Annotated in this window: 51 protein-coding genes (1 of these 51 only partly in view); 27 read left to right on the top strand and 24 right to left on the bottom strand. The window is 66.4% G+C overall.

What is annotated here, in order from left to right; translation table 11 throughout:
* From cysT to Q1A36_RS12735, 4 genes are all read left to right on the top strand, one after another.
* Window positions 1-768, top strand: partial view of a sulfate ABC transporter permease subunit CysT gene (gene cysT, locus Q1A36_RS12720; protein ID WP_299844488.1) — the 3' portion only. It extends 69 nt beyond the left edge of the window; 768 of the gene's 837 nt are visible here — the last part of the coding sequence; its start codon lies beyond the left edge, outside the window; it ends in the stop codon at window positions 766-768.
* On the top strand, window positions 761-1,624 hold the full coding sequence (cysW, locus tag Q1A36_RS12725) for a sulfate ABC transporter permease subunit CysW (protein WP_299844491.1): 864 nt from the start codon (window positions 761-763) through the stop codon (window positions 1,622-1,624). Before cysT ends, cysW begins: the two co-directional genes overlap by 8 nt.
* A gap of 22 nt (window positions 1,625-1,646) precedes the next feature.
* Complete coding sequence (gene cysA / locus Q1A36_RS12730; protein WP_299844494.1) at window positions 1,647-2,366, top strand: sulfate ABC transporter ATP-binding protein; 720 nt, start codon at window positions 1,647-1,649, stop codon at window positions 2,364-2,366.
* Window positions 2,367-2,489: 123 nt separating this feature from the next.
* On the top strand, window positions 2,490-3,164 hold the full coding sequence (locus tag Q1A36_RS12735; protein WP_299844497.1) for an FCD domain-containing protein: 675 nt from the start codon (window positions 2,490-2,492) through the stop codon (window positions 3,162-3,164).
* A 6-nt stretch (window positions 3,165-3,170) separates the two neighbouring features.
* Here Q1A36_RS12735 and Q1A36_RS12740 read toward each other — a convergent pair whose 3' ends face one another.
* Complete coding sequence (locus Q1A36_RS12740; RefSeq protein WP_299844500.1) at window positions 3,171-4,106, bottom strand: LysR family transcriptional regulator; 936 nt, start codon at window positions 4,104-4,106, stop codon at window positions 3,171-3,173.
* A 151-nt stretch (window positions 4,107-4,257) separates the two neighbouring features.
* Between Q1A36_RS12740 and Q1A36_RS12745 the strand changes: the two genes are divergently transcribed.
* From Q1A36_RS12745 to Q1A36_RS12765, 5 genes are all read left to right on the top strand, one after another.
* Window positions 4,258-5,628, top strand: coding sequence for an aspartate aminotransferase family protein (locus tag Q1A36_RS12745; RefSeq protein WP_299844503.1), 1,371 nt, complete (start codon window positions 4,258-4,260; stop codon window positions 5,626-5,628).
* A gap of 25 nt (window positions 5,629-5,653) precedes the next feature.
* A complete protein-coding gene (locus tag Q1A36_RS12750; protein ID WP_299844506.1) occupies window positions 5,654-6,703 on the top strand; it encodes a histone deacetylase family protein in 1,050 nt (349 codons plus the stop codon).
* Between the two features lie 100 nt (window positions 6,704-6,803).
* Window positions 6,804-7,400: a hypothetical protein gene (locus Q1A36_RS12755; protein ID WP_299844509.1), complete on the top strand. Its 597-nt coding sequence runs from the start codon at window positions 6,804-6,806 to the stop codon at window positions 7,398-7,400.
* Window positions 7,315-8,805 (top strand): DNA polymerase Y family protein, encoded by a 1,491-nt coding sequence (locus Q1A36_RS12760; protein ID WP_299844511.1) that lies wholly within the window; start codon window positions 7,315-7,317, stop codon window positions 8,803-8,805. Before Q1A36_RS12755 ends, Q1A36_RS12760 begins: the two co-directional genes overlap by 86 nt.
* Window positions 8,802-12,164 (top strand): error-prone DNA polymerase, encoded by a 3,363-nt coding sequence (locus Q1A36_RS12765; protein ID WP_299844514.1) that lies wholly within the window; start codon window positions 8,802-8,804, stop codon window positions 12,162-12,164. Before Q1A36_RS12760 ends, Q1A36_RS12765 begins: the two co-directional genes overlap by 4 nt.
* Before the next feature lie 4 nt (window positions 12,165-12,168).
* Here Q1A36_RS12765 and Q1A36_RS12770 read toward each other — a convergent pair whose 3' ends face one another.
* Complete coding sequence (locus Q1A36_RS12770) at window positions 12,169-14,073, bottom strand: DUF2207 domain-containing protein (RefSeq protein WP_299844516.1); 1,905 nt, start codon at window positions 14,071-14,073, stop codon at window positions 12,169-12,171.
* Window positions 14,074-14,114: 41 nt separating this feature from the next.
* The gene (locus Q1A36_RS12775) at window positions 14,115-14,678 is read right to left on the bottom strand and encodes a LemA family protein (RefSeq protein ID WP_299844519.1); all 564 of its coding nucleotides are present in this window, start codon (window positions 14,676-14,678) and stop codon (window positions 14,115-14,117) included.
* 211 nt (window positions 14,679-14,889) lie between these two features.
* Here Q1A36_RS12775 and Q1A36_RS12780 point away from each other — a divergent pair, with 211 nt between their 5' ends.
* Entirely contained in the window at window positions 14,890-15,282 is a 393-nt protein-coding gene (locus Q1A36_RS12780; RefSeq protein ID WP_299844522.1) for a RidA family protein, read from the top strand.
* A complete protein-coding gene (gene nagB, locus Q1A36_RS12785; RefSeq protein ID WP_299844524.1) occupies window positions 15,279-16,058 on the top strand; it encodes a glucosamine-6-phosphate deaminase in 780 nt (259 codons plus the stop codon). Before Q1A36_RS12780 ends, nagB begins: the two co-directional genes overlap by 4 nt.
* Here the strand turns inward: nagB and Q1A36_RS12790 are convergent.
* The 6 genes from Q1A36_RS12790 to Q1A36_RS12815 all read right to left on the bottom strand — a co-directional run bounded on the left by Q1A36_RS12790 (window position 16,028) and on the right by Q1A36_RS12815 (window position 23,186).
* Window positions 16,028-16,774 carry a copper homeostasis protein CutC gene (locus Q1A36_RS12790; protein WP_299844527.1) on the bottom strand — a complete coding sequence of 249 codons (747 nt, stop codon included), beginning with the start codon at window positions 16,772-16,774 and terminating at the stop codon, window positions 16,028-16,030. The genes nagB and Q1A36_RS12790 overlap by 31 nt on opposite strands.
* Complete coding sequence (locus tag Q1A36_RS12795) at window positions 16,771-18,051, bottom strand: MFS transporter (protein WP_366141573.1); 1,281 nt, start codon at window positions 18,049-18,051, stop codon at window positions 16,771-16,773. The genes Q1A36_RS12790 and Q1A36_RS12795 overlap by 4 nt, the downstream gene beginning before the upstream one ends.
* Before the next feature lie 4 nt (window positions 18,052-18,055).
* Window positions 18,056-19,489, bottom strand: coding sequence for a M81 family metallopeptidase (locus Q1A36_RS12800; protein ID WP_299844530.1), 1,434 nt, complete (start codon window positions 19,487-19,489; stop codon window positions 18,056-18,058).
* A 16-nt stretch (window positions 19,490-19,505) separates the two neighbouring features.
* Window positions 19,506-21,410: a family 20 glycosylhydrolase gene (locus tag Q1A36_RS12805; RefSeq protein ID WP_299844533.1), complete on the bottom strand. Its 1,905-nt coding sequence runs from the start codon at window positions 21,408-21,410 to the stop codon at window positions 19,506-19,508.
* Between the two features lie 21 nt (window positions 21,411-21,431).
* A complete protein-coding gene (locus Q1A36_RS12810; protein WP_299844536.1) occupies window positions 21,432-22,202 on the bottom strand; it encodes an SDR family oxidoreductase in 771 nt (256 codons plus the stop codon).
* A gap of 69 nt (window positions 22,203-22,271) precedes the next feature.
* Window positions 22,272-23,186: a MurR/RpiR family transcriptional regulator gene (locus Q1A36_RS12815; RefSeq protein WP_299844539.1), complete on the bottom strand. Its 915-nt coding sequence runs from the start codon at window positions 23,184-23,186 to the stop codon at window positions 22,272-22,274.
* 129 nt (window positions 23,187-23,315) lie between these two features.
* Between Q1A36_RS12815 and Q1A36_RS12820 the strand changes: the two genes are divergently transcribed.
* From Q1A36_RS12820 to ugpC, 10 genes are all read left to right on the top strand, one after another.
* A complete protein-coding gene (locus Q1A36_RS12820) occupies window positions 23,316-23,822 on the top strand; it encodes a hypothetical protein (RefSeq protein WP_299844542.1) in 507 nt (168 codons plus the stop codon).
* A 2-nt stretch (window positions 23,823-23,824) separates the two neighbouring features.
* Complete coding sequence (locus Q1A36_RS12825) at window positions 23,825-25,330, top strand: M81 family metallopeptidase (protein ID WP_299844544.1); 1,506 nt, start codon at window positions 23,825-23,827, stop codon at window positions 25,328-25,330.
* Window positions 25,327-26,415, top strand: coding sequence for an alanine racemase (locus tag Q1A36_RS12830; protein ID WP_299844546.1), 1,089 nt, complete (start codon window positions 25,327-25,329; stop codon window positions 26,413-26,415). Before Q1A36_RS12825 ends, Q1A36_RS12830 begins: the two co-directional genes overlap by 4 nt.
* 8 nt (window positions 26,416-26,423) lie before the next feature.
* Window positions 26,424-27,551 (top strand): N-acetylglucosamine-6-phosphate deacetylase, encoded by a 1,128-nt coding sequence (gene nagA, locus Q1A36_RS12835; RefSeq protein WP_299844549.1) that lies wholly within the window; start codon window positions 26,424-26,426, stop codon window positions 27,549-27,551.
* Window positions 27,548-28,501 carry an ROK family protein gene (locus Q1A36_RS12840; RefSeq protein ID WP_299844552.1) on the top strand — a complete coding sequence of 318 codons (954 nt, stop codon included), beginning with the start codon at window positions 27,548-27,550 and terminating at the stop codon, window positions 28,499-28,501. Before nagA ends, Q1A36_RS12840 begins: the two co-directional genes overlap by 4 nt.
* A gap of 99 nt (window positions 28,502-28,600) precedes the next feature.
* On the top strand, window positions 28,601-29,758 hold the full coding sequence (locus Q1A36_RS12845) for a Gfo/Idh/MocA family oxidoreductase (protein ID WP_299844555.1): 1,158 nt from the start codon (window positions 28,601-28,603) through the stop codon (window positions 29,756-29,758).
* 3 nt (window positions 29,759-29,761) lie between these two features.
* A complete protein-coding gene (locus Q1A36_RS12850) occupies window positions 29,762-30,646 on the top strand; it encodes a sugar ABC transporter permease (RefSeq protein WP_101752291.1) in 885 nt (294 codons plus the stop codon).
* A 9-nt stretch (window positions 30,647-30,655) separates the two neighbouring features.
* The gene (locus Q1A36_RS12855) at window positions 30,656-31,528 is read left to right on the top strand and encodes a carbohydrate ABC transporter permease (protein ID WP_299844562.1); all 873 of its coding nucleotides are present in this window, start codon (window positions 30,656-30,658) and stop codon (window positions 31,526-31,528) included.
* 27 nt (window positions 31,529-31,555) lie between these two features.
* Window positions 31,556-32,773, top strand: coding sequence for an extracellular solute-binding protein (locus Q1A36_RS12860; RefSeq protein WP_299844565.1), 1,218 nt, complete (start codon window positions 31,556-31,558; stop codon window positions 32,771-32,773).
* Between the two features lie 70 nt (window positions 32,774-32,843).
* On the top strand, window positions 32,844-33,974 hold the full coding sequence (ugpC, locus tag Q1A36_RS12865) for a sn-glycerol-3-phosphate ABC transporter ATP-binding protein UgpC (protein ID WP_101752294.1): 1,131 nt from the start codon (window positions 32,844-32,846) through the stop codon (window positions 33,972-33,974).
* Between the two features lie 6 nt (window positions 33,975-33,980).
* Here ugpC and Q1A36_RS12870 read toward each other — a convergent pair whose 3' ends face one another.
* From Q1A36_RS12870 to Q1A36_RS12880, 3 genes are all read right to left on the bottom strand, one after another.
* On the bottom strand, window positions 33,981-34,394 hold the full coding sequence (locus Q1A36_RS12870; protein ID WP_299844571.1) for a cytochrome C-552: 414 nt from the start codon (window positions 34,392-34,394) through the stop codon (window positions 33,981-33,983).
* Window positions 34,395-34,404: 10 nt separating this feature from the next.
* On the bottom strand, window positions 34,405-35,688 hold the full coding sequence (locus Q1A36_RS12875; RefSeq protein WP_299844573.1) for a sulfite oxidase: 1,284 nt from the start codon (window positions 35,686-35,688) through the stop codon (window positions 34,405-34,407).
* A 111-nt stretch (window positions 35,689-35,799) separates the two neighbouring features.
* On the bottom strand, window positions 35,800-36,486 hold the full coding sequence (locus Q1A36_RS12880) for a helix-turn-helix domain-containing protein (protein WP_299844575.1): 687 nt from the start codon (window positions 36,484-36,486) through the stop codon (window positions 35,800-35,802).
* 280 nt (window positions 36,487-36,766) lie between these two features.
* Between Q1A36_RS12880 and Q1A36_RS12885 the strand changes: the two genes are divergently transcribed.
* From Q1A36_RS12885 to Q1A36_RS12910, 6 genes are read left to right on the top strand one after another with little or no spacing between them, the layout of a single operon-like run.
* Window positions 36,767-39,484 (top strand): MFS transporter, encoded by a 2,718-nt coding sequence (locus tag Q1A36_RS12885; protein WP_299844578.1) that lies wholly within the window; start codon window positions 36,767-36,769, stop codon window positions 39,482-39,484.
* Between the two features lie 21 nt (window positions 39,485-39,505).
* Complete coding sequence (locus tag Q1A36_RS12890) at window positions 39,506-43,273, top strand: nitrate reductase subunit alpha (RefSeq protein WP_299844581.1); 3,768 nt, start codon at window positions 39,506-39,508, stop codon at window positions 43,271-43,273.
* Complete coding sequence (narH, locus tag Q1A36_RS12895) at window positions 43,270-44,787, top strand: nitrate reductase subunit beta (protein ID WP_299844584.1); 1,518 nt, start codon at window positions 43,270-43,272, stop codon at window positions 44,785-44,787. Before Q1A36_RS12890 ends, narH begins: the two co-directional genes overlap by 4 nt.
* A complete protein-coding gene (narJ, locus tag Q1A36_RS12900) occupies window positions 44,784-45,470 on the top strand; it encodes a nitrate reductase molybdenum cofactor assembly chaperone (RefSeq protein WP_299844587.1) in 687 nt (228 codons plus the stop codon). The genes narH and narJ overlap by 4 nt, the downstream gene beginning before the upstream one ends.
* Window positions 45,471-45,483: 13 nt before the next feature.
* Complete coding sequence (narI, locus tag Q1A36_RS12905) at window positions 45,484-46,209, top strand: respiratory nitrate reductase subunit gamma (protein WP_299844590.1); 726 nt, start codon at window positions 45,484-45,486, stop codon at window positions 46,207-46,209.
* A 6-nt stretch (window positions 46,210-46,215) separates the two neighbouring features.
* Window positions 46,216-47,019, top strand: coding sequence for a peptidylprolyl isomerase (locus tag Q1A36_RS12910; RefSeq protein ID WP_299844593.1), 804 nt, complete (start codon window positions 46,216-46,218; stop codon window positions 47,017-47,019).
* Between the two features lie 78 nt (window positions 47,020-47,097).
* Here the strand turns inward: Q1A36_RS12910 and Q1A36_RS12915 are convergent, their stop codons facing one another.
* The 12 genes from Q1A36_RS12915 to Q1A36_RS12970 form a co-directional block, all read right to left on the bottom strand.
* The gene (locus Q1A36_RS12915; protein ID WP_299844596.1) at window positions 47,098-48,963 is read right to left on the bottom strand and encodes an ABC transporter ATP-binding protein; all 1,866 of its coding nucleotides are present in this window, start codon (window positions 48,961-48,963) and stop codon (window positions 47,098-47,100) included.
* A 109-nt stretch (window positions 48,964-49,072) separates the two neighbouring features.
* On the bottom strand, window positions 49,073-49,729 hold the full coding sequence (locus Q1A36_RS12920; protein ID WP_299844598.1) for a CatB-related O-acetyltransferase: 657 nt from the start codon (window positions 49,727-49,729) through the stop codon (window positions 49,073-49,075).
* A gap of 127 nt (window positions 49,730-49,856) precedes the next feature.
* A complete protein-coding gene (locus Q1A36_RS12925; protein WP_299844601.1) occupies window positions 49,857-50,270 on the bottom strand; it encodes a GFA family protein in 414 nt (137 codons plus the stop codon).
* Window positions 50,267-50,662, bottom strand: a complete 396-nt coding sequence (locus Q1A36_RS12930; protein WP_299844604.1) for a VOC family protein — start codon at window positions 50,660-50,662, stop codon at window positions 50,267-50,269. The genes Q1A36_RS12925 and Q1A36_RS12930 overlap by 4 nt, the downstream gene beginning before the upstream one ends.
* A gap of 72 nt (window positions 50,663-50,734) precedes the next feature.
* Complete coding sequence (locus Q1A36_RS12935; protein WP_299844607.1) at window positions 50,735-51,331, bottom strand: c-type cytochrome; 597 nt, start codon at window positions 51,329-51,331, stop codon at window positions 50,735-50,737.
* A complete protein-coding gene (locus Q1A36_RS12940; protein WP_299844610.1) occupies window positions 51,328-52,593 on the bottom strand; it encodes a PQQ-dependent sugar dehydrogenase in 1,266 nt (421 codons plus the stop codon). The genes Q1A36_RS12935 and Q1A36_RS12940 overlap by 4 nt, the downstream gene beginning before the upstream one ends.
* Before the next feature lie 206 nt (window positions 52,594-52,799).
* The gene (locus Q1A36_RS12945; RefSeq protein WP_299844613.1) at window positions 52,800-53,195 is read right to left on the bottom strand and encodes a cupin domain-containing protein; all 396 of its coding nucleotides are present in this window, start codon (window positions 53,193-53,195) and stop codon (window positions 52,800-52,802) included.
* Between the two features lie 101 nt (window positions 53,196-53,296).
* Window positions 53,297-54,871, bottom strand: a complete 1,575-nt coding sequence (locus Q1A36_RS12950) for a GMC family oxidoreductase (RefSeq protein ID WP_299844616.1) — start codon at window positions 54,869-54,871, stop codon at window positions 53,297-53,299.
* 12 nt (window positions 54,872-54,883) lie between these two features.
* Window positions 54,884-55,405 carry a Twin-arginine translocation pathway signal gene (locus Q1A36_RS12955; protein WP_299844619.1) on the bottom strand — a complete coding sequence of 174 codons (522 nt, stop codon included), beginning with the start codon at window positions 55,403-55,405 and terminating at the stop codon, window positions 54,884-54,886.
* Between the two features lie 74 nt (window positions 55,406-55,479).
* A complete protein-coding gene (locus Q1A36_RS12960; protein WP_299844622.1) occupies window positions 55,480-55,875 on the bottom strand; it encodes a VOC family protein in 396 nt (131 codons plus the stop codon).
* 92 nt (window positions 55,876-55,967) lie between these two features.
* Window positions 55,968-56,258 carry a ribbon-helix-helix domain-containing protein gene (locus Q1A36_RS12965; RefSeq protein ID WP_101752313.1) on the bottom strand — a complete coding sequence of 97 codons (291 nt, stop codon included), beginning with the start codon at window positions 56,256-56,258 and terminating at the stop codon, window positions 55,968-55,970.
* 225 nt (window positions 56,259-56,483) lie between these two features.
* Window positions 56,484-57,221: EF-Tu/IF-2/RF-3 family GTPase (locus Q1A36_RS12970; protein ID WP_299844629.1), on the bottom strand; the 738-nt coding region annotated here is incomplete at its 5' end.

Raw genomic sequence — 57,221 nt, forward strand, 5'->3', positions numbered from 1 at the left:
ATGCTGTCGCTGGTCGTGCTTCTGCCCATCGGCGCCCTTCTGCTGAAGGGCGCCAGCTTCGGCGCCGGCAATATCTGGGAAACGGTGAACCGCGAGCGTATCTGGGCGGCGCTGTTCCTGTCCTTCCGGCTGTCCTTCTTCGCGGCGCTGTTCAATCTGGTCTTCGGCACGCTGCTGGCCTGGGTGCTGGTGCGATACCGCTTTCCCGGTCGCCGCATCCTTGACGCCGCCGTTGACCTGCCCTTTGCCCTGCCGACCGCCGTCGCCGGCATTGCCCTGACGGCGCTTTACGCCCCGAACGGGCCTTTCGGTTCGCTGGCGGCGGCGGTCGGCTGGAAGATCGCCTATACGCAATGGGGCATTTTCATCGCCCTGATCTTCGTCGGCCTGCCCTTCGTCACCCGCACCGTCCAGCCGGTGGTCGAAGAGATCGAGCGCGAGGTGGAAGAAGCCTCGGCCACGCTTGGCGCCAGCCGGTTCCACACGCTGCGCCGGGTGATCCTGCCGATGCTGATGCCCGCCGCCCTGACCGGCTTTGCGCTGTCCTTGGCCCGAGCCGTCGGCGAATATGGCAGCGTCATCTTCATCGCCGGGAACATCCCGCTGAAGACCGAGATCGCGCCGCTGCTGATCGTCATCCAGTTGGAGGAATTCAACTATGACGCCGCCGCCGCCATCGGCATCGCCATGCTGCTGATCAGCTTTGCGATCCTTCTGGTCATCAATCTCATCCAGGTCTGGAGCCGCCGGAGGATTGGCTATGTCTGATGCAACCACGGGCAAGTTCCGTTCTGCCACCGAGGAAGCCCCGCTGGCCCGTTGGGCCCTGATCGGCCTTGCCGTGCTGGGCCTCGGCATCCTGGTCGCTGCGCCGCTGATCGCGGTCTTCGCCGAGGCGCTGGCGCAAGGATGGAAGGCCGCCGTCGCAAGTCTTGGCAATCGCGATGCGCAATCGGCGATCCGGCTGACGCTGATGATCGCCGCCATCGCCGTACCGCTGAACGCGGCCTTCGGCATCGCCGCTGCCTGGTTCATCACCAAGTTCGATTTCCGTGGAAAAGCCTTCCTCATCACCCTGATCGATCTACCCTTTTCGGTCTCTCCGGTGGTCGCTGGCCTCTGCATCGTGCTGATGTTCGGGACCAACAGCCTGGTCGGCGGCTGGCTGGTGGCGCATGGCTATCCGATCGTCTTCGCGCTGCCCGGCATCGTGCTCGCCACGATGTTCATCACCTTTCCCTTCGTCGCGCGCGAGCTGATCCCGGTGATGATCGAACAGGGCCGCGCCGAAGAGGAAGCGGCACTGACCCTTGGTGCCACGGGCTGGCGGACCTTCTGGACCGTCACCCTGCCGAATATCCGGTGGGCACTTCTTTACGGGGTACTTCTGTGTAACGCCCGCGCCATGGGCGAGTTCGGCGCGGTCGCCGTCGTCTCGGGCAAGATCCGCGGCCAGACCGCGACCATGCCGATCACCATCGAGATGCTTTACAACGAATATCTCTCGGTCGCGGCCTTCAGCATGGCCGCCGTGCTGACCCTTCTCGCCCTTGTCACCCTCTTGCTGAAAACCGCGCTGGAGATCCGCCATGCCGATCAGCTTGCCTCAACCCGCCGTCACTAAGGACGCCACCAGGGACGCGATCATGGATATCGAAATCGACGAAATCTCGAAGGCCTTCGGCAGCGCCACCGCGCTGTCCCCGGTCTCGCTGGCGATCCCTTCGGGGGCGCTGGTGGCGCTCTTGGGACCTTCGGGCTCGGGCAAGACCACGCTCTTGCGCATCCTTGGCGGGCTGGAATTTCCGACCTCGGGGCGGGTCCTGTTCAACGGGCAGGATGCCACCGGCCTGACCGTGCAGGACCGCCGCGCGGGCTTCGTGTTCCAGTCCTATGCCCTCTTCCGGCACATGACGGTGTTCGAGAACATCGCCTATGGCCTTAACGCCCGCCCCCGCGCCAGCCGCCCGCCCAAGGCCGAGATCACCCGGCGCGTGACGAAGCTTCTGGACCTGATCCAGCTGCCCGAGATCGGCCACCGCTATCCCAGCCAACTCTCCGGCGGTCAGCGCCAGCGCGTCGCGCTGGCCCGCGCGCTGGCGATCGAACCACGGATGCTGCTACTGGACGAGCCCTTCGGCGCGCTGGATGCGAAGGTCCGGAAGGAGTTGCGGCAGGGGCTGCGCGACATCCATGACGAGACCGGCCTGACCACGGTTTTCGTCACCCACGATCAGGAAGAGGCGATGGAACTGGCCGATCTGGTGGTGGTCATGTCGATGGGCCGGATCGAGCAGATCGGCAAGCCGCAGGACATCCGCGCCCGCCCCGCCTCCGCCTTCGTGCGCGATTTCGTCAGCGCCTGATGGCCGGTCCGGGCCGGTCCGAACGCAGCGGCTGCGCCCTGCCCAAGCGCAGCCGCTGGCCTTTGATGAATTTCTGTTGTTATCCTCTGCGGTAGATCCAACGACCTGTTTAGCCATCACCCCATGCCTGCACTTCGTGACGACATCTCGGACCTGATCGAAACCCTGCGCCCGCTGCTGAGGAAGGCTGCCGAGAAGGATGGCGGCCGCCTGCCGCCCGAGCGCAGCATGGCCGAACTGCTGGACGTGCCGCGCCGCCGGCTGCGGCTGGCGCTGGATGAATTGCAGCATCAGGGCGCGGTCTTCCGCCGCCACGGTCAGGGCACCTTCGTCACCCCGGCTCCCCATCCCGACAAGGACCGTCACCGGCTGCTGGCCGGGCGGGTCAGCCTTGATCAGCTGATGGACGTGCGCCTGCAGCTTGAACCGCGTCTGGCGCAGCTGGCCGCGATCCATGCCGACCGTGACGACCTGGTGCAGCTCGAGGCGCTGATGCGCCGCACCCGCGAGGCGCGCGACCCGGCGGAGTATGACCGCGCCGACGAGGTGTTCCACTATCGCATCGCCGAACTGTCGCAGAACCCGCTGTTCCTGGAAATCTATGACCTCGTGCGGGGGATGCGCCGCGAGGCCGGCTGGCGCGAACGCCGGGTCAAGACCAACGTGCCCGAGATGATCGGCGAACTGGGCGCGCAGCACCAGACGATCTTCGAGGCGATTGCCAGCAACGACCCCGAGGCGGCAGGCGATGCGGTGCGCCGGCACATGATCTTCGTCGCCTCGGCCGTGGCGATCTGACGGGCCTCAGCCGCCGGTGCCGCGAAACTCGGCCAGGATCATGCCGTGCAGGATGCCGGCCCCGATGCCCAGAGGCCGCGCCTTGCGGTGGATCAGCGAACAGCTGTTCACCATCCGGGCGCCATCGACCGTCAGTTCGCGGATATCGCCATTCGCCACCCATGTCCGGGCGAAGGCGATGGGCATCAGTCCCAGGTAACGCGAGGACAGGACCAGGAACATCCGTGCCAGGATGGTCGGCGCGCGCGCGGTGATCGACAGGCCACTGACAAAATCCGAATAGCCCGCCTCCTGCGTCACTTCGGCGGCGACAAAGCCGTGTCCACGCAGATCATCAGGCGACAGGATCTCGCCGGCGCGGGCAAACAGCGGATGATCCCTGCCGCAGAAGATGCCCATGCGCTCGTCAAAGACCGGGGCGGCGGCCAGCGCATCGCTGTGCCGGCTCAGCGCGGTCAGCCCCAGGTCGGCCGAGCCTTCCAGCACGGCGGCACAGACATGATCGGGCGAGGTGGTGCGAAGGTTCAGCTTCACCCCGGGAAAGCGGTCGCTGATCCGGGCGATGGCGCGGGCCAAGGGATCGCCGAATTCGTAGAGAAAGCTGTCGTCGCAGAAGAACGAGATCTCGTCCTCCAGCTTCCGGGTGGCCGCGCCGATGAAATCGTTGAAGCGCCCGATCTCGTCCAGAAGCTGCAGGGCGGCGGAGTGGACCATCTGCCCCTGCTCGGTCAGCCGGAAGCCCGAGCGTCCGCGCTCGCAGAGCCGCATTGCCAGCCGTTCCTCCAGCCGCCCCAGCGTCAGGCTGATCGCCGACTTGCCCTTGCCGAGGCGCGCCTGCGCCGCGGTCAGCCCGCCCGCCTCGACGATCTCGACGAATTCGCGCAGGCTGGCGATGTCGGTGTTTGACAGATTGCCCCGAAAGGCCCGGCCAAGCGGCTGCATCTGCGGTTTCCTTGCCCTTTGGTTTGAAAATCGTCAAACTTTGGTCAAGCACAGAGATACCCACCCGCGCAAGCAGGGGCTTTACCGGACTGCGACAGAATGGCACGCCGGAAACAGGTCTATCCCCCGAGACATGCTGAGGATGCTTGAGATGAACGAGATGAACAATTTCGGCGACACCCCCGAAGCCCGTGACATCGCCCACCATTTCCACGGCTACACCAATGCCCGCCGGCATCAGGAAATCGGCCCGATGATCATCGAGCGCGGCGAGGGCGTCCATGTCTTCGACAATGCCGGCAAGCGTTACATCGAGGGCATGTCCGGGCTGTGGAGCGTCGGCGTCGGCTTCAACGAGCCGCGCCTGTTGAAGGCGCTCAGCGATCAGGCGGCGAAGCTGCCCTATTACCACAATTTCGGCCACAAGAGCCACGGCCCCGCGATCGATCTGGCCGATCAGCTGGTCGAGATCGCGCCGGTGCCGATGAGCAAGGTGTTCTTCACCAACTCGGGTTCCGAGGCCAATGACACCGTCTTGAAGATGGTCTGGTATCGCGCCAATGCGCTTGGCAAGCCCGGCAAGCGCAAGGTCATCTCGCGCCATCGCGGCTACCACGGCGTCACCATTGCCGCCGCCAGCCTTACCGGCCTGCCCTATAACCACCGCTCCTTCGATCTGCCGCTGCCGAGCATCTTCCACACCATGGCACCGCATTATTGGAAGGAAGGCCGCGACGGCGAGAGCGAGGAACAGTTCGCCACCCGCTGCGCCGATGAACTCGAGGCGCTGATCCAGCGCGAAGGCGCCGACACCATCGCCGCCTTCTGGGCCGAGCCGGTGATGGGCGCGGGCGGCGTGGTGGTGCCGCCAAAAACCTATTTCGAGAAGATCCAGGCGGTGCTGGCGAAGCACGACATCCTTTTCGTCGCCGACGAGGTCATCTGCGGCTTCGGCCGGACCGGCGAGATGTTCGGCTCGACCACCTATGACATCCGCCCCGACGTGATGGTGCTGTCCAAGCAGATCACCTCGAGCTACGTGCCCTTCTCGGCCATCGTGATGAACGACCGCTTCTTCGATCCCATCGCCGATGAAAGCAACAGCATCGGCACCTTCGGCCATGGCTATACCGGCGGCGGCCATCCCCTTGGCGCGGCGGTGGCGCTGGAGAACCTCGCCGTCATCCGCGAGCGCGGGCTTGTCGAGAATGCCCGCGAGGTCGGTGCGCATCTGCGCGCCCGGCTGGCGACGCTGGCCGACAGCCCGCTGGTGGGCGAGGTGCGCGGCGTCGGGCTGATCGCGGCAATGGAACTGGTGAATGACAAAGCCACGAAATCGGTCACGACGGTCGGCCAACTGGGCGGCATGATGAACGTGGCGATGCAGCGGAACGGGCTGATCTCGCGCAACATGGGCGATACGGTGGCCTTCTGCCCGCCGCTGATCCTCACCAAGGCGCAGGCCGACGAGATCTTCGAGATCACCGCCAAGTCGCTGCGCGAGGTCGAAGCGGCGGTCTGACGCCGCGAACAGGGAAAGGCCGCCGATGCGCGCATTCTACCACCCCGATCAGGCGCTGCATGATCCGCAGCAGTTCATGCGCTTTGGCCGCATCTCCAAGGCGACCGATGTGCCGGCGCGGACCAGCGAGCTCTTGTCGGCGCTGGACCGGCTGGGGGTGGTGGCGGAGGCACCGCAGGATTACGGACGCGCGCCCCTCGAGACGGTCCATGCGCCGCATTACCTGGATTACCTGCAATCCGCCTATGCGCGCTGGACCGAGCTGCCCGATCACGGGCCGGAGGTGCTGCCCAACACCTTCCCCTATTGGAGCGGCGATCCGGCGCGCGCGGCGCGGCCGCCCTGTCCGTCGGATCACCTGCTGGCCCAGACAGGCTATTATCTGGGCGATCTGGCGGTGCCGGTCGGTCCGCAGACCTGGACCTCGGCGCTGCGATCCGCGCATAGCGTCACGGCGGGTGCGGATGCGCTGGTCGGGGGCGAGCGGCTGGCCTATGCGCTCTGCCGTCCGTCCGGGCATCATTGCCGCGCCGACCGGGCCTCGGGCTTCTGCTATCTGAACAATGCGGCGATCGCCGCCGAGCGGCTGCGCGGGCGCTTCGGCAAGGTCGCGGTTCTGGACATCGATGCCCATCACGGCGACGGCACGCAGGAAATCTTCTATCGCCGCAGCGACGTGCTGACCGTCTCGACCCATGTCGATCCCGACCAGTATTACCCCTATTTCACCGGGCGGATGGACGAGACCGGCCATGGTGCGGGCGCGGGCTCCAACCTGAACATTCCGCTGCCGCCCGCCAGTGGCGATGACGCCTTCCTCGCCGCCACGGCGCAGGGCGTCGAGGCTGTCCGGCGCTTTGGCGCGGAGGCGCTGGTCGTCGCGCTTGGCTATGACACCCATGTCGAGGACCCGCTGAGCATGGTCCATGTCACCACCCCCGCCTTCCGCGCGGCGGGCGAGATCATCGGCGGCTTGGACATGCCGATCCTCGTGGTGCAGGAGGGCGGCTACCAGGTTTCGGTCATCGGAGATTGCCTCGAAGGCTTCCTGAACGGGCTGCGCTCGCAGGACTGAAGCGGATCGCGCAAGCGTCATCGCCGCGACCGGAACGACTCGTTGCCGGATCAGAATGTTCTGCTATTGTTCTTATTTGCCCTGTCAGAACCCGCCGCCCATGTCCGCGCCGCTGCCCGCCTCCTTGCCCTTTCCCCTGCTTGCCGGCCGCGTGCACGAAGCCAGCGGGCCGGGTGCAGCCAGCTTTGCCATTCTCGCCTGTGCGCAGGTGCCGGGTCCGCTGCTCTGGATCAGCGAGGACTGGCAGACGGCGCGGCTGGATCCCGCCGGGCTGGCGAGCTTCACCGATCCGGGCCGGCTGCTCTTGGCCGACACGGCGAACCAGACCGACACGCTGGCCATTGCCGAGGAGGCGCTGAAGGATGGCGCGGTCGCGCTGGTCGTGGCCGAGATGACCCGGCCCCTGAACCTGCGCGAGGGGCGGCGGCTGCAACTGGCTGCCAAGACGGGGGGCGCCACCGGGTTGTGCCTGATCCCCGAGGGCATGGGCAGCAATGCGGCCGAGACGCGCTGGCAGTGCAGCCCGGTTTTCGATCCCGGACGCAGCGCCGACTCGACTCTGATGCAATGGGAGATTATCAAGAACAAAAAGGGAACATTAGGGGCCTGGCATGTTCGATGGGACGCAACGGCGCATCGTCTCGATGTGGTTTCCCCGGTTGGCCTCCGACCGGGCGCTGCGGCTTTGCGCGGTTGATGCCCCCTTCGCGCTGACCCTGCGACAGGCCAATACCGAGCGTCTTTATGACCTGAACCGGCAGGCGGAGGCGCAGGGGCTGAGCCGCTTGATGCCCTTTGCCGAGGCCCGCGCCTTCTGTCCGGCGCTGCAGACCCGGCCGGCCGATCCGTCGGGCGATCTGCGCTTTCTGGCCGGGCTTCGTCGATGGGCGCTGCGCTATTGCCCCTGGGTCGGGCTGGAGGGCGAGGACGGGCTGGTGCTGGACATCACCGGCGCGGCGCACCTGTTCGGCGGCGAGGAGCCGCTGCTGAACGACATGCGCGCCCGCTTGCTGCGCGCGGGGCTCGAGACCCGGCTGGGGCTGGCCGACAGCCGCGGCGCGGCCTGGGCGCTGGCGCATTATGGTCCCCGCCATGGGCAAACCATCGCCGCACCCGGCGGCACGGCGGCGGCGCTGGACAGCCTGCCGGTCGCCGCCCTGCGGATCGATCCCGAGACCACCACCGCCCTGCAGCGCCTTGGCCTGCCGACCATCGGCGCGCTGGTCCGCGCATCCCGCGCGCCCCTGGCCCGGCGTTTTGGCCAGGCTCTGCTGACCCGGCTGGATCAGGCCATGGGCCATCGGCCCGAGGCGATCACCCCATGGACCGACCCGCCCCATTTCGCCACCCGCCTGACCCTGCCCGAACCGATCGGGCTGACCGCCGATGTGATGGCGGGGCTCGAGCGGCTGTTGCAGGCGCTGTGTGCCAAGCTGAAGGCGCAGGAGGCCGGGGCGCGGGCGCTGAGCCTGACCCTGCGCCGGGTTGACCAGAACAGCCAGGTCCTGTCCCTGCGGCTGGCGGTGGCGATGCGCGACCCGGCCCGCATCCTGCCGTTGTTTGCCCGCATGGTCGAGGGCGTCGATGCGGGATTCGGCATCGATCAGCTGCGGCTGGCGGCCACGCTGGTCGAACCCCTGCCGCTGCAGCAGATCGGCGACAGCCGGGCGGCCCAGCCCGAGCAGCTGGACAACCTCCTGACCCGCATCGGCACCCGCATCGGGCTGGACCAGATCCGCCGCTTCCAGCCGCTGGACAGCCATATTCCCGAACGCAGCTTCCAATTGGTCCCGGCGACCGAGGCGGCCCCTTGCAGCGACTGGTCCGCGCCGCGCCCGCGCCCCTTGCACCTGTTCCCGCCCGAACCCGTCACCGCCCGTGGCACCACCCCGCCCGAACGCTTCCGCTGGCGGCGTATGAGCCTGACCACGGGCCGCGCCACCGGCCCGGAACGGATCGCGCCGGAATGGTGGGGCGAGGATCAGGACTGGCGTTCGGGCATCCGCGATTACTGGCGGGTCGAGACGAAACAGGGACGGCGGCTGTGGATGTTCCACACCCCGCAGCGCCCCGGCTGGTTCGTGCAGGGGGAGTTTCCGTGACCCCTCCTGATGCACCGCCCGCCGGCCAGCCCGAGCCGGCTTATGCCGAGCTTGGCGTCACCTCGAATTTCACCTTCCTGACCGGCGCCTCGCATCCCGAGGAACTGGTTTTGCGCGCGGCGGAACTGGGGCTGAAAGCCATCGCCATCACCGATCGGAACTCGCTGGCCGGCGTGGTCCGGGCCTGGTCGGCATTGCGCAATCTGCGCGAGAAGATGGGCGAGGCGCTGCGCATCCGCTCGACCACCAGCTATGACCCCAGCGCCCGGCAAGAGATCGGCGCGGCGCGGGATCTGCCGGTTCCGGCCGAGACCAAGCTGCCACGGCTGATCGTCGGCGCGCGGCTGGTGTTGCAGGATGGCCTGCTCGACTGGCTCGCCCTGCCGATGGACCGCCCGGCCTATGCCCGGCTGTCGCGGCTGCTGACGCTTGGCAAGCGCCGGGCCGGCAAGGCCGATTGCCACCTGACGCTGGCCGATCTGGAACAGGGCTGCCAGGGGATGATCCTGATCGCCCTGCCGCCCGCCGATCTGCCCCTTGCCGATCTGGCCGAGGGGCTGGCGCCACTGCAGCGGCTTGGCCGGCGCTATCCCCGCAATGTCTTCCTGGGCGCGGCACCCCGCTATGACGGCTCGGATCAGGACTGGTTCGATGCCTGCGCCCGGCTGGCGCTTGGCGCGGCAACGCCGATGGTGGCGGTCGGCGATGTGCTGATGCACCGCGCCGCCCGCCGCCCGCTGGCCGATGTGCTGACCTGCATGCGCCATCACATCACCATCGACCAGATCGGCACCCGCGCGCTGATGAATGCCGAGCGCCGGCTGAAAACCCCGGCCGAGATGGCGCGGCTCTATCACCGCCACCCGGCCGCGATCCGCCGCACGCTGGAGATCGCTGCCCGCTGCAGCTTTGATCTCGGCGAACTCAGCTATGACTATCCCGACGAGGCGGCCGGGGACGAGCCGCCGCAGGCGCGGCTGGAACGGCTTGTCCACGAGGGGCTCAACCGCCGCAATCCCGGCGGCGTGGTGCCCGAGCGTCACCGGCAACTGGCCGAGAAGGAACTGACGCTGGTGGGCGAGATGGCCTATGCCCCCTATTTCCTGACCGTCCATGACATCGTGACCCATGCCCGGTCGCAGGGCATCCTGTGCCAGGGGCGCGGCTCGGCGGCCAATTCGATCATCTGCTGGGCGCTTGGTATCACCGATGTCAGCCCCGACCTGATCCACATGGTCTTCGAACGCTTCATCTCGCGCCATCGCGGCGAGCCGCCCGATATCGACGTCGATTTCGAGCACGAGCGCCGCGAGGAGGTGATCCAGTGGATCTATCAGAAATACAGCCGCGACCGCGCCGGGCTTTGCGCCACGGTGATCCATTTCCGCTCGCGCGCGGCGATCCGCGAGGTGGGCAAGGTCATGGGCCTGTCGCAGGACGTGACCGCCAGCCTGTCGGGTCTGATCTGGGGCATCTCGAACAGCGGCGCCGATCCCGAACAGATCCGCGCCCTTGGCCTGAACCCCGGCGACCGCCGGCTGGCCCAGACCGTCACCCTGATCCGCGAGATCATCGGCTTTCCCCGCCATCTCAGCCAGCATGTCGGCGGCTTCGTCATCACCCGCGGCCGGCTGGACGAGCTGTGCCCGATCGAGAATGCGGCCATGGCCGACCGCACCTGCATCGAATGGGACAAGGACGACATCGACGCGCTGCACATCCTCAAGGTCGATGTGCTGAGCCTTGGCATGCTGACCTGCATCCGCAAGGCCTTTGGCCTGCTGGGCCAGCACGAGGGGATCGAACACAACCTGGCCAGCGTGCCGCAGGGCGACAAGCCGACCTATGACATGCTGTGCCGGGCCGATGCGGTGGGGGTGTTTCAGGTCGAAAGCCGGGCGCAGATGAACTTCCTGCCGCGGATGCTGCCGCGCGAATTCTATGATCTGGTGATCGAGGTCGCCATCGTCCGCCCCGGCCCGATCCAGGGCGGCATGGTCAAGCCCTATATCCGCCGCCGTCAGGGGCTGGAGGTGGCCGAGCCCTTCGGCCCGGCGCTGGAGGAGATCACCCGCCGCACCTTGGGCGTGCCGCTGTTCCAGGAACAGGCCATGCGCATCGCCGAGGTCGGTGCCGGCTATACCGCAGAGGAGGCCGACAAGCTGCGCCGCTCGCTCGCCTCGTTCCGGCGCATGGGCACCATCGGCGAGCATCGCGACAAGTTCATCACCGGCATGATCGCCAATGGCTACAGCCCCGAGGTGGCGGAACGCTGTTTCGGCCAGATCGAGGGCTTTGCCGATTACGGCTTTCCCGAAAGCCATGCCGCCGCCTTCGCCATGCTGACCTATGTGTCCTCATGGCTGAAATGCCATCACCCGGCGATCTTTGCCTGCGCGCTTCTGAACAGCCAGCCGATGGGCTTCTATGCCCCGGCCCAGATCGTGCGCGACGCGCGCGAGCATGATGTCGAGGTCCGCCCCGCCTGCGTCGATCACAGCCATTGGGACAATATGCTGGAACGCCGCGCCGACGGGCAATTGTCGCTGCGGCTGGGGTTCCGCCAGATCAAGGGTTTTCGCGAAGCCGATGCCGAGCGCATCGTGGCCATGCGCGGCAATGGCTATCCCGACCCGGAAACCCTGTGGCTGAGAACCGGCCTGCAGCCCGCCGCGCTGAAACGACTGGCCGAGGCCGATGCCTTCTCGGGCATGGGTCTCAGCCGGCGCGATGCGCTTTGGGCGGTGCAGGCGATCCGGGCGCCGGCGCCGCTGCCGCTGTTCGCCGATCCGATCGATGGCGAGGGGCTGAGCGAACCGCAGGTGGCGCTGCCCACCATGCATCTGGGCGAGGAGGTGGTCGAGGATTACGTCGCCACCCGCCTGACGCTGCGCGCCCATCCGATGGAACTGCTGCGCGCCTCGATCCCCGGCCTGACGCCCCATGCCGATCTGATGACCGCGACCGGGCGGATCTCGGTCTGCGGCCTCGTCATCACCCGCCAGCGCCCCGGCACCGCCTCGGGCGTGGTCTTCCTGACGCTCGAGGACGAGACCGGGGTGTCGAACATCGTCGTCTGGCGACGGGTCTTCGACCGCCACCGCCGCGAGGTCATGGATGGCCGCCTGCTGCGCATCACCGGCAAGATCGAGCGCAGCGGCATCGTCACCCATCTGATCGCCGAGCGGATCGAGGACCTGTCGCACCGTCTGGCCGATCTGGGCCATCCGCTGGACCACCTGATCGGCATCACCGCGCCCCGCGCCGATGACACGCCGCGCCCGCCGCGTCACCGCCCGCGCGCGCATCACCCCCGGGATCAGGCCAAGAAGCTGTTCCCCAGCCGGGATTTCCACTGACGCCCTACCAGCCGCCCCCACCGCCGCCGCCACCGCCCCCGCCGGACGATCCGCCCGAGGACCGGCTGGAAGAAGAGGAGGAGCCGGAGGAAAAGCCCGAGGATCTGGAACTGCTGACCGGCAGGGACGAGGTGAGGCTGTCGGCAAGCTGGCGCTCGACGCTCGGGACTCCGCCGGAGGAAGCGCCGCCCTCGTAGAGCCGCGACAGCGACCCGATCTCATCCTCCATCCGCACCCGCCCGAGGGTCGAACCGGCCACCGGCGCATCACCGACGGCCAGCCAGTCGCGGAACCGATCCACCCAGAGCTGTTCCTGATCCAGCGCCATGGCGAAGGGCAGGATCCGCTCGAAATGCAGCCGCGACGGGGGCGGCGCATCGGCGAGCCGCAGCCGGTCCTCCTCGGCAATGGCGATGTAGTCCCGCAGACCCGCGATCTCGTCCAGCCGCTTGCGACCGGCGGGCGTAGGGCCGCCAAGGATCGGCAGGAAGACCATGCTCACCAGCACCATCCCGGCCAGCGCCAGCGGCATCAGCAGATCGCCCCCCTGCTTGAAATAGCCAAGGACCACCAGCCCGAGGAAAGGCGACAGCATGAACAGCCCGAAGAACCCGACCGTCCGCGCCGTCTCCCGGCCCTTTCGCCGCGCCACCACCAGCCGCAGCAGCACCGCCGCCAGCAGGGCGAGCAGGCCGAAGGCGATCATCAGCCCATCGAGCCGTGGCGGTAGTTGCAGAGGGATCAGGATCATCAGGACAAGGGTCAGCGAGAGACCGAGAAAGACCGCAAACCCGGCGCGGCGATAGCTGCCAAGCGCCTTGTATTGCGCCCGCAGGCTGTCCCGCACCCCGTCGCGCAGGCTGACGATTTCGCGCCCGTTTTTCCGGTCGAGGCGCAGCACCCCACCGGCGCGGTCCAGAGCCGCGATGACCAGCCGCTGTTCCGGCGGAAGGTCACTCGACAACTCCTGCCCCAGCCGCGCCAGCACCATCGCCTTGCCCTCGCGCGTGACCGAGATGAACCCGCGCGACGCCATCTCGACCAGCGTCAGCGACAGCGCCTCATCGCCCTCGGGGCGCATCTCGCGCCATGTGGCCCGGGTCAGCGCGGCCGAAAGGCCCGCCGGCGGCTCCCATCGCGGGACAGTGATATCGGCGCGCGGATCGCGGCCAAAGCCCCACCAGAGCGCGAGATAGGCAAGGCCCAGCCCCAGCAGCCCGGCCAGCCCCCAGAGCGCCGGACCATGATCGCGCCAGAGCCAGTCGATCCGGCGCGCGCGGTCGGGCGGCGGGATCAGCCCGGCCTGGAACCGCAGCGCGACGGTCAGCCCCTCGCGCGGCTCCAGCGGGCGGGTGGTGCGAAACGTCGCGCTGCGGGCGTCGATCTGCTGCCAGTCCGCGTCCGTTCCCGTCTCACCAAAAGCGCCGGTATAGGCGGCGAGATCGTCGATCCGCGCGCCTTCGGGCAGGCGGACCGTCGCGCTTGCCTGATCGATCGGGAAGAGCCATTCGGTTCCGGTCGCGCTCCAATAGACCTCGTCATGACCCGGAAAGCGGCGCAGCTGGCGGTCGGTGCGATAGGTCAGGCGATAGACATGTTCGCCGGTCGAGATCAGCTGTTTGGGATCGCCCAGATAGATCCGAATCGCGCGCGCGCCCTCGATGATCCGGCTCATCTCGGGCTGCCCATCCCGCTCGGCCGCGATCAGGGTGAACCCCAGCCGCAGATTGCGCAGCCCGTCGCGGGCGACGATGGGGAAATCGCGATAGATCCCGCGGCTGATCTGGTCGCCCTCGGCGCGCAGGCGGATCGTCTCGGTGACGAGGAAATCGCCATCGGGCTGAACCTCGACCAGACTGTCGAAGGACAGGATGCGCTCCTCGGCCAGCGCCGGCTGCGCGGCGATCATGAGCAGCGCCACACACCCCGCGAGGAAAACCCGCAGCATGGTCAGAAGGAAACGCCGGGCACCTGCCGCTCGGCCGGCGAGTCAAGCTCGAAATACTCGGCCAGACCAAAGCCGAAACGCGCGGCGACAAGTTTCGAGGGAAAGCTTTGGACCTTGGTGTTCAGCACCCTGACCGCGCCGTTGTAGTAGCGTCGGGCGTGCTGGATATCGCGCTCGATCTCGTCCAGCGAGGCGTGCAGGTCGCGGAAATTCTGGCTGGCCTTCAGATCGGGATAGTTCTCGGCCAAGGCAACCAGCCCGGCCAGCGCGCCCCCAAGCCGCGCCTCGGCGGCGGCGCGTTCGCCCACCGAGTCACCCTTGCCCTCGACGCGCGCGCGGGTCTGCGTCACCTGCTGCAAGACCTCGGTCTCATGCGCGGCATAGCCCTTCACCACCTCGACCAGGTTGGGCACCAGGTTGCTGCGCCGCTTCAGCTGCACATCGATGCCGCTCCAGGCCTCGCCGGTCCGCTGCCGGGCGGCGACCAGACCGTTATAGGCGAGGATGACATAAAGCCCCGCCCCGACGACCAGAACCAGCACCACGACCAACCACGACCATCCCATGCAACCACTCCTGCGAAACCACTTACCTCGCCCCGGTCTTACAGAAGCTTTGCGGGAAACACGAGCCGAGGCCGGCAGCGCGGCGGGTCAGGCGATGATCACCGGAGAGAGAAAATTGTTTACATGACGCGACGCGAAATCCGCATTTAGGATTGCGAAATTGGCATCACGAGAGTATTCATGAAAACAAATTTCATCAGGATGACCTAGAATGACCGATTCCCGCCTGATCCGCTATGACACGGCCGACCCGCAGGCCGGCGGCCAGAAACGCCCCTTCGCCAAGGCCGTGCGCGCCGGGGATTACGTCCATGTCTCGGGCCAGGTGCCAACCGTCGGGGGCGAGGTCGTGCTGGGCGGCATCGTCGCCCAGACCGAACAGGTGATCGAAAACATCAAGGCGGTGCTGGCCATGGCCGGCTGCGGGCTCGAGGATGTCATCAAGGTCACCTGCTGGCTGGATGATCCGCGCGATTTCTCCAGCTTCAACGCGGTCTTCGAAAAGCATTTCATCGACCACCCGCCGGCGCGCTCGACCGTGCAGTCGCGGCTGATGGTCGATGCCAAGGTGGAAATCGACGCCATCGCCTGGAAACCGCTGTGAAGGTCCTCATCCACGACGACGACGAAAGCGCGATCGAGCACACCGCGCAGCTGATCGCGGCGCGGCTGCGGCGCCAGCCCAATGCCGTGCTGGGGCTGGCCACCGGCGGCACGATGGAGGCCGTCTATGCAAGGCTGATCGCTGCCCATCGCGCCGGTGAGGTCAGCTTTGCCAGGGCCCGCTCGTTCAATCTGGATGAATATGTCGGCCTGCCGCCCGATCACCCCATGTCCTACTGGGCCTATATGCGCCACCATCTCTTCGACCATGTGGACATTGCGCCCGGTGCGGCGGCTCTGCCGCGCGGCGATGCGAGGGATCCCGAGGCAGAGGCGGCGGGCTATGAACAGGCCATCGCGGCGGCGGGGGATATCGGGCTGCAATTGCTGGGTCTTGGGGCGAACGGGCATATCGGCTTCAACGAACCGACCTCAAGCCTCGCCTCGCTGACGCGGATCAAGACCCTGACGCGCGGCACGCGCGAGGCCAATGCGCGCTATTTCGACGATCCGGCGCAGGTGCCGCGGCTGGCGATCACCATGGGCATCGGCACCATCCTGCGCGCGGACGAGGTGCTGCTTCTGGCTTACGGCGCGGGCAAGGCCGATGCGGCGGCAGCGATGATCGAAGGCCCGCTATCCGCCGCCTGCCCCGCCTCGGCGCTGCAGATGCACCGCAAGGCGACGGTGGTGCTGGACCAGGCGGCGGCCGCCAAGCTGGCGCTGCGGGACTATTATCAGGAGGTTCACCCCTCCGGGCGCGACGCGGTGATCTGATCCAGCGCGGCGCGCAGGGCACGCACGCGGGCGGCATCGGTCGCTCGTGCGCCAGCGGGCTGGAAGCCGAATTCCGCGACCTGCGGCAGCTCCGGCAAGGGGCTGGACACCGAGCAGGAGGCATGGATCTCGGCCAGCGGCAGGCGGCTGGCAAAGAGCGCCGCATTCGCCTCGGACACCCCGCCCCCCGGCATGACAATCACCTCGGGCGCGGCCTCGGCCATCGCCGCCAGCCGCTCGATCCCCTCGGCGGCGCTGCGCGCGCCCCCCGAGGAGAGCACCCGCCGAATGCCCAGATCGCGCAACAGTTCCATCGCCGCAACCGGATCGGGGGTCAGGTCGATGGCGCGGTGCAGGGTGATATCCAGCCCCTCTGCGGCCCCAACCAGTTCGGCCAGTTGCGCGCCGTCCAGCCGACCGTCGGGACGCGAGGCACCGATGACCACGCCGGCCAGCCCGGCGGCGCGGATGGCATCGATCTCGGCCTTCATCGCCTCGACCTCATCCTTGGACCAGACGAAATCCCCGGCGCGCGGGCGGATCATCGCCATGGCTGGCAGACCCGCCTGCGCCGCCAGCGCCATCAGCCCGGCCGAGGGCGTCAGCCCGCCCAGCCCCAGCGCCGCGCAAAGCTCGATCCGGTCGGCGCCGCCTTCCGCCGCCGCCATGATCCCCGCCGCGTCATCGACGCAGACCTCCAGCATGATGCGACTCATCGCGCCCCCCGTTCCAGTTTGAAAAGCAGCCCGGCACCGGCCAGACCGGCCAGCCCGCTGAGCAGCGCGGCGGCGGGATAGCCCTGAACCGCCGTGCCAAGCGCAAAGATCGCCGCACCGATGGCGCCCGCAATGAACACATTCACCGCGATCAGCGAGGCCGAGAGGCCAGGCCGGTCGGCGATCAGATCGAGCAGGTAGGAGATCGGGATCGAGATGATCCCCGCCGCCCCCACCCCGGCCAGAAGGCTCGCGGCAAAGACATGGCCTGGCGTCTGCGCCACGGCGATACCCGCCAGATAACCCATGTAGATCAGCGTCGAGATCGCCAGCGCCGTGGTCAGCCGCAGATAGCGCAGCGCCCAGGTCCAGAGGAACATGAACCCCACCTCCAGCGCCGCGACCATGCCGACGGCAAAGCCCACATCCTCGGGCGTGCCATTGGCCTGCCCCACGACGATCAGCGGCAGCACCGCGCCGTTCACATGCAGGACCTGCGTGATCAGCGCCACGCCGAGGATCGAGGCCAGCAGGCGCGGTTGCAGCACCTGCGCCAGATCGCCCAGCACCGAAACCGGCAGGCGCGGCTGCGCCGGACGGTCGCTGCGCCCGGCACTTGGTGCCACGCGCGAAGTGCCGGTGCCGCCCTGCGGTTGCCGCTTGGGCCTCGTATCGGTGGGCGGCGGCGCGTCGGGCTCCAGCCAGAGGGTGACGGTGGCCAGACAGGCGGCGGCCAGCACCGCCGCGATGAGCCAGGCGGCGATCATGCTGGGCTGCCCGGCCAGCATCAGCCCCACCGCCCCCGGCACCAGCACCCAGGACAGCGAGATCGCCATGCGCATCAGCGCGTTGACGATGCGGGTCTCCTCGGGATCAAAGCGCGCGGACTGGGCGCGGACATTGCCGAAGAGCATCGAATTGGTGGCATGAAACAGCGCCAGCGGGCCGATCATCGCCAGCGCAAAGACCCAAGGCCCGGGCAGCGCCCAGATCATGCCATAGCCGAGAATGCCGAAAGCCGAGGTCAGGATGAGCGGCTTGCGATAGCTGTGAAATCGATCCGACAGCGCGCCGATGGCGATGGCCATGGCGACATTGGTGATCGAGGCGGCGAAGGCGATGGCGGCATATTGACTGTCGCTCAACCCCAATTCGCGGATGCCCAGCACCGATTGATAGGGCGAGGTCGCCGCCCCGGCAAAGCCATATAGAAAGATCGCCGCCGCCGAGGCGCGCACGACCCGGTGACGGCGCAGGATGGCAAGCCAGGGTCCCATGCGGTTAGCCGGTGAACCGGGCCGAGGCTTCAGCCTTCGGGGTGAATTCGTCCCGCGCCGCGAAGGGCACTGTGCCCGCCGGGCGGTGCAGGTTCGCCAGTTTCGGAATGTCCTGATTGACCACGCCATCCGTCAGGGCCATCAGGTTCGGATTGGCGATGGGCGCAAGCTCGGGCGAGAGATAGCCCGACTTCACCACCACCAGCCGGGCATTCTCGGGATAGAGCCCCAGCCGGGTGAAATCGGCGAGGTCGTGATAGGGCCGCCGCCGCGCCGCCAGCACCACGCGCAACCCGCCGATCTCGACCACCGCCTGACGCTCGGCCGGGGTCGCACCCGGATCAAGCCGCAGCACGCGGGCCAGCGCCTGAACTGGCGCGCTGGCGGGATCGAGACTGCCGCCGATGCTCAAGGTCAGACGCGCCCCCTCGCCCGCCGCGAAACAGGCGGCGACGGCGGGGGCGTCGGTGATCCCTGCCATGATCGCATCTTGCCAGTCGCGGGCAATCAGCGCGGCCAGCACGTCGGCGCGGTCGCCGACACCGCCGCCGGTCGGGTTGTCGCCGCTATCGGCAAGGATGATGGGCCGCGTCGTCGCCGCCTCGGCCAGCTCCAGCATCTCATTGAGCGGACCCGTGACCGGGCCAAAGCCGAAGCATTCGCGCGCGGCCCAGAAATCTGCGGCAATGCGTTTAGCCGCCGCCTCTGTGGCCCGGCGATCCGTGCCGGTCACGATCGCCGCCGCCGTGGCGCGCGGCTCGTCGGCCCAGACATAGCCGATCATCAGGTCCGACCGCCAGACACCCGGCCCCTCGCGTTCGGGCAGCGCGGCATAGAGGCTGCGGGCGGGCTCGTCCTCGCTCGATGATTTCTCGCCGGGCAGCAGAAGCGGCACCGGCACCCGCACCACGCCGGGCCGCTCACCGGTCTCCAGCGCGCGAACCAGCATCGCCACTGCCGCGCGCATCGTCTCGCCCACATCGATATGCGGCGCGGTGCGATAGGCAGCGAAGATGTCGATGGCGTCGATGATGGGCTGCGAGACATTGCCATGCAGGTCATAGCTGACAGCGATGGGGATATCCGGCCCGACCAGCCGACGAACCGCGCCGATCCAGTCGCCCTCGGCATCCCAGAGACCCGCGACCTTCATCGCCCCGTGCATGGCGAGATAGACCCCATCGACCGGCAGCGAGGTTTCCAGCCGCTGCAGGAATTCCTCCTTCAGGCTGGCATAGGTCGCGGCCGAAACCGGCCCGCCCGGCACCGCGCGGGCGTGCAGAAGCGGCGCGAACTCTGCCGGGTAAGCGCCGAGAAAGGCAAAATATTCATGCGCCAGCAGGTCGCCGTTGCGCAGGATGCGGAAATCCTCGCCCTGCATGAGGACCGGGGAATAGGTCGAGCATTCGGTATGGATGCCACCGACGGCAATGCGCATGTCCTGCCTCCCCCCCTCAAAGCTGCGGATGCAGCCGCACCTGGGCGGCGAAGCGCAACCAGTCCTTGCCGGCTTTCTGGGTCCAGCCGGCCTCGGCCACGGCGGGCAGGCGCGGGAAGACCAGATCATTGAACCAGGCATCGGTGGTGAAATGCTCGCACCAGATGCAGGACTGGATTCCGCGCATCCGCTCGCGCAGATCGTCGGGGAAGTCGCCCTCGGCCTCGTAGCCATAGGTCTTTTCCGGCGGCACCGGCCCGGCCCAGCCCGCGCCGTTTTCCAGCCAGTCCGGTCCCTGCACCATGTCCATGTAATAGGCCTGCCCCGGTGTCATCACGACGTCATAGCCCTGGCGCGCCAGCTCGATCCCGACCTCGGGCTTTTCCCAGGCCATCAGCAGCGTGTCCTCGGGCCCGACCCCGCCGCCATGGGCAACCTCGTTCCAGCCCACCAGCACCTTGCCACGCGCGGTCAGCATCGCCTTGATCTTGCGCAGGAACCAGCTTTGCAGCTCGAAGGTGCCGGCCAGCCCCTCGCGCTGCATCAGGATGCGGGCCTTGGGGCTTTCTAGCCAGGCATTCTTCGCCACCTCGTCGCCGCCGATATGGAAATGCTTCGAGGGGAAGATCTCGCACAGCTCGTCGATGATGGTTTCCAGCACGGTGAAGGTCTCGGGCACGCCCGGATTCCACGAATTGTTCGGATAGCCCTGCACCGGGAAATAGCTCGCCGGGGTCTCGTCCGGATCGACAAGGAAGGGCAGGGCCGCCATGACGCAGGCGGCATGGCCCGGGGTCTCGATCTCGGGCATGACCTCGATGCCAAGCGCGGTCGCATGGGCCACCACCTCGCGCATCTGGTCCTGCGTGTAGAAGCCGCCCTGATCCTCGGGTCCGTCACCCAGCTGCGGCAGCATCCCGGGCCGGTCATAGCCGCGCGTCGCGCCCGTGCTGGTCAGCTCGGGATAGGCGCGGATCTCGGCCCGCCAACCCTCGTCATCGGTCAGATGCCAGTGGAACAGGTTCATCTTGTACCAGGCGAGGATGTCGATGACTCGCTTGACCTGATCCAGCCGCCAGAAATGCCGCGAGCAGTCCAGATGGCTGGCGCGCCAGCCATAGCGCGGGGCGTCGGTGATGCGCCCGCTGGCGGGGAAGCGGAAATCGGGGTCGGTATAGGCTCCGTGCAGCATCTGGGCGAGCGTGATGAGACCCAGACGACGACCCGCCTCGCCGCTGGCGGTCAGGGTGATGGCATCGCCGAAATCGAGCCGATAGCCCTCGGCCGGAATTGTAGCGTCCGTGGCAAAGACCAGCGCCCGGCTGCCCGGCGTGGCGCTGATCTGGAACAGTTTTCGCGCAGTTGGAAACAGCCGGGCGTGCAGCGCGTCGATGGACAGCATCAGCCGCTGATCGGGCAACGATGTCCCCTCGCCCGCATGGATCAGCACCGGCGCGGCGCCAGCTTCGCCCTCGACGGCGTTGGGCCAGGGCAGCATGGCAAAGGGCAGCGTCAGCCGGCCCTCGGGCAGGCGCGGCGGCGGCAGGACCGGCGCGGCGTGGCCCTGCACCAGATCACCAACCTGCACCGGCAGATGCTCGCCCGAGGGCAGCGTGACCCAGGCGGTCTTGGCCGCGTCATTGCGATGGAAGGGCGAGCGGTTCAGCCCCGAGGCCTGAAAGCGCCAGCTTTGCCCCGGCGCAAGCCGCAGCCCCTCGGGCGGCAGGAACTCGTGGAAATTCGCCACCCGACGCTTCAGCCGGGCATTCTCGAGCGTATGTTCGGGCATGATCCGGGTGATGGTGGTCAGCGACAGGCTGAAGCCCGACAGATCGGTCTCGCCCAGATTGTGCAGGGTCACGGTCCAGGTGCCGTCCGGGCCGGGATTCGGCACCCATGCGTTTTCAAGGAACAGGCTCATGGGGATATCCTTCCTGCTATCTCAGTAATCGTCGGTTTGGCTGAAGGTGCGCGCGAGCGCCGGGATACCGGCGGTCAACCCGCAATCCACAGGCAGCACCACGCCGGTAATCGCGCCGGCCAGCGGCGAGGCAAGGAAGCCCACCGCCTCGGCCACGTCCTCGGGCGCGACGATGCGGCCAAGGGCGTAATGCTCGGCCGCCTCGCGGAACACATCCGGGTTGGCATCGGCGCGGGCCTGCCAGGCGCGGGTGCGGACGGTGCCGGGGGCCACGGCATTGGCGCGGATGCCCTTGGCGCCATATTCGACCGCGATCAGCCGGGTCAGGTGGATCATCCCGGCCTTCGCGGCGGAATAGGCCGGATGGCCAAAGACGCTCAGGCCATTGACCGAGGCGACGTTGACCACCGAGCCGCGCTTCTCGGCAAGCTGACCCGCCAGCGCGCCGAAGACATAGAAGGCGGCATCGAGGTTCAGCGCCCGGTCGGCCTGCCAGTTCTCGATGCTGGTCCCTTGGAGGCTCGCGCCCTGCGCTGCGCCCGCGTTGTTGACCAGCGTGGTCGCGCCGCCCGCCGCCGCCGCCGCCTCGGCCAAGGCCGCGCAGCTGGCAGGGTCGGTCACGTCGACGCGGATGCCGGTGCAGGCCGGGCCGATCCCGCGCGCCGCCGACTCGGCGCCCGCGAGATCGCGGTCGGCCAACAGCACCGCATCATGATCCTGCAGCAGGCGCCGCACGATGGCTTGCCCGATATCTCCTGCCGCACCGGTCACTACCGCCAAGCGTTTCGTCATCTTCCGTTATCCTCTGGCGGCAGGGTCCACAGGCACCGGGGGCTGCCGCCCGCCCCGTCGCCGGTCAGGTCAGTCGCCCAGCAATTGCCGGTCGTCGCCGTCACGATGCTTGATCAGTTGCTCCTTGATCCCGCGCAGCAGCCGGGTCGAGCGGCTGCGGTCGGCATAGGCGACAAGGTTCGCCAGAATGTCGACCGTCGCCAGAAAGGCGTAACGGGTCGAGGTGGCGCGAAAGATGTTCTGCCCCTCGGGCAGGTCGACGGTGATGACCACATCCGCCGCCTCGGCCAGGGGCGAGCCGCTTTGGGTCAGCGCGATGGTCTTGATGCCGCGCTCGCGCAGCAGTTGGAAGCAGCGCACCAGTTCATGATTGCGCCCGCTGAAGGACGAGCCGAAGACCACCGTGCCCGGCTCGGCCGCCGCCGACAGCATCAGGTTCATGCCGTGATCGTTCGAGGCCGCGATGCGGCAGCCAAGCCGGAACAGCCGGTTCTGCAATTCGTTCACGATCATCGAGGAATTGCCGCCCGCCCCGAAGGCATAGATCATCTGCGCCTTGGCCAGCAGCGCCGCCGCCCGCGACAGCGCCTCGAGGTCCAGCCCGCGATGCATCTCGAACAGCGCGTTCTGCGCCTTGGTGACGATATCCTCGGCCACTTCGGCGGGGGTCGAGGTCACCGATTCCGGGCGCAGATAGCGCAGCCCGACATAGGCCGAGCGCGCCAGCTGCACCTTGAAATCCGAGAAGGAGGCGCAACCCAGGCGGCGGCAGAAGCGCGTGACCGTGGGCGGCGATACGCCCGCGCGCGCCGCGATCTCGGTGATCGAGGCATTGGTGGCGAAATTCACATCCGCGAGGATCGAGGCGGCCAACTTGCGTTCCAGCGGCGAGACCAGCGCCGATTCGTCGGTCAGCGCCGCGATCAGGTCGGGCGCGGCCATGCCGGCGGCGGCATTGCCGTCCTTCGCTGCATCTTCGCCCATGCCGCCTCCCCGCTCTGGCCTCAATGTGCCGAAATTTATTTTCTTCATCGCTTGACATTTAGCCAAATCTGCCGCGATTATTCCAGAACTTTCGCAAGATCACTGAAAAAATTTTCATGAGGGCGGCCAATGGCCACTGAGCGCGATCCGTTTGTGAACCCCTTCCCCGCCGAGGATGCCGATCGCCGCGCGATCTGGCAAATGCTGGTGCCGCGCGACATCGACGCCTTCGTCAGCGCCGATTGGGGGGCGGTCGCGGATGACTTCGTCGCCGCCAACTTCACCGGAATGAGCGGCCATTTCCAGCCCGATCCGCAGAAGTTCACATTGGCCTTCCCGACGCTTGACGCCTATCGCAGCGAATGGCTGCGGCAGGCGCAGGAATTCGGCGCGGCGCGTGCGGCTGGGGCCTTTGCCGGCGATCCGCGCGACGGCATCTTTGCCGCCACCCGGCTGGAAGAAATCGAGATCGATGGCGAGGCCGCGCTGGTGCGCAAGAAGTTCGACGGCCATCTGGCCAAGGCGGACGGCACGTCCGAGCGGATGAACTGGCAGACTCTCTATGTCTGCCGGCGCGAGGGCGGGCGCTGGAAGATCGCCGGTTTCGTGGGCTACCTGCCCCATATCCAGGACTGATCATGGCCCTTGCGTCACCCCCGCGCATCTTCACCGCCGCCCTCGCCACCGAGACCAACACCTTTTCGCCCATCGTCATCGACCGCCGCGGCTTCGAGGATTCGCTCTATGCCCCGCCCGGCCAGCATCCCGAGACGCCGACGCTGTGCACCGCGCCGATCACCGTGGGCCGCCGGGTCTGCGCCGCGCAGGGTTGGACATTGATCGAGGGCACGGCGGCCTGGGCCGACCCGGCGGGCCTTGTCTCGCGCGGGGCCTATGAAGGACTGCGCGACGAGATTCTGGATCAACTCCGCGCCGCCCTGCCGGTGGATGCGGTGGTGCTGGGCCTGCATGGCGCGATGGTGGCACAGGGCTATCTCGACCCCGAGGGCGATCTGCTGGCCCGCATCCGCGAGATCATCGGACCGGATGTGCTGCTGGCCGCGGAACTCGACCCGCACAGCCACCTGACCGCCAAGCGTGTGGCGGCGGCAGATGTCTTTGTCGCCTTCAAGGAATTCCCGCATACCGATTTCGTCGAGCGGGCCGAGGATCTGTGGCAGATCGTGGTCGATACGCTGGAAGGCCGCGTGCGCCCGGTCATGTCGGTCCATGACTGCCGGATGATCGACGTGTTCCCCACCTCGCGCCAGCCGATGCGCGGCTTTGTCGACCGGATGATGGCGATGGAGCGGGACGATCCGCGCATCCTGTCGCTCTCGGCCATCCACGGCTTCATGGCCGGCGACGTGCCCGAGATGGGCACCAAGACCATTGCGATCACCGATGGCAATGCCGATTTCGGTGCCGCGCTTGCCCGGCAATTGGGCGAGGAGCTTTACGCCAATCGCGGCCGGCACATGATGCCCTCGCTCGACGAGACGGCGGCGGTGGCGCAGGCGATGGCGGCGGCAAGTGGGCCGGTGGTCATTGCCGACATGTGGGACAATCCGGGCGGCGGCACGGCGGGCGATGCCACGGTGATCCTGCGCGAATTGCTGGCACAGGGCGCAACCGGCGTCGCCATCGGCACGATCTGGGACCCGATCGCAGTGCAGCTCTGCATGGTCGCGGGCGAAGGCGCGGAAATGCCGCTGCGCTTTGGCGGAAAATCCGCACCCGAGACCGGCGAACCGATGGATGCGCTGGTCCGGGTGATCCGGGTGAACCCCACCGCCGAAATGCGCTTCGGCGAAAGTGTCGTGCCCTTCGGCCCGGCGGTGCGCATCGTGCTGCTGGACGCGGCGGGCGAGGACACCGGGATCGAGGTCATCCTGAACACGGTCCGGGCGCAAAGCTATGACCCGTCCCTCTTCACGGCGCTTGGCATCGATCCCCTGGCCTGCAAGATACTGGTCATCAAGTCGACCAACCACTTCTACGCGGCCTTCCAGCCGATCGCCTCGGAGATCATCTATTGCTCGGCCGGTCATCCCTATCCGAATGACCCGGCGACCAACCCCTACCGGCTGGTGCGGCAGGATATCTGGCCGCGCAGCGACAACCCGTTCGGAGACGCGACATGAGCTTTCCCTGGCCCGAACCCGGCACCGCGCTTGCCGATGTGCCCACCCCGATGCCGGTGATCGACGAGGACCGGCTGGCCGCCAATATCGCCCGCGCGCAGGACTATCTGGCCGGGCACGGTCTGGCCTTCCGCCCGCATATCAAGACCCACAAGCTGGCCTCGGTGGCGCAGGCGCAGCTGGCGGCCGGGGCGGTCGGGATCAATTGCCAGAAGCTGACCGAAGCCGAAGCCTTTGCCGATGCCGGGATCAACGACATCCTGATCACCTATAACATCCTCGGCCCGGCGCGGCTGTCGGGGCTGAAGGCGCTGAACGACCGCGTGGCCCGGCTGACCGTCTGCGCCGACAGCGAAACCACCGTCGATGGCTATGCCGGGGCTTTTGCCGCCGGCAAGCCGCTGTCGGTGATGGTCGAATGCGATACCGGCGGCGGGCGCTGCGGCGTGCAGACGCCCCAGGCCGCCGCCGATCTCGCCGCCCGTATCGCCGCTGCGCCGGGGCTGCGCTTCCACGGCCTCCTGACCTATCCCGCCGTCGGCGGGGCGGAGGCGGTGCAGGCCTTTCTGACCGAGGCGGTGGCGCTGTTGGCAGCGAAGGGGATCGACTGCCCCGTCCGCTCGAACGGCGGCAGTCCCGATCTGTGGAAGGCGCATCTTGTGCCGGCGGCGACCGAGCACCGGGCCGGAACCTATGTCTATAACGACCGCTCGATGGTCCGCGCCGGCGAATGCGGGCCGCAGGATCTGGCCATGCATGTGCTGGCCACGGTCGTGTCGCGCCCGACGCCGACGCGGGCGGTGCTGGATTCGGGATCGAAGGCGCTGACCTCGGACCTTCTGGGCTTTGCCGATCACGGCGAGATCGAGGGCCTGCCGGGCGCGCGGATCGTGGCGCTGTCCGAGGAACATGCGGTGGTCGATCTCAGCGGCTGCACCGGCCCGTTGCCCACGGTCGGCCAGCAGGTCCGGGTGATCCCGAACCATACCTGCGTGGTCTCGAACCTGTTCGACCGCATGGTGTTTCACCGCGGCGGCGTGGTCACGCGGGTCGAACCGCTGGCGGCGCGCGGCACCGTCTGGTGACTCTGGCGATGACCGCCTATCGCGCCGAGTGGATTTTTGACGGGCATCGCTGGCATGATGATGCGGCGCTGGTTGTCGAGGGCGACCGCGTCGCCGCCATCCTGCCCGCCGCCGAGGCCGAAGGGGCCGAAACCATCCCCGGCTGGATCGTGCCCGGACTGGTCGATCTGCAGGTGAATGGCGGCGGCGGGGTCATGCTGAATGACGAACCCACCGCCCAAGGCATCGCCCGCATCTGCGCCGCCCATGCCGCTTTCGGCACAACCTCGGTCATGGTCACGCTGATCACCGACCGGCCCGAGGTGACCCGCGCCGCCATCGCCGCGACCGAAGCGGCCAAGGGCCAGCCCGGCCTGCTGGGCCTGCATCTCGAAGGCCCGCATTTCGACCCGGCGCGCAAGGGCACCCATGACCCTGCGCTGATCCGCCCGATGGAGGCCGGGGATCTGGCGCTGCTGGTCGAAGCCGCCGCAAGCCTGCCGCATCTCATCTGTACCCTCGCGCCCGAGGCGGTGACGGTCGCGCAGATCCGCGCGCTGGCCGAGGCCGGGGCGACGGTCAGCCTTGGACACAGCGATTGTGCTTTCAGCGCGGCACAGGCCGGGATCGATGCCGGCGCGCGCATGGTCACGCATCTTTTCAACGCCATGAGTCCCCTGACCCATCGCGCGCCGGGCCTTGTCGGCGCGGCGCTGGATGATGGCCGGGTCTCGGCCGGTCTGATCGCCGATGGCTTCCATGTCGACGACGCCGCCCTGCGCATCGCGCTGCGCGGCAAGGCCGGTCCGGGGCGGATGTTCCTCGTCTCGGACGCCATGTCCACCATCGGCACCGACCTGCCGGGCCTGACGCTGAACGGCCGGCAGATCTTTCGCAAGGATGGGCGGTTGACGCTGGCCGATGGCACGCTGGCGGGGGCCGATATCGCCCTGATCGACGCGGTCAGGCATGTGCATCAGGGACTGGGGCTGCCGCTGGATCAGGCCTTGCAACTCGCGGCGCTGAACCCGGCGCAGGCCATGGGCTGCGACGATCTGGGCCATCTGCAGCCCGGTGCGCGGGCGGATTTCATCGCCATCACGCCCGAGATCACCGCCGCCGGCACCTGGATCGGCGGCACGCGGGTTTCGCCATGATCCTTTGCTTCGACATCGGCGGCAGCACCATCAAGATCGCCCATGCCCATGCGCCCGACGACGTGCGCCCCCTGGGGCGCGTGCCGACACCGGGGGATGATTTCGGCGCCTTCACCGCGATCCTCGGCGATGCCATCGCCGCCGCGCCCGGCCCCGAGCGCGTGGCGATCTCGATCGCAGGGGTGCTCGATCCGGAAACCGGCATTGCCCGCGTGGCGAATATCCCCTGCCTCTCCGGGCGGCGACTGCATGACGATCTGATCCAGGCCCTGGGTCTGCCGGTCGATCTGGCCAATGACGCGGATTGCTTTGCACTGGCCGAGGCCACGGTCGGCGCCGGGCGCGGGCATGATGTGGTGCTGGGGGTGATCCTTGGCACCGGGATCGGCGGCGGCGTCGTGGTGCGCGGACAGCTGATCAACCGCAATGGCGGCTTTGCCGGTGAATGGGGGCATGCCCCGGTGGCGCAGCGCGTGCTGGGCCAGCCCGAGATCACCCTGCCCGCCTTTCCCTGCGGCTGCGGCTTGTCGGGTTGCCTCGATGCCGTCTGCGGCGCGCGCGGGCTGGAGATGCTTCATGAACACCTGCATCCGGGCGTGGTGGCCGACAGCCATGCGATCATCGCCGGCTGGCAGGCGGGCAAGCCGCAACCCGCGCGCAGCATGGCGCTGTGGATCGAGTTGCTGGCCGGACCCTTGGCGATGATCCAGAACCTGCTGGGCGCCGGTATCATGCCGGTCGGCGGCGGGCTGTCGAACGCGCTGCCGCTGATCGAGGCGCTGGACCGCGAGGTCCGGGCGCGGACCCTGCGCCGAATCGACCTCCCGCTTCTGGTGGCCGCCGAATGCCGAATCGAGCCGGGCCTCGTCGGCGCGGCCATTCTGGGGCTTGGGAATGCCGCGACAGAACGTCGCCCCGATGGCGAAATCCCCGCCCTATGTGAAAATTGATTACACGCAACCGCCGAGATCGCGTGAAATTTGTTGACTGGCCGCAGTGAAATCGGCAAATTCACGAAAATGAATTTCTTCGCGGGGAGGGGTCGTCGAATGAAGGTCGCCATCATCGGACTGGGTTATCGGCTTGGCTATCTGGGCCATGTCTTCAAGGAGATGGACCCGGATTTCGAGATCGTCGGCTATTTCGATCCCGCGCCCGCAGGCCTTGCGACACTCACGGAACATGGCATTTCTGCGGGCATCAGCCATGCCTCGCCCGAGGCATTGGTGCGGGCGGGCGGGTTCGATCTGTTGATGATCGGCTCGCCCAACCATCTGCATCTGGACCATATCCGGCTTGGCCTCGAGGCCGGGGTGAAAATCTTTTCCGAGAAGCCCATCGTTGCCAGCATCGAACAGACCTATGAGCTGGCGGCGCTGATGGGGCGCTATGGCCATGACCGGCTGCTGGTCGGGCTGGTGCTGCGCTATGCGCCGCTTTACCGCGATCTGCTGGCCGCGCGGGACGAGGGCCGTCTTGGCAAGATCGTCTCGGTCGAGGCAGCCGAGCATATCTTCCCCTATCACGGCGCCTTCTTCATGCGCGACTGGCGGCGCTATGAAAAATGGTCCGGCAGCTTCATGCTCGAGAAATGCTGCCACGATCTCGATCTTTACAACGGTCTGATCGGCGCACGCCCGCGCCGGGTCGCCAGCTTTGGCGGGCGAAAGACCTTCATCCCGGCCAACGATCCGCGCAACGAGGGCATCAACGACCTGAGCCTCTACCACCGCAAGCCTTCGGGCTGGAACGGCTCGGACAAGGTCTTCGACACCGATGCCGATATCATCGACTATCAGGTGGCCATCGTCGAATACGAGAACGGCGTGGGGATGAATTTCCACACCAACCTGAACGCACCCGACCAGTTCCGCCGCTTTGCCGTCTTCGGCACCAAGGGCCAGGCCGAGGGCGATTTCATCCGCGGTTTCCTGAACGTCACCGATGTGCTGAGCGAATCCCGCGTGGTCGAGCGCGAATACAAGGCCACCGCCCTGTCGCAGCATTACGGCGCCGATGAGAAAATGGCGGCCGAGGTGGTCGATCACGTCATGAAGAACGGCCCGCTGCCGGTCTCGACCCTGCAGGCGCTGGAGGCCGGCATCCTTGCCTTGTCGATGGACGAGGCGCGGCGCAGCGGCAAGGTGCTTGACCTCGCGCCGGTTTGGGATCGTTATGACAATGCGCTGGTCCGGAAGGCGGCCTGAGCCATGATCAAGTCACGATCCGCCATGATCTTTGCCTGGGCGCTTCTGGCCCCCGCGATCCTCTATGTGCTGATCATCGTGGCATGGCCCCTGTTCGAGACCTTCCGGCTGTCCTTCACCGATGCCTCGCTGCGCAAGGTGGTGAACTATGTCGGCTGGCGCAACTATGAGAAGATCTTCAACGAGACTTTCTTGACTGTCATCACCCGCACCTTCATCTGGACCTTCTTCTCGGTCCTCTTGAAGATGATCATCGGCATGTGCGGGGCGGTGCTGCTGAACGCCTCGGTGCCGGGTCGCAACATCTTCCGCATCCTGACCATGCCGCCCTGGATCGTGCCGATGGCCATCGGCATCTTCATGTGGGGCTGGATGTATAACGGCCAGTTCGGGATGATCTCGGGCCTCTTGCAACGCTTCGGCCTGACCGATGGCCCGGTGGCCTTCCTCGCCTATGGCAGCACCGCCTTCTGGGCCACGATCGTCACCGACGTGTGGATCGGCGTGCCGATGGTGACGATCTATTTCCTCGCCGCCATGCAGGCGATCCCCAAGGACCTTTACGAGGCCGCCTGGACCGATGGCGCCGGCCGCTGGACGCGCTTCCGCCGCATCACCCTGCCGCTGATGGCGCCGGCGATCATCACCATGTCGATGCTGTCGCTGATCGCCACCTTCAACAGTTTCGACATCATCTGGATCCTGACCCAGGGCGGTCCGTCCGGCCAGACCACGACGATGATCATCGACACCTACAACACCGCGATCGGCTCGAAGAAATATGGCGAGGGTGCGGCGCGGGCCGTGGTCATCTGCCTGTTCCTGTCGATGTTCTGCATCGCCTATTTCCGCATCGTCCGCCGGCTGGCGGACCCCGGCAAGGCCTAGGAGGGTCCCATGGCGCTGTTTCGCAAGGACGACACCGCGATGATCGACCGCTATCGCTGGTGGGAAATCGTCGGCATCTACCTTGGCATCTTCGCCTTCCTGTTCTTCCTGCTCTCTCCCTTCATCGAGGGCTTCCTCGTCAGCCTGAAACCGCTGTCTCAGCTGTTCTCCTCGCCCTATACCTTCTGGCCCGAGAACGGCTCGTTCGCCGCCTATTTCGACATGTGGAAGACGGTGCCGGGTTTCGCCCGCTATATCTTCAACTCCTTCTTCATCTCGATCATCTCGACCTGCATCGTGCTGCTTCTGGTCGTGCCCGCCGCCTATGCCTTCGCCCGCTTCCGCTTTGCCGGCATGGGGCTGGTGCTGGGGGCCTTCCTTGCCGTCAGCATGTTCTCGGGTGCGGTGCTGTTGATCCCGCTGTTCCGGCTGATGCGGACGCTGGGGCTTCTGAACACCTATTGGGCGATGATCATTCCGGGCGCGGCCTTCCTGATCCCCTCGGCCATCTGGCTGCTGCGCACTTACATGATGCGCATCCCGACCGAGCTGAACGAGGCCGCCTACATGGATGGCGCCAGCCAGTTCTATACCTTCCGCCGGGTGATCCTGCCGATCGCGCGTCCGGGCATCGTCGTGGTCGCCATCGTGACCTTCATCGGCGCCTATTCACAGCAGTTCATCTTCGCGCTGACCTTCAACTCCAAGACCGAATACATGCCGCTGCCGATCGGGCTTTACGCCTTCTTCGGCAAGCAGGAGGTGATCTGGAACGAGCTGATGGCCGCCAGTTTCGTGGGCATCCTGCCTGCACTGGTCATCATCTTCTTCCTGCAACGCCATCTCGTGGGCGGGCTGACCGCCGGCGCGGTGAAACAATAACGCCTTAAACAACCGGGAGACTTACACGTGACCACACTCTTCAAACGCAGCCTGATCGGCCTGGCCCTCGCCGGCAGCACCGCCCTGCCCGCCCTGGCCGAAGACATCAGCTGGATCTATTGCGGCGACCGCATCGATGGCGTGCATGAAAAATACATCGCCGAATGGAACGCCGCCAACCCGGACTTTCAGGTCAAGCCCGAGCTGGTGGGCTGGGCGCAGTGCCAGGACAAGGCGACCACGCTGGCCGCCGCCGGCAGCCCGGTCGGGCTGGCCTATGTCGGCTCGCGCACGCTGAAGGAATTCGCGCTGAACGAGTTGATCGTGCCGGTGCCGATGACCGAAGAGGAAAAGGCAGCCTATTACCCCCATATCGTCGACACCGTGACCTTCCAGGACACCCAGTGGGGCGTGCCTGTCGCCTTCTCGACGAAGGCGCTCTACTGGAACAAGGACCTGTTCAAGGCCGCCGGGCTTGACCCCGAGACGCCGCCGAAGACCTGGGCCGAAGAGATCGAGTTCGCCAAGATCATCAAGGAAAAGACCGGCACCCCGGGTTATGGCCTCTCGGCCAAGACCATGGACAACACCATGCACCAGTTCCTGCACTGGATTTACACCAACAACGGCAAGGTGATCGATGCCGAGGACAATATCGTCCTCGACAGCCCCGAGAACCTGGCCGCGCTGCAGGCCTACAAGGACATCACCCCGTATTCGGTCGAAGGCGCCACCGCCTACGAGCAGAACGAGATGCGGGCGATCTTCCTTGATGGCAAGGTCGGGATGCTGCAGGCCTCGGCCGGCACCGCGACGCGTCTGGCGGAAACCGACATCAACTGGGGCGTGACCACCCTGCCGCTGGGGCCATCGGCCACCGGGCCGGGCACGCTGCTGATCACCGACAGCCTCGTGGTCTTCGCGGGCACCGGGGTCGAGGAGAAGGCGACCGAATTCGCCAAGTACATCACCTCGCCCGATATCCAGATCCAGTACGAGATGTCGCCGGATGCCGGCCTGACCCCGCTGCGCCCGCGCCCCGAGGTCGAGGAACTGGTGAAGAACACGCCCTTCTGGAAGCCCTATATCGACGGCATCGAGTATGGCGGACCCGAGCCCCTGTTCACCGATTACAAGGGCCTGCAGAACGTCATGATCGAGATGGTCCAGTCGGTCGTCACCGGCGCGGCCGAGCCGCAGGCGGCGCTGACCAAGGCGGCCGCTGCGCTGGAAGAATACAAGTAAGCTGAACCCGGCCCGGCCGCGCCGTCATGCGGCCGGGCCATTCTGACGGACGTCGCGAAGGAGTGGGCGCTTGGGCCAGTTGACACTGAAGAACGTGGTGAAGAGCTTTGGCCAGATCGAGGTGGTCAAGCATGTCTCGCTGGAGGTGCAGGACGGCGAGTTCGTCGTCTTCGTCGGTCCCTCGGGCTGCGGCAAGTCCACGCTTCTGCGCATGGTCGCGGGGCTCGAGCATACCAGCGGCGGCGACATCGTCATCGACGGGCAGCGGGTGAACGACCTGCCGCCGGTCAAGCGCGGCATCGCCATGGTGTTCCAGTCCTATGCGCTTTACCCGCATATGTCGGTCTACGAAAACATTGCCTTCCCGCTTCGGGTTGAACGCGCCTCCGAGGAGGTGATCCGCGAGAAGGTCGAATCCGCCGCCGCCATCCTGCATCTGGACCAGCGCCTGCAACAGAAGCCCGGGATGCTCTCGGGCGGTCAGCGCCAGCGCGTCGCCATCGGTCGGGCCATCGTGCGCGAACCGAAGATCTTCCTGTTCGACGAGCCTCTGTCGAACCTCGACGCCGCCCTGCGCGCGGACATGCGGATCGAGTTGACGCGCCTGCACAAGCAGCTTGGTGCGACGATGATCTATGTCACCCATGACCAGGTCGAGGCCATGACCATGGCCGACCGCATCGTGGTGCTGAATGCCGGCTATATCGCCCAGGTGGGGGCGCCGCTGGAACTCTACCACAAGCCGCAGAACGCTTTCGTCGCGCGCTTCATCGGCAATCCGCGGATGAACATGCTGCCAGTGACCTGCACCGCCGTCTCGACCGCCGGGGTCGAGGTCGATCTGAACGGCCAGCGCCTCTTGATCCCGGTCGATGGCCTTGCCGGGATGGAGGGCAAGCCGCTGATGCTGGGCATCCGTCCCGAGCATATCCAGATCGGCCGGGGCGAGGCGAACATCACCGTCACCCCTGCGGTCGTCGAGCAACTGGGCCAGCAGACCATCGGCTATGCCCCCCTGCCCGACCAGGAAGACAACTTCTGCTTCGTCATGCCCGGCACGCAGGTCATCGTCGAGGAACGGCCGCTGGAGATCAGCTTCCGCACCGAGGATTGCCACCTGTTCAACGCCGAAGGCGAAGCCTACGAGCGACGCATCGACCTGTCCGCGATGACCGAGCCGCCGGTGCCGCTCTCGGCCTGACGGCGCCTATCGCTCGGACGAGAAATGGGCCTTGAGATAGGTCATGATGACCTCTTTCTCGGCCGGTTCGGGGTCGAACATGCCCTGCTTCTCGACCATCCACGTCCACAGGTCATCCCAGCGCGCATCGGTGACACGCTGCTGCAGGATGATCGCCGTCGAATGGCAGGCGGTGCATTGATAATAGGTTTCTTCCGCGCCCGCAGCGTCGGGCAGGTTGCCGAATTCGGGGTTCGGCGCCGGCCCCTCGGTCTCGGTCGCAGCGGGCGCGCGCAGGGCGACCATCGGATCGGCGGCGGAAATCTGGACCTCGTTGCGCAGGGCGCGCATCGGATCGGGACCGGATTGCGCGCCCGAAAGGACGGCGCTGCCCAAAAGCGCCGCAAGCCCCAGCACAAGCCTCAGCGGGATCTGGTGCATGTCCTCCCCCTCAGGTTGCGACCAGCGCGATGCGGTGCTGCAGGTTGTTGCCATAGCCGCGCGGGTTCCAGCCCGGCGAGACCGGCGGCTGGCTGATGCCGTCGGCATCGGTCGCCCGCGCCCAGACCTCGTAATAGCCGGCCTGCGGCAGGGTCACATTGGCACGCCAGCGCTGCCAGGCAAAGCTGTTCGGCGGCGCGAGCAGCTCGGCCTCCTGCCAGGTCGCGCCGAAATCGGTCGAGACATGGACGGCCGCCACATCGCCCTTGCCGCACCAGGCATGGCCGCGCACCTCGGTGGCGGCACCCGAGGGGACCTCGGTGCCGGTCTCGGGAAAGGTGATCAGCGATTTCACTGGCATCACCGTCATGATGACCATGTCCTCCTCGGGCACCTCGGTCCCCGGGGCCACCGGATAGGCCGGCAGGCGGTAGGAATAGCCGGTCATCTTCTCGCCGTCATGGACCTGATCGCGCACCCAGATGCGCGTCAGGTATTTCTGCGAGACCGAGCCGGGATAGCCCGGCACCACCAGCCGCAGCGGAAAGCCGTGCAGCGCCGGGATCGGCTCTCCGTTCATCGCCCAGGCGATGATCGCATCCTCCTCCAGCGCCTTCTCGATCGGCGCACCGCGCGAGATCGTCTGCTTCTCGGCATCGCCCGACAGATGCACGTCATTGCCGTAATGGCCGGTATAGACGGCACTCGGCTTCACCCCCGCCGCCTTCAGCACATCGGCCAGCCGCACCCCGGTCCATTCCGGGCAACCGACCCCGCCCATGGTCCATTGATTGCCCGAGGAGCCCGGCTGGAAGAAGGCCCGTCCATTGCCGCCGCATTCGACCCAAAGCACCTTCGTCACCGTCTCGAACTGCGCTTTCAGGTCCTCGAGAGTCAGGCTCAGCGGCGTCTCGACCTCGCCATCGACGGTCAGCGTCCAGCCCTCGGCATTGCCGTCCAGCGCGCTTTGCGGGACCAGCCCGTTCAGCCGCACGAACATGCGTTCATAGGGGGTGATGTCATCGTCCAGAAGATGCGCCGGCGTCTCGGCATTCAGCGGCCGGTCGCTCATGATCGTCAGGCCGGTCTTTCCCGACATCAGATCGGTCCCGGTATCCTGCGCCAGCGCCACGGGGATGATCCCGGCGGGCAGGTTCCGCTCGAAGGGGATGGTCATGCCCAGCAGGGCACCAAAGGCCGAGAGGCTGGTCCCGCGCAGGAAGGCGCGGCGCGAGTTTCCGGGCGGCTGATCGGTGTCAATCGGGGCGACAGCATGATCCGGCAGGTCGGACATGTCCTAACCTCCTGTATAATCGTCATTAAATGCTTGGTGTCACCTCAATGAGACTGCAGGGACTGCAAGCTGTCAAGCAGTTTCGTCCCCTGACCGTTGCGAGGTGATGGCTCAGTCCATCAACTCGTCCAGCCCGGCCAATGCCGCCAGCCGGTCGCGGTCGGTCAGCGTCACCCGTGCGCCCTGCACATACACGCCCTCGGCTGCCAGCGCCTTCAAGGCGCGCGACAGGCTTTCGGGGGTAATGCCGAGATAGGAGGCAATGAGCCGCTTTTCGTAGGGCAGCGCGAAACCGGCCGCGTTGCCGTTCCGCGCCGACAGCTTCAGCAGGTAGGCCGCCAGCCGCTCGCGCGCCGAGCGCAGCTTCAGGCTCTTGGTGTGGCGGACCATGCTGCGATAGCAGCGGGCCAGTTCCTCGACCACATCGACAGCGAAATCGGCATCCCGGCGAAAGGCCGCGCGCAGATCGGCCGAGGGGATCAACACCACCCGGCTGGCATCCAGCGTCCGCGCCGACATCAGGTGCGGCGCATCGCGGATGCAGGCGGCAAGGATGAAGCTGCTGACCGGTCGCAGGATCGCCATAGTGCTGTCGCGCCCCTGCCATTCCGAGAAAAGCTCGATCGAGCCCTCGACTAGCACATGCAAAAAGGTCGCGCGCGTGCCCTGCCGGACCAGTTGCAGCTGTGCCGGGAACTCCTGCGCATAGGCCGCATGCATCATGGCGTCGAAATTCGCCGTGCTCATGTTCCGAAACAGCCTGAGGCTGCGGATTTCCGCCCTGTCGTCGCTGTGCATCGCATCTCTCGAATCGCCCTGTGGCCGTATTTCTCTCACGCCCGCGCGGAGGGGGAATTGACGCAGGTCAAATCGGGGGATGACTTTTGTGGACCCACGGCTTGACCACATCGCCCCGGCACCGGGACCGGGCGCAAGTGCCACCTGAACCCGCCTCAATCGCGGTCGCTTTTAACCATATCCGGTCGCCAGTTTGATCGAGATCAAGTCTGCCCCCGTGGCGGAATGGGATGCACCCCTCGAACTGCCGCCTCTTGCGGCAATGTAGGGAGCTTATGTCATGTCCGAGGGCACGACCCCGGTGGCCACCGAACAGCAGAAGGCGCTGTGGCTCAGCACCACGGCCTTCACGCTGTGCTTCGCCGTATGGACCATCTTTTCCATCATCGGCCTGTCGATCAAGGACCAGCTGGGCCTGACCGAATTCCAATACGGCCTGCTGATCGCCACGCCGATCCTGACCGGTTCGCTGACCCGGCTGATCCTCGGCGTCTGGACCGAGCGTTACGGCGGCAGGCTGGTCTTTCCGGCGCAGATGATCCTGACCGGCGCGGCGACCTGGGCGCTGACCTGGGCCAACAGCTATCCGACCTTCCTTCTGGCCGCGCTTGGCGTGGGCCTTGCCGGCGGGTCCTTCATCATTGGCGTCGCCTATGTGTCGAAATGGTTCCCCGCCGGCCGTCAGGGCACGGCGCTTGGCATCTTCGGCATGGGCAATGTCGGCGCGGCGGTGACGAAATTCCTCGCCCCCTTCGTGCTGGTCGCCTGGGGATGGGAGGCCGTGGCGCAGATCTGGGCCGTGGGCATCAGCCTGATGGGCGTGATCTTCTTCCTGATCGCCCGCGATGACCCGGCCTTTGTCGAGCGCCGCGCCAAGGGCATTGCCGCGCCCTCGCTGGCCCAGCAATTCGCGCCCCTGAAGAACCTGCAGGTCTGGCGCTTTGCGCTCTACTACTTCTTCGTCTTCGGCGGCTTCGTCGCGCTGGCGCTGTGGCTGCCGCATTACCTGACCGATGTCTATGGCGCCGATGTGCGTCTGGCCGGTGTCGCCGCCGCCAGCTTCAGCCTCGCCGCCAGCGTCTTCCGCGCCTATGGCGGGGTGCTGTCGGATCGTTTCGGCGCGCGGCAGGTGATGTACTGGACCTTCGGCTTCTCGGCGCTGCTGCTGTTCATGCTGTCCTATCCGCCGACCGATTACATCGTCCACGGCAAGGACGGCCCGATCGCCTTCTCGACCAAGATGGATATGTGGCCCTTCGTCACCGTGCTGTTCGCGCTCGGCTTCTTCATGAGCCTCGGCAAGGCTGCCGTCTTCAAGCATATCCCGGTCTATTACCCGAACCATGTGGGCGCCGTCGGCGGCCTCGTGGGCATGATCGGCGGTCTTGGCGGCTTTGTCCTGCCCATCATCTTCGGCGCGCTTCTGGATCTGACCGGGGTCTATACCTCGTGCTTCGCGCTGCTGCTGGTGATTGTCGTGGTCTCCGCCGCCTGGATGCACCTGTCGATCCGCGCGATGGAGCGCAAGGCCCATGGCGAGGCGCTGGACCGTCTGCCGCAATTCCCCGAACTCGAGGAAATCCACGACCCCGAGCGCACGGTCATGCCCCGAACCCTCGAGGACTGCCGCCCAGAGGACCCGACCTTCTGGGCCGAGAAGGGCCGCAAGGTCGCACGGCGCAACCTGTGGCTGTCGATCCCTGCCCTTCTGCTGGCCTTCTCGGTCTGGATGGTCTGGTCGGTCGTGGTCGCGCGGCTGCCTTCCATCGGCTTCCAGTTCTCGCAGAACCAGCTGTTCTGGCTGACCGCCCTGCCCGCCCTGTCGGGGGCGACGCTGCGCATCTTCTACAGCTTCATGGTGCCGATCTTCGGCGGCCGGCTGTGGACCACGCTATCGACCGCCTCGCTGCTGATCCCGGCGATGGGCATCGGCTATGCGGTGCAGGACCCGACCACGCCCTACCTGATCTTCGTCATCCTCGCCCTGCTTTGCGGTCTTGGCGGCGGCAACTTTGCCTCGTCCATGTCCAATATCAGCTTCTTCTTCCCCAAGTCGGAAAAGGGCAATGCGCTGGCGCTGAATGCGGGTCTGGGCAATCTCGGCGTCTCGGCCATGCAGTTTCTGGTACCGATCGTCATCACCATGGGCATCTTCGGCGCGCTTGGCGGCGCGCCCCAAGAGCTGACCGATGGCGGCCAGCTGTGGATGCAGAATGCGGGCTTCGTCTGGGTGCCCTTCATCGCCGTCTCGACCTTCCTGGCCTGGCTCGGGATGAATGACATCAGCGACGCCAAGGCCAGCTTCAAAGAGCAGGCGGTGATCTTTACCCGCAAGCACAACTGGCTGATGTGCCTGCTTTACGTCGGCACCTTCGGCAGCTTCATCGGCTTCTCGGCGGGTTTCCCGCTGCTGATCAAGCTGGTCTTCCCCGATGTGAACGCGCTGCAATTCGTCTTCCTCGGGCCGCTGGTCGGCGCGCTGAGCCGCGCGGGCACGGGCTGGCTGGCCGACCGCTTGGGCGGCGGGCGCGTCACCTTCTGGGTCTTTGCCGGCATGATCGTCTCGGCCGGGCTGGTGATCCTGTCCTTGCAGGCGCAATCCTTCGCGGGCTTCTTTGCCGGCTTCATGGCGCTGTTTCTCTTTACCGGCGTCGGCAATGCCTCGACCTTCCAGATGATCCCGGTGATCATGCGCAAGGAGACCGAGCGCCTGGCCCCGAGCCTCGACGCCGATGGCCGCCGCCGTCAGGCCGAACGGGAATCCGCCGCGATCATCGCCTTCACCAGTGCGATCGGCGCCTATGGCGGGTTCTTCATCCCGAAAGCCTATGGCAGCTCGATCGCCATGACCGGCTCGGCCGTGGGCGCCATCTGGCTGTTCATCGCCTTCTACGTCCTCTGCCTGATCGTGACCTGGGTCTTCTACACCCGTCCGGGCGGGCTGCTTCACGACATCGAACATCGCCGCGCGGCCCCCGCTGCGCCGCAAGCTGCCTGAAATTCACAAGGAGACAGCAATATGAGCCATCTTCTGGATCGCCTGAACTTCCTGAAATCCGCCCGCAAGGACGTGTTCTCGGACGGTCACGGCCAGACGACGACCGAAAGCCGCGATTGGGAAGAGACCTATCGCTCGCGCTGGCGGCACGACAAGATCGTCCGCTCGACCCATGGGGTGAACTGCACCGGCTCCTGCTCGTGGAAGATCTACGTCAAGTCGGGCATCGTCACCTGGGAGACCCAGCAGACCGACTATCCGCGCACTAGGCCCGACCTGCCGAACCATGAACCGCGCGGCTGTGCGCGCGGTGCCTCCTACAGCTGGTATCTCTATTCCGCCAATCGGGTGAAGACACCGCTGATCCGCGGCCGGCTGATGAAGCTCTGGCGCGAGAAGCGCAAGACGCTGGCGCCGGTGGCGGCATGGGAGGCGATCCAGACCGATCCCGATGCCCGTGACGGCTATACCCGTGTGCGCGGCAAGGGCGGTTTCGTCCGCGCGACCTGGGAGGAAGCCACCGAGATCGTCGCCGCCGCGAATGCCTATACGGCGAAGAAATACGGCCCCGACCGGGTCTTCGGCTTCTCGCCGATCCCGGCCATGTCGATGATCTCCTATGCCGCCGGCACGCGCTACCTGTCGCTTCTGGGCGGCACCTGCATGTCCTTCTATGACTGGTATTGCGACCTGCCGCCGGCCTCGCCCCAGACCTGGGGCGAACAGACCGACGTGCCGGAATCGGCCGACTGGTACAATGCCGGCTATCTGCTGCTCTGGGGCTCGAACGTGCCGCAGACGCGGACGCCCGACGCGCATTTCTATACCGAGGCGCGCTATCGCGGCACCAAATCCGCCGTTATCTGCCCCGACTATTCCGAGGCGGCGAAGTTCGGCGACATCTGGCTGAACGCCAAGCAGGGCACCGATGCCGCGCTGGGGATGGCCTTTGGCCATGTGATCCTGCGCGAGTTCCACCTGGACCGTCAGGCCAGCTATTTCGAGGATTACTGCCGCCGCTATTCCGACATGCCGATGCTGGTGCGTCTGGACCGGCAGGGCGACCGGCTGGTGCCGGGGCGGCAACTGCGCGCCGCCGATCTGACCGATGGGCTGGGTCAGACCATCAACCCCGACTGGAAGACCGTCGCCATCGACGAGACGACCGGCGGGCTGGTGGTGCCGAACGGCTCGATCGGTTTCCGCTGGGGCGAAGAACACGGGCGCTGGAACCTCGAGGAGAAGGCTGGCGACGCCGAGACGCGGCTGCGCCTGTCGCTGATCCTCGAGGAAGACCGCGACGATGTGGCCGCCGTCGACTTCCCCTATTTCGGCGGGGCGGCGACCAATGGCTTCGCGGTCGACAAGCGCAGCGAGGTGCTGACCCGCAACGTGCCAGTGAAGCGCATCACGCTGGCCGATGGTAGCGAGGCGCTGGTCGCCACGGTGTTCGACCTCTTCTGCGCCAATTACAGCCTCGACCGTGGCCTTGGCGGGGATCACGTCGCCCGCGACTATGACGCCGATGTGCCCTTCACGCCGGCATGGGCCGAGCGCATCACCGGCGTGCGCCGCGACAAGATCATCCAGGTGGCGCGCGAGTTCGCCAGCAATGCGGAAAAGACCAATGGCCGCTCGATGATCATCATCGGCGCGGCGATGAACCATTGGTTCCACATGGACATGAACTATCGCGCGGTCATCAACATGCTGGTGATGTGCGGCTGCGTGGGCAATTCGGGCGGTGGCTGGGCGCATTACGTTGGGCAGGAAAAGCTGCGCCCGCAGACCGGCTGGACGGCGCTGGCCTTCGCGCTGGACTGGGCCCGCCCGCCGCGCCACATGAACTCGACCTCGGCCTGGTATGCCCATACCGACCAGTGGCGTTACGAGACGGTCAGCGCCGCCGAGATCCTGTCGCCCACCGCCCCGGAGGGCGACTGGAACAGGCTGAGCCTGATCGACTACAACATCCGCGCCGAACGCATGGGCTGGCTGCCCTCGGCCCCGCAACTGAAGACCAACCCGCTGGCCGTCGGCCGCGCGGCGAAGGCGGCAGGCGTCGAGATCAAGCATTACGTCGCCGAGCGGCTGAAATCGGGCGAGTTGCAGATGTCCTGCGAAGACCCCGACGCGCCCGAGAACTGGCCGAGGAACCTCTTCGTCTGGCGCTCGAACCTGCTGGGCTCGTCGGGCAAGGGGCATGAATATTTCCTCAAGCACCTGCTTGGCACGCAGCATGGCGTGCAGGGCAAGGATCTGGGCGAGGAAGGCCGCCAGAAGCCCGCCGAGGCCGTCTGGCATGACGAGGCGCCCGAGGGGAAACTGGACCTGCTGGTGACGATCGACTTCCGCATGTCCACCACGGCGGTCTATGCCGACATCGTCCTGCCAACCGCCAGTTGGTACGAGAAGGACGACATGAACACCTCGGACATGCACCCCTTCATCCACCCGCTGCAGGCGGCGGTGGACCCGGCTTACGAGTCCAAGAGCGATTGGGAAATCTTCAAGTCCATCGCCAAGAAATTCTCCGAAATCGCGCCCGAGGTGCTGGGGGTCGAGACCGATGTGGTGCAGCTGCCACTGCAGCATGACAGCCCCTCCGAGATCGCGCAGAACCTTGTCAGCGACTGGAAGCGGGGCCAGTGCGATCTGATCCCCGGCCAGACCGCGCCGAGCTACATCGAGGTGACGCGCGATTACCCGAACCTCTACAAGCGCTTCACCGCGCTTGGCCCGCTAATGGAAAAGATCGGCAATGGCGGCAAGGGCATTGCCTGGGACACCAAGACCGAGGTGCATCACCTGCAGGCGCTGAACGGCACCGTCACCGAGGACGGCCCGACCCGGGGCATGGCGAAGATCGAGACCGCAATCGACGCGGCCGAGGTGGTGCTGATGCTGGCACCCGAGACCAATGGCGAGGTCGCGGTCAAGGCCTGGACGGCACTGGCCAAGGCCACCGGGCGCAATCACAAGCATCTGGCCGAGGTCAAGGAAGACGAGAAGATCCGCTTCCGCGACATCGCCGCCCAGCCCCGCAAGATCATCTCGAGTCCGACCTGGTCGGGGATCGAAAGCGAGGAGGTCTGCTATAATGCCGGCTGGACCAATGTCCACGAGCTTATCCCGTGGCGCACCCTGTCGGGTCGGCAGCAGCTCTATCAAGACCACGAATGGATGCGCGCCTTCGGCGAGGGCTTCGTCACCTGGCGCCCGCCGGTGGACCTGAAGACCGTGGGCAGGGCGGCGACGAAATCGCTGGCCTCGGGTGAAAAGCATGTGGTGCTGAACTTCCTGACCCCGCACCAGAAATGGGGCATCCACTCGACCTATACCGACAACCTGCTGATGCTGACGCTGAACCGCGGCGGCCCGGTGGTCTGGATGTCCGAGACCGATGCCCGCACCTCCGGGATCGTCGACAATGATTGGGTCGAGGTCTTCAACAGCAATGGCGCCATCGCCGCCCGTGCGGTGGTCAGCCAGCGCATGAAGGAAGGCAGCATGTTCATGTATCACGCGCAGGAGAAGATCGTGAACACGCCGGGCAGTCAGGTCACTGGCGCACGGGGCGGCATCCACAACTCGGTCACGCGCATCGTGCCGAAGCCCACCCACATGATCGGCGGCTATGCCCAGCTCAGCTACGGCTTCAACTATTACGGCACGGTCGGCGCCAACCGCGACGAATTCGTGATCGTCCGCAAGATGGCGAAGGTCGACTGGCTCGATGGTCCGCTGGACGACCGACCCGCAACCCAGACCCCGGAGGCAGCGGAATGAAGATACGCGCACAAATCGGCATGGTGCTGAACCTCGACAAATGCATCGGCTGTCACACCTGCTCTGTCACCTGCAAGAACGTCTGGACCTCGCGCGAGGGCGTTGAATATGCGTGGTTCAACAATGTCGAGACCAAGCCCGGCATCGGCTATCCCAAGGACTGGGAGAACCAGAAACGCTGGAACGGCGGCTGGACCCGGACGACATCGGGTCAGCTGCAACCCAAGCAGGGCGGCAAGTGGCGGATCCTGGCGAATATCTTTGCCAACCCGGATCTGCCCGAGATCGACGATTTCTACGAGCCCTTCACCTTCGATTACGACCATCTGCAGTCGGCCCCCGAAAGCCAGGCCTTCCCGACGGCCCGCCCCCGCTCGCTCATCTCGGGCGAACGCATGGAGAAGATCGAATGGGGGCCGAACTGGGAAGAGATCCTTGGCGGCGAATTCGCCAAGCGGTCGCAGGACTACAATTTCGACGGGATCCAGAAAGAGATCTACGGCGAATATGAAAACACCTTCATGATGTATCTGCCACGGCTCTGCGAGCATTGCCTGAACCCCGCCTGCGTCGCCTCCTGTCCCTCGGGCGCGATCTACAAGCGCGAGGATGACGGTGTCGTCCTGATCGATCAGGAGAAATGCCGGGGCTGGCGGATGTGCGTCTCGGGCTGTCCCTACAAGAAGATCTATTACAACTGGTCCAGCGGGAAGTCTGAGAAGTGCATCCTGTGCTATCCGCGCCTGGAATCCGGCCAGCCCACGGTCTGCTCGGAAACCTGCGTCGGGCGCATCCGCTATCTGGGGGTCATGCTCTATGACGCCGACAAGATCTCGGAAGCTGCGTCGGTCGAGGCGGAAAAGGATCTCTACGACGCCCAGCTTGGTGTCTTCCTTGACCCGAACGATCCCGAGGTGATCGAGGCCGCGCGCGAACAGGGCATCCCCGAGGACTGGATTCGCGGCGCGCAGAACTCGCCCATCTGGAAGATGGCGATGGAGTGGAAGATCGCCTTTCCGCTGCATCCCGAATACCGCACCCTGCCGATGGTCTGGTATGTGCCGCCGCTGTCGCCGATCCAGCACGCCGCCGAGGCGGGCCGGATCGCCGCGCAGGACGACATGCCCGACGTGCGCAGCCTGCGCATCCCGCTGCGCTATCTGGCCAATATGCTGACCGCCGGCGACGAGGCCCCGGTGGCCGCCGCGCTGGAACGGATGCTGGCGATGCGCAGCTATATGCGTTCGAAGACCATCGACGGGGTGGTCAATCTGGGCGTCGCCAAGCGCGTCGGTCTGACGCCCCTGCAGATCGACGAGATGTATCAGCTGCTGGCCATCGCCAACTACGAGGATCGCTTCGTCATCCCGACCACGCATCGCGAGCTGGTCGAGGATGCCTATGACCTCAAGGGCGGCTGCGGCTTTACCGATGGCAATGGCTGTTCCTCGGGGAAAAGCGGCTCGCTGTTTGGCGGCAAGAAGTTCCGCAGCCCGCAGGAGTTCATCGCATGAAAACCTTCAAGGCGCTCTCGGCGCTGCTCAGCTATCCAACCGAGGATTTGGTGACGGCCGTCCCGGCCATCGACAAGGTCCTGCACGAGGAAGGGCTGCTGGGTCCGACGCGGCAGCACGAGTTGGCGGCACTGCTGCACGAGCTGACGCACAAGGATCTTTATGATCTGCAGGAAAGCTATGTGCTGCTCTTCGACCGCTCGCGCACGCTGAGCCTGAACCTCTTCGAGCATGTCCATGGCGAAAGCCGCGATCGCGGCGGCGCCATGGTCGACCTTCTGGAAACCTATCGCGCCGGCGGGTTCGATCTCGCCGGACCGGAACTGCCCGATCATCTGCCGGTGCTGCTGGAATACCTGTCCACGCGCCCCCTGCCCGAGGCGAAGGCTATGCTGGCCGATGCCGGGCATATCCTGACCGCGCTGGCCGAGCGGCTGCAGCGGCGCGAAACGCCCTATGCGGCGGTGCTGTCGGCGCTGGTCACGCTGTCCGAGACCGATTGCGAGACCCCGGCGGAACTAGCCCAGATCCCCGATGACGACCCCGAGGATCTGACCGCGCTGGATGCGGTCTGGGCCGAGGCCCAGGTCACCTTCGGCCCCGATCCCAATGCCGGCTGCCCGGTCAGCCGCGATCTTCTTGCCCGCATGGACCCGCGCCCGCTGACGCCGGCCGCCGATTGAACGAGGCCCTGCCATGACCCACTTCCTCTTCGGAATTTACCCCTATATCGCCATCACCGTGATGATCCTCGGCTCGATCATCCGCTATGACCGCGATCCCTTCACCTGGAAATCGAAATCCAGCCAACTCTTGCGCAAGCGCCAGTTCGTCATCGGCTCGGTGCTGTTCCATGTCGGCGTGCTGGTGATCCTGATGGGCCATTTCGTCGGCCTCTTGACCCCGGTGGCGGTGTTCGACGCCCTTGGCATCAGCCATGGCGCCAAGCAGGTGCTGGCGATGACGGCCGGCGGCATTGCCGGGCTGATGGCGCTGGTCGGCGGCGGGATTCTGCTGCACCGCCGGCTTTATGACCCGCGCATCCGGGCGCATTCGACGCTGGCCGATACCGGCATCCTCGCGCTGCTGCTGATCCAGCTGGTGCTGGGCCTTTTGACCATCCTCGTCTCGATGCGGCATCTGGACGGGCACGAGATGGTGCTCTTGATGAGCTGGGCGCAGGCCGTGGCCTATTTCGGCGCCGATCCGGCGCAGTACCTGGCCGAGGTGAACATCCTCTTCAAGCTGCACATCGTCCTTGGCCTGACCATCTTCCTGCTGTTCCCCTTCACCCGGCTTGTCCACATGATCTCGGCCCCCGTCCGCTATCTGTGGCGTCCCGGCTATCAGATCGTGCGCACCAGACAGCCCGCCGAACCGACCGTTAAACCCGCCACCAGACCCACCAGCCCGGCGGAGTAAGAGACCATGGAAATGAAGACCCTTCTGCCCCCTGTCACCGTCAACGGTGTCGCCATCGACCCCGCCCTGATCGCCGCCGAGGCGCAGAACCACCCTGCCCCGAAGGGCAAGCCGGGCCTCGCCTGGCGGGCCGCCGCCCGCGCGCTGGCGATCCGTGAACTGCTGCTGCAAGAGGCCCGCCGGTGCGGGTTGACGGCCGAGGCTGCCGAACTCTCGCCCGGCAAATGGGAGACCGAGGACGAGGCGCTGATCCGCCAGCTTCTCGCCGTGGCGCTGCCCCCCGCGCCAGTGGACGAGGCACAGCTGCGCGCCCTCTATGAGGCAAGGCCCGAGCGCTTCCGCGCGCCCGCGCTTTACGAGGCGGCGCATATCCTCTTTGCCGTCACACCCGAAACCGCAGCGGCCCGCGAGAAGGCCGGGATGAAGGCCGGTCGGGTGCTGGCGGAACTGACAAAGAACCCGCGCCGCTTTGCCGAACTGGCGGCCGAGCACAGCGCCTGTGCCTCGAAAACCTCGGGCGGGATGCTGGGGCAATTGTCCTCGGGCGACACCGTGCCGGAATTCGAGGCGGCGATGAGCCGCATGACCGAGGGCGAGATGACGCTGGTGGAAAGCCGCTATGGCGTTCATATCCTGCGCCTCGACGCGCGGGCCGAGGGCGCGATCCTGCCCTTCGACAGCGTGCTGCCGCAATTGCGCGAGGCGCAGGAAAAGGCCGCATGGACCCTTGCCAGCCGCGATTTCGTGGCCGGGCTGGTGGCCGGGGCCAAGGTCGACGGGATCGACCTCGAGGCGCCGCTGGGGGTCTGAGGCCGCGGCTTCACCTGGCCCAAATATCCCCGCCGGAGGCATCCGGCCGCGCACCATCGGGAACGCGGCCGGTTTTTTCTATTCAGCCGCGTCCTCGACCTCGTCCGAGATCAGGAACCCGCCCGACTGCCGCGACCAGAGCCGCGCATAAAGCCCGTTCTGGGCCAGCAACTCGGCATGGCTGCCCATCTCGATGATGCGGCCGCCCTCCATCACCACCAGCCGGTCCATCGCGGCGATGGTGGACAGCCGGTGGGCGATGGCAATGACGGTCTTGCCCTGCATCAGCACCTCGAGCCGCGACTGGATCGCCGCCTCGACCTCGCTGTCCAGCGCACTGGTCGCCTCGTCCAGCACCAGAATCGGCGCGTCCTTCAGCGCCACCCGGGCGATGGCGATGCGCTGGCGCTGGCCACCGGACAGTTTCACCCCGCGCTCGCCGACATGCGCGTCCAGCCCCTGCCGGCCCTTGCTGTCAGCAAGATCGGGGATGAAATCCTGCGCCTCGGCCATGCGGGCGGCGCTCCAGATCTCGTCTTCGGCGGCATCGGGCCGCCCATAGGCGATATTCTCGCGGACCGAGCGGTGCAGCAGCGAACTGTCCTGCGTCACCACCCCGATCGAGGCGCGCAGGCTGTCCTGCGTCACCTTGGACACGTCCTGCCCGTCGATGGTGATGGCGCCGCTTTCGACATCGTGAAAGCGCAGAAGCAGGTTGACCAGCGTCGACTTGCCCGCGCCGGAACGCCCGATCAGGCCCACCCGCTCGCCCGGACGGATCGCCAGCGACAGGTCGTCCAGCACCGCCAGCGGCCGGTCGGCCTCGTCCGCGCCATAGCGGAAGGTGACATGGTCGAAGCTCACCGCCCCCGGTCCCGGCAGCAGCGGCCGGGCATTCGGCTCGTCACGGACCGCGCGGGGCAGCGCCAGCGAGGAAATGCCGTCGCGCACCGTGCCGACATTCTCGAAGAGCGCGGCAAACTCCCACATGATCCAATGCGCCATGTTGTTCAGGCGCAAGGCCAGCGGAACGGCAACGGCAATCGCGCCGACGCTGATCGCGCCCGCCGTCCAGAGCGACAGCCCCAGCGCCGTGACCGAGGCCACCAGCGACACGTTGATCGCGGTCAGCAGCATGTCCTGCGTCGCCGACAGCCGCATCTGGCGATAGACGGTCTGCAGGAAGGCATCCATGCCGCGCCGCATCCAGGCCTCTTCCCGGTCGGAATGCGAGAAGAGTTTCACGGTCGCGATATTGGTATAGCTGTCCACCACCTGCCCGGTCATGGCACTGCGCGCATCGGCCTGTGCCTCGGCCACGCGCCCCAGACGCGGGATGATGACCCATAGCATCGCGCCATAGGCCAGACCCCAGGCGATGAAGGGCAACGCCAGCCGCCAGTCCTGACTGGCCGCCAGCGCCAGCGCGCCGACGAAATAGATGACGACATAGGACGCCACGTCCATCATCTTCATCGCCACTTCGCGCACGGCCAGCGCGGTCTGCATCAGCCGCTGCGCGATGCGCCCGGCGAACTCGTCCTGGAAATAGCCGACCGACTGGCGCAGCAGATAGCGATGCGCTTGCCAGCGGATGCGCTGCGGGAAGTTGCCCAGCAGGGTCTGGTGCATGATCATGCTGGCCAGCGCGTTCAGAAGCGGCAGCACCAGCAGAAGCAGCGCGCCCATCACCGCCAGCCTTGCGCCCTCGACCTGCCAGAACTGGTCGCGCGGCGTCTCGGCCAGCCGGTTCACCAGATCGCCCAGGTAACCGAACAGCGACACCTCGATCAGCGCGATCGTGCCCGAGCAGATGGCAAGAATGATCAGCCAGGGAATTGCACCCCGGGAATAATGCAGCAGAAACCCCCAGAACCGGCGAGGCGGCATCTTGGGCGCCTCTTGCGGATAGGGGTCGAGCCGGCTCTCGAACCAGCGGAACATGGCAACACCTTCTGAACTAAGCCCCGCCGACAGGGCGGCAGAGGGGCGAGATAGATGAGGTTTTCAGCGCCGCGCGTCAAGTACGCGGCAGGTGAAGGGCAGCGGGGTGTTACCCCGGCGCCAGCCTTTCCAGCGCATCGAGATCGGCCCGGACCAGCGCGGGGACGGCGGCATTGATGGTCTCGATCGGCCAATCCCACCAGCCAAGCGCCAGCAGCCGGGCGATCTGACCGGGCTGAAAGCGCATCCGGATCACCCGGCCCGGATTGCCCACGACCACGGCGTAGTCCGGCACCTTGCCGCCCACCACCGCCCCGGCACCGACGATCACCCCATGGCCCAGTTGCGTCCCGGGCAGCAGGATCGCGCCATCGCCCAGCCAGACATCATGGCCGATCACCGTATCGGGCATGTCGCTGAGCAGGGCGAAGTAATCCTCGGCGCGGTTCGGGTCGAAGATGGCGAAGGGATAGGTCGAGATGCCCCCCAGCGGATGATTGGCCGAGGCAGTCAGCATCCGCACGCGGTCGGCGATCTGGCCAAAGCGCCCGATCCGCAGGCGTTCGGGCGCACCGGCATAGGTATAGGGGGCCAGCCGGACCGCCCAATCCTCGGGCGGGTCGAAGCTGCTGGCATAGGTGAAATCGCCGATCTCGATATTGGGATGGTCGATGACGCGGTTCAGATGCACGAGGCCGGGATTCTCGCGGCCATCGGGAAACTGCATCGGATAGGGAGACGTGGCATCAAGGAAGCTGACGGGCATGGGAAGTCCTTTCGAATCTGAGGGAAGAGGTTCAGATGCGGGACTGGTCCATGACACGGGCTCCTGTTGCGTTCGGCCGGGTCGTAGCACGATCCCGCCCGGAATTCAAATCATGCCCCGAGGCGCGTCACAGATGCCGGGTTTCGGGTGCCGGGTTCCACCAATTGTCATGCGCGCCATCGGCCCAGAAGATCGGTGCGGCGACCAGTTCCGCCTCGCTTGCATCATCCAGCGCGGGCACCACGACCTGCACGAAACGCCCGCCCATCTCGGCGATGTCGCCCTCGGTCCACAGCCTCGTGCCGCAGCGGCTGCAGAACCAGTGATGCATGTCGATACCCGCGGCATCGACGCGGGGTGTTTCGGCCAGCACCTCTCGCCCCCGGACCAGACGGAATCCATCCGGGTCGGGCAGCCGCATTTCCCAGTAGCGCATCTTGCGGCAGAAGCGGCAATTGCAGCGCATCGTGCCCTCGGTCAGGTCGCCATCTGCCTCGAAGGCGACGGCCCCGCAGAAACAGCTTGCGTGATAGGTCCTCATGCCGCTGCCGCTCCGTGAAACACCGCCTCGATATTGTTGCCATCCGGGTCGAGGATGAAGGCGCCGTAGTAGTTCGGGTGATAATCCGGCCGCAGCCCCGGCGCGCCATTGTCGCGCCCGCCCGCCGCCAGCGCCGCCGCGTGGACGGCATCGACCGTCGCGCGGTCCGGGGCGGCGAAGGCCAGGTGCACGCCGGTCGCGGCGGGCTTGCCGCTGCCGATCCAGAAGAAGGGATTGCCGTCGCGCCCGAGACCCAGATGCGCGCCGTTCCCGCCGGTCATCGCTTCGGTGACTTCCATGATGACGCTGATGCCAAGGGGCGCCAGCGCCTGCTCGTAAAAGGCGCGCGAGGCGGCAAGGTCGGAAACCGGATAGCCGATATGGTCGATCATGAGAGGCTCCTTTGAATGAGCAGCCCTTATCGCCCCGGCCTGCTGACAGTTCGCGTCAGCAAGCCGGGTTGGTCAGGGCGCGACCGTCAGCTTGATCGCGCCGTACCAGTCTGCCGCCGCGCGGATCGCCGCATCATCCAGCCCCTCGGCGACGGGCTGCATGATCTCGTTGACCCGTTTACCCGAGCGAAAGGCCTTCAGCTGAGTGTCGAGATAGATGTTCGTCTCGGCCGCCAGATTGGGGGCCTCGGGGATCACCGCCATCCCATCCGCGCCATGGCAGGCGGTGCAGGCCTCGGGCGCGCCGGCGGGATCGCCGGTCAGTTCCGCCACCACCTGCCGGCCCTCATACCATGCCGCCAGATCGGCGATCTGCTGGTCTGTCAGGCTCGCGGCAACCACGGTCATCATCTCGTGCTGCCGCCGCCCCTCGCGGAAATCGGTCAGCTGACGGGCCAGGTAGCCCGCCGGCTCGCCGGCGATATGCGGCGCGATGGGGATGCGGGCCAGCCCGTCGATGCCGTGGCAGGTGCGGCACTGACCGGCGAGCTTTTCCCCCGCCGCCGGATCACCCTGCAGCGCCTCGGCGGGCGCGGGTTCCTGCGCGGCCAGCCCGGCACCCCAGAGGGTGCCGAGCGTGATGGCCGCGACGATGGCCGCGCGCCTCATTCGCCATAGCTGATGCGATAGAGCGCACCGGCCAGGTCATCCGAGACCAGGATCGAGCCGTCGCGCAACTGCACCACATCGACGGGCCGGCCCAGGTATTCGCCGTTCTCGTCGATCCAGCCCTCGGCAAAGGGCTTGGTCGTCGCGGTGCCGTCCTCGGCAATGGTCGTCACCATGACCCGCGCACCCACCGGCGTCGTCCGGTTCCAGGACCCGTGCTGGGCGCTGAAGATGGCGTTCTTGTATTCGGCGGGGAACTGGTCGCCGGTATAGAAGCTCATCCCCAGGTCGGCGGCATGGGCCTCGGTCGCGACGGCGGGCATGACCGGGCTGATCTCGGCCGGGATCTCCTGGTCCTTGTATTCGTTGGTGCGGATATCGCCGCCGCCATACCAGGGCGCGCCGAAATGCTGCCCGGCCTCGGTCTGGTGGTTGATCTCGCCCGGCGGGATATCGTCGCCCATGCCATCGACCTGATTGTCGGTGAACCACAGATCGCCCGTCTCGGGGTGGAAGTCATGGCCGACCGAGTTGCGGATGCCACGGGTAAAGACCTCGCGCCCGGTGCCGTCGGTGTTCATGCGGATGATGCCGCCGATGCCGGCCTTGGCGTAAAGCTCCAGTTTCTCTGGGGGCGCGACGTTGAAGGGCTGGCCAAGCGAGATATAGATCTTGCCATCCGGCCCGATCTTGCAGACCCGCGCGGTGTGATTGAAGCTTTCCTCTTCGACCGGGATCAGATCGCCCTTGGCCACGAGGTTGAAGGCCGCGACATCGGGGCTTTCATAGAAGAACTCGGCCGCCGGAAACAGCAGCACCCGGTTCTGCTCGGCGATGTACAGAAAGCCATCCCTTGAGAAGCAAGGCCCGTTCGGGATCGAGAAGGTCAGCGAGGGCGCGAAATCCTTGACCTCGTCGGCCACCCGATCCTTGTTCCGGTCGGTCACGGCCCAGACCTTGTCCTTGCGGGTGCCGACGAAGGTGACGATGCCCTGCGGACCCACCGCCATGTGCCGCGCATCGGGAACGATCGCGTAAAGCGCGATCTTGAAGCCCGGCGGCAGGGTGATGCGTTCAAGCGTCTTTTCAATGCCGGCGGCGAAGTCGCCGCCCTGCTCGATGGTGGTGAATTCGGTGGTGCCGGTGGTCTGGAAATTCGACAACTTTTCGAGGTTCTCGGGCACATCGGTATTCTGCGCGACGGCAGCCGAAAGGCCAAGGCTCAGCGAGCCGGCGGCCAGGATGATGGGTATGGCTTTCATGGTCTTTCCTCCCTGTTGGCGGCCCTCCCAAGCCGCGATCCATCCGGCGGCGCAGGTGGAGCGGCCGGAATGACGACACCGGGGCGCGCGCCGGATGCACGCTCGGACCCGGAAAACTGCACTCGCAAGGGGGGCTGACGATAAACCGTAGGGCGAGTCGCAGCTTAGCCGACTTCGCCTCTTTGGCAATATGCCGGGTCGGCCTGCTAGCCCGCGTAATCCTCGTCGCTCACATGGTCCTGCCAGGTGACAGTGCTGCCATCCTGCCGCTCCTGGATCGCGATATGGCTCATCGCGGTCTCGGGGCCTGCGCCGTGCCAGTGGCGCTCGCCCGGCTCGAACCAGACCACGTCGCCGGGACGGATCTCCTCGACCGGGCCACCCTCGCGCTGCGCCCGGCCAAGGCCCGAGGTGACGATGATCGTCTGCCCCAGCGGATGGGTGTGCCAAGCGGTGCGCGCGCCGGGCTCGAAGGTCACCAGCGCGGCGGCGACGCGGGCCGGATCGGGGGCGGTGATCAGCGGGTCCAGCCGCACCCGGCCGGTGAACCAGTCGGCCGGGCCTGCGCCCGAGGGGCGGCTTCCGTTGCGGGTGATCTGCATGGGCATTCCTTTGCTTCCGTTTGCCAGACCAGACTGCGCCCCCTGCCCCTCGGATGCCAGCCGAAAGGGCCGCCCCCGCGACGGGGACGGCCAGCTTGCCCCTAGAGATTACCGGCGACCAACTCGGTGGCGATATGGTCGGCCTGCCGGATTGCCAGCGCCACGATGGTCAGCGTCGGGTTCTCTGCCGCGCCCGTGGTGAACTGGCTGCCATCGCTGACGAACAGGTTCGGCACGTCATGCGCCCTGCCCCATTTGTCGACCACCCCATCCTCGGGCTTCTCCGACATGCGGTTGGTGCCGAGGTTGTGGGTCGAGGGATAGGGCGGCGTCGGCAGGGTGCGGGTAGCGCCCACCGCCTTGTAGATCTGCTGCCCCACGTCATAGGCATGGTTGCGCATGGCCACGTCATTCGGATGGTCGCTGAAATTGACGTTCGCCACCTTCAGCCCGAACTTGTCCGTGGTCTCGGACAGGGTCACGCGGTTCTCGGACTGCGGCATGTCCTCGCCCACGATCCACAGCCCGGCCATGTTCTCGTAACTGTCCAGCGCCGTGGTAAACTCACGCCCCCAGCCGCCCGGATCGAGGAAGGCCGCCATGAACGGCAGGCCGAGGCTGAGCGTTTCCAACTCGTAGCCGCCGACGAAGCCGCGCGAGGGATCGTGCTTGGCATGGTCGCGGACGATCCCCGCCATGGTGGTGCCTCGCCACATGCGCACCGGCTTCTCGAACAGACCGTAAACCGAGCCGGTGGTGTGGCGCATGTAGTTGCGCCCGACCTGCCCCGAGCTGTTTGCCAGCCCGTCCGGGAACATGCTGCTGGCCGAGTTCAGAAGCAGCCGCGGGCTTTCGAAGCTGTTTCCCGCCACGCAGACCACCCGCGCCTTCTGCATCTGCAGCGCGCCGTCCTTGTCGAAATACTCGACCCCTGTGACCTTGCCGGCATCGTCATGCAGGATGCGCGCGACATGGGCATGGTCGCGCACCTCGAGATTGCCGGTCGCTTCGCCGCGCGGGATATCGGTATAGGCCGAGGACCATTTCGCCCCCCATTTGCAGCCCTGAAAGCAGAAGCCGGTCTGCTGGCAGGCCATGCGCTCGTCATATTCGGCGCTGTTGATCGCCATATTGCCGGTATGGACCTCTTGCAGACCAAGCGCCTTGGCCCCCTTCTCGAGGATCTTGAAATTGTTGTTCCCCGGCAGTCGCGCCCGGTCGCCGGTGCCGGTCACGCCCAGCTTGGCCTCGGCCTTGTCATACCAGGGCGCCATCTCGGCGGCATCGATGGGCCAGTCCAGCAGGCTCGCGCCCTCGACCGTGCCGTAATTGGTCAGCGCCTTCCATTCGTGATCCTGAAAGCGCAGGGATGCCCCGGCCCAGTGGATCGAGGTGCCGCCCACTGCCTTGACGATCCAGGCCGGCAGGCCGGAAAAGTCCTTGGCTACGCGCCAGTCGCCGCTGGTCGTGCGCGGGTCGGTCCAGGCCAGCTGCCCGAAGCTCTCCCATTCATCATTGACGTAATCCTCGGGCAGATAGCGCCCGCCCGCCTCCAGCGCCACGACCTTGACGCCCTTTTGCGCCAGTTCATTGGCCAGCACCCCGCCGCCCGCGCCGGTGCCGATGATGACGACCACGCTGTCGTCGGTCAGATCGAATTTTGCTGCTTCAGCCATGATCCATCCCCCTCACAGCCAGTCGATGTCGTCGAAGCCGCGGTTGATGTAACCGCCTTCGGAATAGGACTCGCCCTGGTAGCCGAAGATCGGCCAGACCTCTTTCTGGTTATATAGGCCCGTCACCAGCCCGCCCCGCACCGTCTGGAAGAAGGGCGTATCGGCAAGTCCGCGCAGGATCGCCACGCGGTCAGCCTCCCATCCCGCTGACAGGTAGTCGTCAAACCCCGCGGCCTTGGCGGCGGCATCAAGGGCGGCGATGCCCTCGCTCACCACCGCCTTCTGCTCGGCGGTGTCATAGCCCTTGACCGCGATGGCATAGAAACGGTCGCCGACCTTGTCATGGGGATAGATGTCGCGCGCCATCTGCAACAGCGTCGCCATCTCGTGCTCGCTGATCGCCGTCACCTCGACCGCCCAGGCCGCATCGGGCGCGGCGATGAAGCCAGCGCCTGCCACCGCGAGGGCGCCAGCAGCCGCCGCCCGCGACAAGAGCGCGCGCCGGGTCAGGCCCTGTTTCCTCAACTCTGTCATGGTCTCTCCTCCCTTGTTTTGCGCGGGTCGCGGCGGCCCTCCCCGGCCACCGGCCCGCGTTATTCGAACCTGCGCTACTTGAACCGCCCCCCGCGCTGCAAAACCTCGATCTGGTAGCCATCGGGATCGGCAATGAAGAAGAACCGCGCCACCACCTCGCCCGCCGGGGCGAAGTCCACCAGCTTGCGCGGGGCAAGACCCTCGGCCTCCAGCCGCGCATGCAGCGCGTCCACGTCATCGACGGACATGGCGATATGCCCGTAACCGTCACCCAGATCATAGGGTTCGGTGCGGTCCTTGTTGACGGTCAACTCCAGCTCGGCCTCGGCCTCGCCATTGGACAGATAGACCAGCGTGAAGGTCGGAAAATCCAGCCGGTCAGCCACTTTCAGCCCGAAGGCGCGATCATAGAAATCGACCGAGCGCGCCTCATCGAGCACGCGGATCATCGAATGGATATACTTGGCCATGCAGCCCCCTGCTGTCTTCACTTGCAGGGACAAGGCTAGGGTGTCGCGGGGGCGCGCGGGTAGTATCGGATTACTACAGCCGCATTTTCCGCCTATTCGGCGGCGATGGGCTGGCTGGCCAGGTGATCCTCGCCCAGGTGGATGGTGCAGACGCAGCGCAGGAGCGAGGTGAAGTTCCGCGCCTCGCCATGCAGCACCAGAACCTCGCTGTGCAGCTTCGAGATGAACGCTGGGGTCGACAGCCCCTCGCGCGCAGCGATGTCATCAAGGATGCCCCAGAAGGCGCGCTCCAGCCGGATCGAGGTCGATTGCCCGTTCAGCCGCAGCCGACGGGTTTCGCTTTCATATCGGGCCGGGTTCTGACCGGCGAAGATCTGGCACATGGGCTTGATCGCTGGGTTGGGGCGGGAACGAGTGTGCGGCAGAAGCGGATTCGGGTCAATCAGTCAGGGATCGGCGGAAAGTATGACGCGCCCACGAAAAAGCCCGCCCCTTTCGGGACGGGCTTCTCATCTCTCACGCTCGTGCGTCAGATCACTTGATGATCTTCGACACCACGCCGGCGCCGGCCCGATCCGCGGTTTCCGCGGACGGTCCCGTTTCCAAGATCACTTGATGATCTTGGAAACGACCCCTGCTCCAACCGTGCGGCCGCCTTCGCGGATGGCGAAGCGCAGTTTCTCTTCCATCGCGATCGGGGCAATCAGCTCGACCTCGAACTTCAGGTTGTCGCCCGGCATCACCATCTCCGTGCCTTCCGGCAGTTTCACCGTCCCGGTCACGTCGGTCGTGCGGAAGTAGAACTGCGGACGGTAGTTGGCGAAGAACGGCGTGTGACGGCCACCCTCTTCCTTGGTCAGGATATAGGCTTCGGCTTCGAAGGTGGTATGCGGCGTCACCGATTTCGGCTTCACCAGAACCTGGCCACGCTCGACGCCGTCACGGTCGATGCCGCGCAGCAGAACGCCGACGTTGTCGCCAGCCTCCCCGCGGTCCAGCAGCTTGCGGAACATTTCCACGCCGGTGCAGGTGGTTTTCTTGGTGTCGCGGATGCCCACGATTTCCAGTTCGTCGCCGACGTTCACCGCGCCGCGCTCGATCCGGCCGGTCACAACCGTGCCGCGGCCCGAGATCGAGAACACGTCTTCGATCGGCAGCAGGAACGGCTGGTCCACGGCGCGCTCGGGCGTCGGGATGTATTCGTCGACCGCGGCGATCAGCGCACGGATCGAGTTCTCGCCGATTTCCGGATCACGGCCTTCCATCGCGGCCAGGGCCGAGCCCTTGATGATCGGAATGTCGTCGCCCGGGTAGTCATACGAGCTCAGCAGCTCGCGCACTTCCAT

This window comes from uncultured Paracoccus sp., assembly GCF_947487305.1.
Lineage (GTDB): Bacteria > Pseudomonadota > Alphaproteobacteria > Rhodobacterales > Rhodobacteraceae > Paracoccus.

What these genes read in the sequence shown, in the direction of transcription:
- Q1A36_RS12890 (WP_299844581.1), top strand. Translation starts at nt 39,506, where the DNA reads ATGAGCCATCTTCTGGATCGCCTGAACTTCCTGAAATCCGCCCGCAAG.
- Q1A36_RS12875 (WP_299844573.1), bottom strand. Translation starts at nt 35,688, where the DNA reads ATGTCCGACCTGCCGGATCATGCTGTCGCCCCGATTGACACCGATCAG.
- Q1A36_RS12910 (WP_299844593.1), top strand. Translation starts at nt 46,216, where the DNA reads ATGGAAATGAAGACCCTTCTGCCCCCTGTCACCGTCAACGGTGTCGCC.
- Q1A36_RS12735 (WP_299844497.1), top strand. Translation starts at nt 2,490, where the DNA reads ATGCCTGCACTTCGTGACGACATCTCGGACCTGATCGAAACCCTGCGC.
- cysW (WP_299844491.1), top strand. Translation starts at nt 761, where the DNA reads ATGTCTGATGCAACCACGGGCAAGTTCCGTTCTGCCACCGAGGAAGCC.
- nagA (WP_299844549.1), top strand. Translation starts at nt 26,424, where the DNA reads ATGACCGCCTATCGCGCCGAGTGGATTTTTGACGGGCATCGCTGGCAT.
- Q1A36_RS12850 (WP_101752291.1), top strand. Translation starts at nt 29,762, where the DNA reads ATGATCAAGTCACGATCCGCCATGATCTTTGCCTGGGCGCTTCTGGCC.
- Q1A36_RS12960 (WP_299844622.1), bottom strand. Translation starts at nt 55,875, where the DNA reads ATGGCCAAGTATATCCATTCGATGATCCGCGTGCTCGATGAGGCGCGC.
- Q1A36_RS12925 (WP_299844601.1), bottom strand. Translation starts at nt 50,270, where the DNA reads ATGAGGACCTATCACGCAAGCTGTTTCTGCGGGGCCGTCGCCTTCGAG.
- narH (WP_299844584.1), top strand. Translation starts at nt 43,270, where the DNA reads ATGAAGATACGCGCACAAATCGGCATGGTGCTGAACCTCGACAAATGC.
- Q1A36_RS12870 (WP_299844571.1), bottom strand. Translation starts at nt 34,394, where the DNA reads ATGCACCAGATCCCGCTGAGGCTTGTGCTGGGGCTTGCGGCGCTTTTG.
- Q1A36_RS12775 (WP_299844519.1), bottom strand. Translation starts at nt 14,678, where the DNA reads ATGGGATGGTCGTGGTTGGTCGTGGTGCTGGTTCTGGTCGTCGGGGCG.
- Q1A36_RS12825 (WP_299844544.1), top strand. Translation starts at nt 23,825, where the DNA reads ATGGCCCTTGCGTCACCCCCGCGCATCTTCACCGCCGCCCTCGCCACC.
- Q1A36_RS12795 (WP_366141573.1), bottom strand. Translation starts at nt 18,051, where the DNA reads ATGGGACCCTGGCTTGCCATCCTGCGCCGTCACCGGGTCGTGCGCGCC.
- Q1A36_RS12815 (WP_299844539.1), bottom strand. Translation starts at nt 23,186, where the DNA reads ATGGGCGAAGATGCAGCGAAGGACGGCAATGCCGCCGCCGGCATGGCC.
- Q1A36_RS12770 (WP_299844516.1), bottom strand. Translation starts at nt 14,073, where the DNA reads ATGATCGCCGCGCAGCCGGCGCTGGCCGAGGAGCGCATCCTGTCCTTC.
- Q1A36_RS12945 (WP_299844613.1), bottom strand. Translation starts at nt 53,195, where the DNA reads ATGCAGATCACCCGCAACGGAAGCCGCCCCTCGGGCGCAGGCCCGGCC.
- Q1A36_RS12855 (WP_299844562.1), top strand. Translation starts at nt 30,656, where the DNA reads ATGGCGCTGTTTCGCAAGGACGACACCGCGATGATCGACCGCTATCGC.
- Q1A36_RS12885 (WP_299844578.1), top strand. Translation starts at nt 36,767, where the DNA reads ATGTCCGAGGGCACGACCCCGGTGGCCACCGAACAGCAGAAGGCGCTG.
- Q1A36_RS12750 (WP_299844506.1), top strand. Translation starts at nt 5,654, where the DNA reads ATGCGCGCATTCTACCACCCCGATCAGGCGCTGCATGATCCGCAGCAG.
- Q1A36_RS12800 (WP_299844530.1), bottom strand. Translation starts at nt 19,489, where the DNA reads ATGCGCATTGCCGTCGGTGGCATCCATACCGAATGCTCGACCTATTCC.
- Q1A36_RS12780 (WP_299844522.1), top strand. Translation starts at nt 14,890, where the DNA reads ATGACCGATTCCCGCCTGATCCGCTATGACACGGCCGACCCGCAGGCC.
- Q1A36_RS12965 (WP_101752313.1), bottom strand. Translation starts at nt 56,258, where the DNA reads ATGTGCCAGATCTTCGCCGGTCAGAACCCGGCCCGATATGAAAGCGAA.
- Q1A36_RS12840 (WP_299844552.1), top strand. Translation starts at nt 27,548, where the DNA reads ATGATCCTTTGCTTCGACATCGGCGGCAGCACCATCAAGATCGCCCAT.
- cysA (WP_299844494.1), top strand. Translation starts at nt 1,647, where the DNA reads ATGGATATCGAAATCGACGAAATCTCGAAGGCCTTCGGCAGCGCCACC.
- Q1A36_RS12755 (WP_299844509.1), top strand. Translation starts at nt 6,804, where the DNA reads ATGTCCGCGCCGCTGCCCGCCTCCTTGCCCTTTCCCCTGCTTGCCGGC.
- Q1A36_RS12935 (WP_299844607.1), bottom strand. Translation starts at nt 51,331, where the DNA reads ATGAGGCGCGCGGCCATCGTCGCGGCCATCACGCTCGGCACCCTCTGG.
- Q1A36_RS12915 (WP_299844596.1), bottom strand. Translation starts at nt 48,963, where the DNA reads ATGTTCCGCTGGTTCGAGAGCCGGCTCGACCCCTATCCGCAAGAGGCG.
- Q1A36_RS12805 (WP_299844533.1), bottom strand. Translation starts at nt 21,410, where the DNA reads ATGAGCCTGTTCCTTGAAAACGCATGGGTGCCGAATCCCGGCCCGGAC.
- Q1A36_RS12880 (WP_299844575.1), bottom strand. Translation starts at nt 36,486, where the DNA reads ATGCACAGCGACGACAGGGCGGAAATCCGCAGCCTCAGGCTGTTTCGG.
- Q1A36_RS12760 (WP_299844511.1), top strand. Translation starts at nt 7,315, where the DNA reads ATGTTCGATGGGACGCAACGGCGCATCGTCTCGATGTGGTTTCCCCGG.
- Q1A36_RS12950 (WP_299844616.1), bottom strand. Translation starts at nt 54,871, where the DNA reads ATGGCTGAAGCAGCAAAATTCGATCTGACCGACGACAGCGTGGTCGTC.
- Q1A36_RS12830 (WP_299844546.1), top strand. Translation starts at nt 25,327, where the DNA reads ATGAGCTTTCCCTGGCCCGAACCCGGCACCGCGCTTGCCGATGTGCCC.
- Q1A36_RS12920 (WP_299844598.1), bottom strand. Translation starts at nt 49,729, where the DNA reads ATGCCCGTCAGCTTCCTTGATGCCACGTCTCCCTATCCGATGCAGTTT.
- Q1A36_RS12930 (WP_299844604.1), bottom strand. Translation starts at nt 50,662, where the DNA reads ATGATCGACCATATCGGCTATCCGGTTTCCGACCTTGCCGCCTCGCGC.
- Q1A36_RS12820 (WP_299844542.1), top strand. Translation starts at nt 23,316, where the DNA reads ATGGCCACTGAGCGCGATCCGTTTGTGAACCCCTTCCCCGCCGAGGAT.
- narI (WP_299844590.1), top strand. Translation starts at nt 45,484, where the DNA reads ATGACCCACTTCCTCTTCGGAATTTACCCCTATATCGCCATCACCGTG.
- Q1A36_RS12740 (WP_299844500.1), bottom strand. Translation starts at nt 4,106, where the DNA reads ATGCAGCCGCTTGGCCGGGCCTTTCGGGGCAATCTGTCAAACACCGAC.
- narJ (WP_299844587.1), top strand. Translation starts at nt 44,784, where the DNA reads ATGAAAACCTTCAAGGCGCTCTCGGCGCTGCTCAGCTATCCAACCGAG.
- Q1A36_RS12810 (WP_299844536.1), bottom strand. Translation starts at nt 22,202, where the DNA reads ATGACGAAACGCTTGGCGGTAGTGACCGGTGCGGCAGGAGATATCGGG.
- Q1A36_RS12790 (WP_299844527.1), bottom strand. Translation starts at nt 16,774, where the DNA reads ATGAGTCGCATCATGCTGGAGGTCTGCGTCGATGACGCGGCGGGGATC.
- Q1A36_RS12745 (WP_299844503.1), top strand. Translation starts at nt 4,258, where the DNA reads ATGAACGAGATGAACAATTTCGGCGACACCCCCGAAGCCCGTGACATC.
- Q1A36_RS12955 (WP_299844619.1), bottom strand. Translation starts at nt 55,405, where the DNA reads ATGACAGAGTTGAGGAAACAGGGCCTGACCCGGCGCGCGCTCTTGTCG.
- Q1A36_RS12940 (WP_299844610.1), bottom strand. Translation starts at nt 52,593, where the DNA reads ATGAAAGCCATACCCATCATCCTGGCCGCCGGCTCGCTGAGCCTTGGC.
- Q1A36_RS12845 (WP_299844555.1), top strand. Translation starts at nt 28,601, where the DNA reads ATGAAGGTCGCCATCATCGGACTGGGTTATCGGCTTGGCTATCTGGGC.